Source organism: Bacillus sp. EB01, from assembly GCF_000613125.1.
Lineage (GTDB): Bacteria > Bacillota > Bacilli > Bacillales > Cytobacillaceae > Bacillus_D.
The window spans coordinates 1,806,301-1,863,971 of the sequence record NZ_HG964497.1 but is presented as its reverse complement, the minus strand read 5'-3'; the positions used below and the strand labels follow the sequence as shown (position 1 = coordinate 1,863,971).

The window sequence follows — 57,671 nt, the reverse complement described above, 5'->3', positions numbered from 1 at the left end:
AAGTAGGCACCAACGTCTATATTGAACCTCCACTTCATGCAAACTGGGGACGGCATACACATATAGGAAATGATGTCTACGCCAATTTCAACCTGACATTAGTAGATGACACCGATATCTATATAGGCAATAATGTACTTATTGGACCAAATGTAACGATTGATGCGGGAACTCATCCGATTCATCCTGAATTACGGAGAAATGGTGCCCAGTTTAACCTCCCAGTAGTTATTGAGGATAATGTTTGGATTGGCGCAGGTTCCATTATCCTGCCTGGAGTCCGAATTGGAGAAAATACAGTGATCGGTGCTGGCAGTGTGGTTACCAAGGATATTCCAGCAAATGTTATAGCCGTGGGAAGCCCTTGCAGGGTAATGCGGAAAATCAATGAACGTGATCTGGAATATTATCATAAAGACATGAAAATAGATGAAAAGGATTTACTCTAAACACCCCTTCTCTTACATAATTTTAAATCACAGGTGATTTCAAAAGTCAAATTGATAAATAGATAGAATGACAATGGTATTATCTAATGTTGTCGGATTTTTGTTAATCAAACGTTTGATTAAATTTGATTGGGGCCTTGAGAAAACAGGATATGTAGATGTCGAAAAAGCCCCGCGGAATTTGTGTCCCAATATAAAATGTCCATCTAAAAATGCATTCAGTTTTTAACTTGAGTGCATTTTATTGTGTTCCTTTTTGCGTGACATAGCAGTAGTTGTTTTAATAAATGTCGTCGAAACTGCTATCCAGCCAGCAGCAAAAAAAAAAACAAAGGCACCTTCTCCCCGAAGTACATATGGGGTCAGGCACCTATATCATGGAAGCACTGATATCCTTCTTCTATTTAATTTTTTGCTGGATGTTCGTGTAAGCAATTTCAATGTTTCCTGGAAGGACAAACAGATAATCGATTAAACTCTCCAAAAGGTCCATTAGATAAGCAGCAGTCTCATCATCCAAATCCTTTTCCAACTCCAAAATTTGATAAAAAGGATTGTCGGGGTGAAGAAGCTGGTCTAGATAACGGATAGGCTTCACTAAGTCCAAATTCTCCAATATCCGTTCTGTTTGCTCAGAAAGGGGCTGATTCCCTTTATCGCCTGTAAAATGTTTAAAAATGCTTTCAATAACACGTTTTGACATCACCGCTGTGGCGGCATTGTCCTTCATCTGATATATATTTAATGCTGAACGGTAGGCCCGGACTAAATCCGGAGGTATGTCCCGGAGCTGTTCTAGTTGGTTAATTGGTTGTTTAGAAGACCGGGGGTCATAGATATAAACATCTATATCACTGCCTATGTCATCTGGAACATCTTTTAAAATCATAGAAAATGTGGATTCCTTTTTGCAGGATGAGCACGAGCCTTCTGTCAAAAAACCATTTTTGCCTGCCTGATAATTTGCTTTGATTAAAAAGTTGCTTGTTTTCCCGCACTTGGGACAAGCTGTTTGAATGTTGTTTGGAACTTTGGAATGTCCATAATGGCTATAAGAGATAATAGAGCTTTTCCTAATTCTTCTCATATGACCCTCCAGTTTTCATAAGACTCTATCAAAATAAAGAAAATTCCGTCTATTATTTTCATTATATTCCCTCTTACGTATAAATAAATGCATACAAAGTGGCATTTATGGACTTAGAAATGAAGAACTATACTACTAAAGTACCTAGTTACCAAAAATGCATAGGTCTTTTCGCGTTCCACACCAAATAAATTTAGATTTTTTAGTAGTTCTTAAACTCTATGTTTTTAAGGATTCTCCCGGTTCCATTTTCCAACACCCAACTTGAAATACAGTGTAAAAATCAAAAAAACAACAAGGGCATACCGAATAAGGTTACCCTGGGTCTTCCGCGAAATCTTTCCTCTCACTTCATCCTGTTATTCCAACGAAATCTTTACCATTTCATTCAAAAATTTTGTTGTGGTATAGCTATAGATCTCGAGAATTTTCGGGATATTATCTCCTTCATTCTTACTACGGAACATAATATTTTCTTCCGTAAAGAAATAACGCGGTTGTTCGAGTTTCTCATAAACGAAAGTGATTTCATTTGGGTCGTACTCAATCCCCTTTTTATCAACAAAAACTCCTTTCGGATTCATCATTTCCATTTCCATTGGAGTATTTCCATCCTCCCCGAAAATTTCAAAGTGAAGTGACTCGAATGCCCGATTTTTAATTGCATGATTGCTTATGACTACATTGGTTGAGTCACCAGCCTCAACCCTGTCGATGGATATTGTGCTGCCTGCATATTCAAAGGTTTGTGGATATTTCTCTGAAGCATTCAGTTCGATGGTCCTCTTGTCTTCAACCGTTAAATTAGCAGATTCTATCCAAACATTGGCTTCTATAGGCTTTTCTCCATAAAGCGGGTCAAAATGCATGTGGTAGGTCATCCACTCATTGATTCCATTTCCAAAATTATTGCCATACCTATCCGCTTTAAGTTTTTTATTGTTTACTTTCAGATTTCCAAAATTAAGAGCATCAATTCGTTTTCCTGAACCGCTAAAAGGAATTGCATATTCAAGAATCGTCGCTGTCGGAGCAATGGTCAGTTTATCAAAACGAACCGGAATCCCCTCGATTTCTGTTTCTTCATCCAAGGCATATTCCGTAGAGGGCTTTTTTGTTACAGGAATCTCGAAGTTCCACTCGCCTGTCTCAAAGCTCAAATTCTCGTAAGGGATATAATTCTCCCTGTCATCAGAAGCACGGATTAATTTGTAAAGCTTAGTGATCTTCAGCTCAATTGTCCCCTTGTCCTTCCCCAGGGGTAAGAGACTCATTTTTCCCCGAAACACGTTTTTTTCTCTCTTATTTTCATTCGATTCAAGGTGAGGAAAATAGTGCCTCGGATATGCCGCACGGTTCATGATTTCATGTTCATTCTCCACAATAACCCCATCTTGATACATCATGAAATATTGATCATCTTCATCCGTATCTTCTATTTCATAAAAAACGAGAGTCTGGACATCATCAGCAACCACGCTTTTAATTGTAATTTTAACCCCTTCGCTTTCCGCTACCAGGTTAAGCACCTTCCCCAGGTCCTGCTGGAGAAAGGCACGCAGTTGCTGATCTTCCTCCGCATATGAATAGTAAGCGTTGGTAAAGGCCCCTGTAATAACTTCTATACTAATAAAAAGTGAGAAAACACTCGCAAAAACAATCCCGATTCTAAAACGTTTCCTGTTCTTCAGTTGCCTTTGCTTTTCACTTTCTACCAATTTGGCCTTGAGGCTCTCGAGAAAATTGGCTGGCACATGAAAGTCTTCTGTCTTTTTTGGAAGAGTTAATATGGTATCCTGGAAAGCAGCCAAATCCTCCTGGCAGTTTTGGCAATGGTATATATGTATCTCGAATTCAACCTTTTCAGGCCGGTCCATTTTCCGTTCCAAGTAATCAATGTAATTTTTATGATACTCTTTACAGCCATTTAAGCTCAGCTCAAATCCCATTCCCTTTTTTAGTGACTGGACCGCGGACAACAAATGCTCTTTCAGCTTATTCTCTGTAATTCTGAGAATACCTGCTGCACTCTCCAAGGGGATTCCTATTATATATTTTAGAACCACCGCTTCTTTCTCATACTCTTCCAACTGATCAAGTGCTTTAAATAAATCCTGTCGTGGTTCACTTGTCTCTAAATGTTGTAAACTTCCATTAACTGAGAGCTCACGGCAGATATGTATGAAAATGGATGTTACCCAAATTTCAAATGATGTTTCCCTCTTAAATCGAGGCAACTCCTTTTGCACTTTAATTATGGAACGGTAAAAAAGTTCTTCCATTTGCCGCTGATTTCCTAAATAGGACCAACCCAAAATATAGAACGATTGTTTACGCTGATTGAACCAATTGACGATGGATTCCAAGCTTTTTTCACTTATTGGAGTGATTGAAATGGGTTCTATTTTTGCTGGGATCATATGTGTTCCCCCTTGGACATTCTCTTTATACCTAATGATATAGGGACAACCAGTTATTGGCAATAACATTTGGGAGTTTACACTTTAGAAATTGGAGCCAGTCTATTTCTAGGTTTATCTGGAATTCCAGCCATTAGAATCGAAACACTTGTCGTTATTGGTGGAGTTTCAAAAAGGGATACAACCTACAATGCACTTTGTAGGTTGTATCCCTTTATGTGTGTTTACATTTTCTTATTCTGACTATGCAAAATTCAGACCCTTAACGAGCCACGGAAACCCCTAGCACCATAGTAGGAATCTGCACCGTTATGATAAACAAAGACCGTATCGTAGCGGCGATCACAAAAAAGGGCACCGCCACGTTTTCTAATATCTGTGGGTGTTTGCACCCAACTCGATGTTTTCAAATCGAAATTATCGAGTTTCTGCAACTCTCGATATTGTTCTTCCGTTAAAAGTTCAATGCCCATGGCAGCCGCCATATTAATAGCACTATTTTCTGGTTTATGTTTTTTCCTTGCCTCTAGCGCTTCATGGTCGTAACACACACTTCTGCGGCCTTTTGGACTTTCCGCTGCGCAATCATAAAAAATGTATTCATCTTTCTCTTCATGATGACCAACAACATCCGGTTCGCCGCCAGTGCTTTCCATTTCATTGAGCGACCATAACTTTTCAGGATTTGCATCCAGCTTGTCTTGGACTTTAGCCCATTCAAGACCTTCATGTCGGTGCATGTTTTTCTCAAATCGCGCTTTCAAGACTCCGAGTAATTCTTCACGTTGTTCCAATGACAACTCCTTTTTATTACTGATTTCAGTCATATAAGTACCTCCTTGTTGTTTTTCCTAATAATGTTTAAGCCTGTTTAGTTCATCTTCAATGCCTTTAAAAATTTCGTATGCACCATTAGACTTGTTCGAACAGACCACAACTGTCCTAGAATTCTCTGGGTAATAAGCAGAGTGAAAACTAACTCCAGGGTCATATCCCATTACATGATATTTTAAAATGTCAGTTCCCTTTTTCTTTATCCAAATTCCAAGACCATAAAAATTATCTTTATCATCGACTTGTACATTTGGAGTTAACAAAAGTTGGGTATATTCTTTACTTAAAAGTCCATTACTCATTAGTGTCTCCCACAGTTTCACCATATCTACAACCGTAACATAAGCTCCTCCATCTGAACCACCTTTTACGGGTAATGAATAGATATTCGTTTTCCATGTTCCGTCAGGATAGTCTATGTAACCCTGCGCCGTATTCGGAGGAAGAGCATCAAATTCAAAATATCCCGCCCCCTCCATGCCAGCTTTCTTGAAGATATGTTCCTGTATGTACTCAGCAAAGTCAAGTTGACTAGCTTTCTCAATGAGTAAACCAAGCAAAATATATCCTGCATTATTATAGGAAAATCTTTCTCCAGCTTTAAACTTCATAGGCATATCTTGAAATAATGGAAGAAAGCTTTTCAAACTTCTTAATTTATACATGGGATTACTAACCCACAATTCTTCAAAATCATCCATTACTTCTTCATCAAAATAGTCAGGTATCCCAGATGTATGAGTTAGAAGATGGTGAATGGTTATACCATTATCAAAGTACGGGAAATTAATCTCTAGACACTCTTTTAGCTTCATATCAAATGAAAGTTTCCCCATTTCCACAAGCTGGCAAACGGCTATGGCTGTAAATAGTTTGCAGCCTGATGCTATTCCGTATTTAGTATTTGTATTGTTTTTTATTTGTTCAGAACGATTAGCATATCCAAAGCTTACATCTGCTAATACATCCTCATTACCTTTAACTAAGACCGTACCTGAAAATTTATTATTACTCTGAATATCTGAAATACTCTTTATCATGTTTGTCCTCCTGTCCTTATGGAGCTATAAAACTTCTTTGAATCACTTTTCTACTTATAAAAAAAATTATAGCCTATAAAAACAAAAGAGGAATCAAAATAGATTCCTACTTTAACACCTTAGATAAAAATTGCTTCGTTCTTTCTTTTTCGGGAGTTGTAAAAATAATACTTGGAGGTCCTTCTTCAATTAGATAACCTCCATCCATAAACACAACTCGGTCAGCAACATCTCTGGCAAACCCCATCTCATGGGTGACGATTAGCATTGTTTGGCCCTCACTAGCCAAATCCTGTATTACTGTTAAAACTTCGTCCACAAGCTCCGGATCCAGTGCCGATGTTGGCTCATCAAAAAGAAGGAATTCCGGTTTCATCGCTAGAGCCCTTGCAATGGCGGCCCGCTGTTTTTGTCCTCCGGAAAGCTGTTCAGGATATTTGTTCTTATGATCCAGTAAACCGACTTTTCTTAACAGCTCGTCCGCTTCAGCTATCATTTCGGTTTTATCTCTCTTTTGAACAATTATCGGTGCCTCTATAACATTCTCCAATACAGTTTTATGAGGAAACAAGTTAAAATGCTGGAATACCATCGCTGAATGCTCTTTTATTTCCCTCTTTTGCTTTTTCGTTGCTTCCTTACCCGTGAATTTAAAACTATCTTTTTCCAGTATTATTTTTCCCGAAGAAGGTGTTTCCAGTAAATTCAAACAGCGGAGTAACGTTGTTTTTCCAGAACCGGATGGCCCAATGAGACACACTACTTCTCCTTTTTGAATTGATAGATTGATATCTTTCAACACTTCATGGTCGCCGAACCTTTTTGATAAATTTAGGATTTCAATCAAGTTCCCTCCTCCTTCACACTAAATATTTATTAAATTTCTTTTCGAGGTAATCTTGAAACACCGTAATGACTGAACAAATTCCCCAATAAATAAGCGCAATCAATATGTACATGGTCAAGCTTTCATATGTTTGCCCAGAGATGACTTTCGCCCGGTAAAACATTTCCGGCACAGTAATAACCATGGCCAAGGAAGTTCCTTTTATAATATCCATAAAAGTACTGGCCAAAGGAGGAAGCGCTATTCTTGTCGCCTGGGGCAAGATTATTCTCCACATAACCTGAGCATAAGACATTCTCAATGTTTCGGCTGCCTCCCATTGACCTTTTGGCACAGAAGAAATAGCTGAACGAATGACTTCGGCTATATAAGCAGCGAAATGGATACTAATTCCGATAACAGCAGCAGTAATCGCCGCTAATTCTATCCCCACCAGTGGAAGTCCAAAAAATAAAATGAATAAGATTGCCAGAAGTGGAGTGCCACGCATAAAGGATATATACACCCTTGCAGCCGAACGAGTTACGAAATTTTTAGACATCCTAAACAAAGAAATAATTAAGCCCAAAAACAGGCCAAACACCATTCCCAAAGCGGAAATCAGCAGTGTAAAACCGGCGCCTTCTAATATAAAGGGAAGTGAATCAATAACCAATTCAATATTAAATACATATTCCCATTTGAAGTCTTCCACGATAACCCCTCCCTCTTTATTTTTCTATAACGGCAAAAAAGGAACCAAAAAAGTTCCTTTTTTGGGCGTTATTAAATTTACAGTCCTTCAATATCAACTTTTTTCGAGGTATCTGCTTTGAAGAACTTCTTTGAAATTTCGCCAACCGTACCATCATCAATCATTTTTTGAAGCTCTTCATCCAACTTTTCCTTTAACTCAGGGCTATCCTTTTGAATGACAAATGCACCAGTGCTTGGTTCGAACTTTAATCCTTCCACCAACTTTAAACCAGGCTTATTGTACTGTTCCAATGTCTGAATCAGGACAAGATAGTCATTCAGCATCGCATCCACACGCCCGTTCACGATATCGGGAAGTACGGAATCCGAACCGGTATAGGCTACTACTTCTGCTCCCTGTGCTTCAGCAAACTTTGAATAGTTACTTGTTAATGAACCTCCAACCTTTATGCCTTTCAAGTCTTCAACCTTTTGTATGGAATTGTCATCTTCCCTGACAATCGCTGAACCGTACGAGTACTTATAAGGAATCGTAAAATCGAACTTTTCCTTTCTTTCATCAGTAACGGTAAAGTCATTGGCAGCCAAATCAATCTTACCGGAACGTAAACTTGGTAAAAGTCCATCGAATTCCATAGTCTTAAATTCTACTTCCAAACCAAGGCGTTTACCTAATTCCTTTACGATTTCAACGTCCGAACCAGTCAATTCTTTTGTCTTTTCATCAAAGTATGTAACCGGATAGTAGAGCCCTTCTGTCCCAACAACAATCTTTCCACTTTCTTTAATTCTTTCCCATGAGTTCTGTTCTTTTTTTGCCGAGCCTGATGAAGAGCTTTCCTTGCTGCCACATGCTCCTAAAATCAATACCAACCCTAGTAAAATTAATAAATAACTTTTTTTCATTCTCTATTCCCTCTTTTCTTATCTTTTTACTGAGATTTAAAATTAAAAAAATTAACTACCTAGAACACAATAAAACCTCCCATCTCGTTAAATAAAACAAGATGAGAGGTTAATTCATTGAAGTAAGTTCTCACCTTATCTTTCAAGCATTTCTGCCTGTTGGATTTGGCACGGTATTAACAAAACCCGCTGCCGAGGTTTCAAAGGGCCAAGTCCCTCCACCTCTCTGGATAAGATAATAAAATTATTTAGCTATAAAAGAAGAATAAAGAGTAATAACCCAAAAGTCAATAAGATAATTAAAAATTAAAAAAGTATTCTCTTAATTACTATTTTTCAATAACAATTCACAGGCAATTGAACTACCAGCGAATAATTACTGACCAGTTCATTTCTTCACCTGCCTCTAAAGTGGAACTTCAGTAAAAAAGAACTTCTAAACAACTGAAGGTACAATAATCATGAAACTTATACCAGCAAACAGTTATAGAAAAAGAGCGCGATTATACATGTATATAATAATAGTAGCACTCCTGCTTTTTTGTCCAAAAGCCGGTAAAGCATATGCGGTTAGCGAAATTCATGCGTTTAGTTTGTGTGCTACTTTATGAGTTGCTGAAGCCTTTTCGAAAATTTCTCACTCTTAATCGTTTATATAATCATTGCAAATAAGCAAAAATGTTATCCCGATATCATCATCACTGATCAGAAATTCCGTAAAAGCTATACCATTTTAACAAAGAAAACCTCTTTCAAATAGAAAAGGGGATTTACATGGCAGGGTCATAGTTCCTCAAGTTTTAAGTTTTCGAATAAAAAACCTGTCACTACCCGACTTTGCCGATTTTTTCGGCTATATACTCCGGAGTGACAGGCTCTTACTATTTCAACTGTAATTTCACAATTGCTTCAACATGTGCCGTCTGCGGGAACATATCTACGGGTTGAATGTACTCTACATTATAATTACTGCTCAATGTCTGTATATCTCTTGCCAATGTGGATGGATTGCAGGATACATAGACGATTTTCTTTGGCTTTACTTTGAGCAAGGTTTGCAATAGGCTTCCATCAAGACCGGTCCTCGGCGGGTCGACGATGACGACATCCGGCCTCCAGCCTTCCTTTGTCCATTTCGGCAGCCAGTCCTCTGCTTTGCCTGTCACATACGTTGAATGTTTAATGCCGTGGCGGGCGGCGTTTTTCTTGGCGTCTTCGATGGATTCGGGGATGATGTCCATTCCCCTGATTTCGCCTGCCTGGTTTGCAACCCAGAGCCCGATTGTGCCAACTCCACAATAGGCGTCGACGACTTTCTCTGTTCCTGTCAGTTGGGCGGCTGCTTTCACCTCGTCATAAAGCTTAATCGTCTGGATCGGATTCAACTGGAAGAAGGTCCTGGCTGACAGTTCAAACTGCAAGTCCCCCAACGTTTCCTGTATAAAGTCACTTCCTGCAAGAGTGGAGGTTTCTTTTCCAAAAATCAATGAGGTCCTTTCGCCGTTGATGTTCTGGACGATTGACTTCACGCCAGGCAGTCTCTTTGTAATTTCCTTAATCAGCAATTCCTTTTTTGGTAGATCCCGCTGTGTTGTAATCAAGACAACCTGCAGTTCATTCGATTGGATGCCAACGCGCGTAACGATGGTCCGGACAATCCCTTTTCGGGTTTTTTCATTATAGATAGGAATGTGCAGGTCCTGAAGGATTTGCCTTACCTTCAACGTAGCGTCGGTTGTCGCCCCATGTTGGACCGCGCATTGCTCGATGTTGATAAGCTTATGCGAATTTAAGCCGTATAAGCCCGCTAGCACTTTTCCTTTTTGGACACCTACCTGGAAGCTGCTTTTATTCCGGTAAGCCCATGGGTCTTCCATGCCGATCATTGGGCGGACGTCGATTTCAACAAGATTCAGCTTTGTGTGTCGTTCTAGTGACTGAAGGACAATGTCTCGTTTTTCAACAAGCTGCTGCTCATACTTGAGATGCTGGAGCTGACAGCCTCCGCATTGTTCATAGACAGGGCATGGCGGTGCAACCCGGTGCGGTGACTTCTTACGGATCTTTTTAATCCGCGCTTCTGCAAACTTCGGATTAATTTTGGTTGCCTCAACGACGACTTCTTCTCCTGGAAGCGCGCCGGGAACGAAGACTACCTGCCTTTTGAAATAGCCGACGCCCTCGCCATTGATGCCCAGCCGCTTGATTGTAAGAGGGAATTCCTGTTTCTCTTTTATCTTAATTGCTTGATCTTGTTTCATGATGCTCACTCTTTTCGTTCTACTATTTGGCAGACAAGAATCCCCGCTCTGCCGTTATTATTCAATGCTTCTCCAAAGATATAGGGAGGCGTAGCTGAGGTAGGGTTCCCAGCCTGTTTTGTATTTTTCCATTTCTTCAATGGTTGGTTTCTTTTCCAGGTTGTACAGTTTTTTCAAGGCGTTTTGGATTCCGATGTCGGCCATTGGGAACAGGTTCTGCCGGCCGAGCCCGAACAAAAGGAAGTTCTGGATGGTCCATGCGCCAATGCCCCGGATTTTAATCAGCCTGTCAAAAATGGCCTGTTCATCCTCGTGCTTGAGTTCTTCCAAATCCAGCCCGCCTTCAGTTACGGCTTTGGCAATATCAATTACGTATTCTGCTTTCCGGCCGCTAAACTGCAGCTCGCGTAGTTCCTCGACTGTCAATGCAGCAACCGTTTCAGGGTCCGGATAGAACCAGGCTCCATCTTTTTCAAAACCGTACTTTTTCACAAACCTTTCCGTAAGCTTAATCGCAAACGCCATATTAAGCTGCTGATGGATAATGCATTTCAGCAGGCAGCCAAACGGGTCGAAGTCAAGAATCAGTGGTGTACCGACATGTTCTTCAAAAATGATAGTGAGATCAGTTTTTCCAAAATGCTCGTGAATATCCTTTAAAGGGACCTCCCACTGGAACACCTCGCCAAGCCGCTTGATAATCCGTTCTTTGTCTCCGTATTCTGCTTCAATTAAGAAGCTTGGCTCCTCGGTCGTTCCAGTTGCTGTTACTTTTGCGGTAAAAGCTTCGCTGTCCAATTTTATCGGTACCTTGATTGTCCTTTTTTCAAGGTCAAGCGCATTGAGTGGGTCCATTGAAAGCCGGTCGAGGACTCTGTCAAAATTATAAGGGCCTTCTATTACAATCGTTTCCTGCCACACACTGGTTTCCCCTTTAGGTTAGTTTCCCGTATTATAGCATGTTTTCCTGTGATGGCATAAAGTGATGGTGCAATCTATAGCGTTACTTCTCACCCCACTAAGGCTGATCAATATTTTTAAAGTTGAACCACAAGCAATTGGGCTTTTCATACTGTTAATCCCCACCTATATTTTCGGTAATCTTAGAACCCTGAGTTGGGTTCTTCTTTGGGCAACAGGGTGGGCTGCATGTTAATGCGGGATAATGTAAGCAATAAAAAATTGCCCTGAAGATTCAGGGCAAAGGGTTATTGTTTCTTTGGTGCAACTGGGATCCAAATTTCACTCCTATACCTCGGCGAACTTGTATCCTTACTTTCGTTCCAGAGGATTTCAGGACCTTCAATAAGCTCATAGTTCGAGGACGGAAGCCATTCGGAATAAATTTTTCCCCACACAGTCTGCAACGTTTCAGGAAAAGGCCCCACTGCTTCAAAAACGGCCCATGTCATTGCCGGAACATCAAGCTGGGCAAGCTGCCCTGGGACGGTTTCGGTAGTCGCAACACCAATATAGTGGTCAAGCTCTCCTTTTTCCTCAAAGCGCCCCTCAGAAAAATTTACCGACGCACTAATCATGCCTGTTGGCTCTGTATTGGAAAGACTTTTTAGCTCGGTGATCAGCTCTGGTGTAAGACTGGCCCACATAGATGCGATTTCCGGATTTACCCCCTCGAAAATAATCGGGACTCTTTTAGTCAGACCGGCAATCTTAAACGGGTCTTTTTTAACAATCCTATAATTCATTTCGCTTCCTCCCTGAACGGTTAATTGAAAGAACATTCGCGGATAGGCTTTAAGCGGTCCGCTCCCATTTCGCACCTCTGATGGAGTGATACCATGCAATGCCTGGAAGGCTCTTGTAAAAGAATCTGGTGATTTATATCCATACTTGTTAGCAATATCAATAATCCTATCGTCACCTGTAGTGATCTCCGAAGCAGCTAAGCTGAGCCTGCGACGCCGGATATACTCGGCGAGCGGCACTCCTGCCAGAAAAGAAAATACCCGTTGGAAATGGTACTCCGAGCAAAGCGCGATTCTGGCAATCTTCTTTAAGTCAATCTCATTGGACAAATTGGCTTCAATATATGCAAGGGCTTCATTCAGCCTTTTTAAAGAATCCAAGAACACTCCTCCTTTCAAATTCAGAATAACAAATATCAGAATGGTTCTCCCGACATTTCATGCACAAATTTGCAGTCTAGAAGAATTCCAAGGTGACTAGCAACACGTTTGTACTATAAACTTATAGTATATTTTGAAAATGAATTTTCGAGCACAATGCCGATGAGGCTTTACAGCATTAAATTGAAATCGGAGGTCTGAGAATGCCTGTCATAGTTGCCAGCATATTTTCAGCGTTTATCGTTTATTATACGGCGTATTCAATTGTAAAGGTATTGGGTATCGCATATGGCAGGAAGGAAATTTCGCTGCGGAGGTATGTTACTGCCGGGCTACTTTCATTCATAATTGGGGTGGCGGTCTCGTCCCTTCTGCCTTTTGGGTATCAGAAGGTATTTGACTTAATCAGCTAAGGGGAGAGGATTATGGAATGACCTATCACATTCGCGTCAGAGCAGGAGCATTGATTTTAGAAAATGAGTCTATCCTTTTAGTTGAATTTAATGATGAAAAGGGGATTCATTACAATCTTCCGGCTGGCGGAGTCGAACCCGGTGAATCAGTAATCGAAGCGGTCCGGCGGGAAGCGAAGGAAGAAGCTTCAGTTGATGTGGAGGTTGGCCCAATGGCATTTGTGTATGAATATGTCCCACATCTTAATAGGAATAGATACGGAGAGGTGCACTCTTTGGGATTGGTGTTCGAATGCAGAATCCAAGAAGGCTCAATTGCGATGATGCCCGCCCATCCCGATCCAAATCAAACGGCAGTTAAATGGGTCAAACTTTCGGAATTAGGGGATATTGTTCTATATCCTAATATGAAAAAGCATATCCTTGCTTATTCTAAGGACAAGAAAAATCTTGAATTAATCGAGGAACATACCTTACCAATATACATAAAGTAAACAGAATTGCTAGGTGGCCATAAGGCCCCCTAGCTTTTCCTAACTTATTCCTAAGATTACCAGGTCGGCTCTTTCCGATGGGGTATGCTCTTCAACATATATATCCTCTGCAACCATCCAGTCGTTAACCCATCTGTCCCTGGCAGCTTCCCCATCCCGTTCAAGGCCGCGCTCAAGACGGATTTTTCTTGGACTGTCAACCCAAATAGTGTAATCATAAAAGCTAGCCAGTTCTCTCCGGGTGGAATAAACTCCTTCAACAATGACAATTCCTCCTATCGGAACTGCATGCCACTCTGCAAGGGTATCTTTCTCCCAATCATATCGCTGATAGTTCCCCTCCTGGTTTTTGGATAGTGGTTCGAGTACCTGCTTTAGAACCCTACCCCAATCAACATCAGCACCAATCGGCTTTGCTTTTGGGGGTAACTTGATGATTTGCGAAGACGGCAAATAAAAGTCATCCATATGAACGACTGTAACGTTAGGTTTTAATTCTTTTAACTTATTGGCAAGTGAGCTTTTTCCAGCACCGCCGCAGCCATCAACACCGATTAGTAATGTCGACTGCTTTCTCGGTATCGTCTCGATGGAGCCAACCAGTTGTCCGAATGTCCGCATAAAAGCACTCCTTTTCTAAAAAAAGACTGAACTTCCTTATTCGTTCTACTAATTTAATCATAATATTGACCCCACTGAATTAACCAGTATATCTTTTTAAAAGTTGGACTATTTGCGACGTTGGATGGAATTCGTCACGGAAATTGCTTTAAGAATACAGATTTTGTTAATGTTATCAGTAGGTTAATTTGAAAGGATTTTTTGTATGTTGCTTCTAAAGAGCATTTTGCTTGGTTTTTCAGTTTCGGCACCAGTTGGCCCAATTGGCTTGCTCTGCATACAGCGCACTCTGGCAAAGGGAAAAGCGGCGGGAATAAGCACAGGGTTGGGTGCGGTTACTGCAAATATGGTATATGCTAGCATCGCCGCGCTTGGCATATCTGCCGTCTCGGCATTTTTGCTTGATCAGCAGGCAGTGCTGCGTTTAGTCGGAACGGCCTTCCTGCTCTATCTTGGTATGAAGACCTTTTTTAAAAAGCCGGCTGGACAAGCAGCTAACCTCCCAGGAGAAACCCTTAAGAGTATGTATGCTTCGACATTTCTGCTGATGATCACAAACCCTGTCACGATCCTAAATTTCACTGCAATGTTTGCCGGACTTGGGATTGAGGAAAGCACAGGCTCTCAAGGTATTGCCCTTTCATTGATAACAGGAGTGGCAATTGGAACAGCTGCCTGGTGGGTATTTTTAAGTATAATGGTAAGTCTGTTTCGAAAGAGCATTACCCCGCATCTAGGATTAGTCAATAAGATTGCTGGTTTGCTGATTATCATCCTTGGTATTGCCTCGTTTTTAAATTAGCTTTTCCTCTTTAACCCATAGGAAAAGCCGGATTCCAGCACACATGGAACCCGGCTTTTTTGTTACTTCTTTGCCTTATCTTTCGCCAAGTGTTCAAGACTTTCAAACGAATAACCCTTGGCTTTCAAGTCCACAATTACTTTCTCGAGCGCGTCTGCATTATCCTTCGATACTGAATGTAGCAGGATGACCGCACCAGGATGAATTTGCCTCATGATGTTATCGTATGCATATTGCGCACCCCGCTGCTGATTAACGTTCCAATCAACGTATGCGAGTGACCAGAACACATGTGTATAGCCAGCTTCCTTGCTAGCAGCAATCGACCTGTCACTAAATGTTCCGCGCGGCGGGCGAACGTATTTCATCTTCTTTTTTCCAGTCAGTTCTTCATATGCTGCACGAACTTTCTCAAGCTCCTCTTTAATTTGAGCATCCGGAATTTTTGTGAAGTCCGGGTGTCCCCATGAGTGATTGCCGACAATATGCCCTTCTTTAACCATTCTTTCTATCCATTCCGGTGCGCTGTCAATATAATGGCCAGTTACAAAAAATGCCGCAGGAACTTTATGCTTTTTCAAAACATCAAGAACCTGGGTAGTATAGCCGTTTTCATAGCCATTGTCGAAGGTCAGGTAAATAACCTTTTTTTCGGGGCTGCCTTTGTAAAAAGCTCCGTTCTTTTCGAGGATGGTTTCATATTGCCAACCGGCATCTGCCGGAATTTCATTTTTACCCCGCTTAAAACCCCAGCCGAAAGATGCACTAGAGGTTTCCCCAAAGGCCATTCCCGGTATCAAGGCAAGCAGGAGGCAGATAGCAATTAAAAGCATGTACAATTTTTTCATAATACGGATTCCTCCAAACCCAATTTTTCTTAGTGTTTGAATTCATCCTCGTTTGTAGTGATGGCAATATATGCTCTTACCTGTAATTCCTGTAAAGTTTATGTCGAAATGACCTATGAAAATGTTTCACGTGTTACATTTCCCGGGGAATTTCATCAATTTTTTTCAAAAAGAAAAAGATGCGGATTCCTTAAGATTCCGCATCTCTGCCATTTTATTTAAATACCGGCTCCTTGAACTGTGCCAATTTTTCTAAAGAAGATTTATCAACATCAGCGTGGAGGCTGTTACCATGAGCATCCATGGTGACTACCGCTGTAAAGCCTTCAACCTTCAAGTGCCACATTGCTTCTGGAATACCGAATTGCATAAGGTCAACACCCTCAACAGACTTGATGCAATCTGCATAATACTGAGCAGCTCCTCCGATTGCGTTCAAGTAAACTCCACCGTGTTCCTGCAATGCTGCAAGAGTTTTCGGGCCCATTCCGCCTTTTCCAATGACTGCTCGGATGCCAAAGCGTTTCATGATGTCCCCTTGATAAGGTTCCTCGCGGATGCTGGTAGTCGGGCCAGCAGCTTTCACATGCCAGTTGCCTTCCGCGTCCTTCAGCATGACCGGACCGCAGTGGTAAATAACCTGCCCGTTCAAATCAACAGGAGAGTCATTTTCTGATAAGTATTTATGAATGGCGTCACGCCCGGTATACATCATTCCGTTGATTTGGACAACGTCGCCAACCTTCAAGCTGCGAATCTGCTCTTCTGTAATTGGCGCCTGGAGAGTGATAACGTTTGGTGCTTCAACAGCTGCTGCTGATTCCGCAGCAGCAAGCTCATGCTCCTTGCTGAAGTCGATTTTTTCGCCTTCCTGGTACATCCAGTCGACGATTTCACCTGTTTCTGGATGAACAGTAACGCCAAGGCGCCGGAATGCCCAACAGTTATAAGCGACAGAAACAAAGAAGCTCGCAGGAATCCGGTTCATGACGCCAATTTTACAGCCTAGAAGCGTTGTTTCGCCGCCAAAGCCCATTGTTCCGATTCCAAGTTTATTTGAATTTTCGACAACATATTCTTCAAGCTGGCGAAGCTCTTCAATTGGATTCACATCGTCATTGGAACGGAAAAGCTGTTCCTTCGCAAGGTCATAACCTGATGAGCGGTCACCGCCAATGCCGACTCCAATGAAACCAGCTGAACAGCCCTGTCCCTGTGCCTGATAGACGGAATGCATGATGCATTTGCGGATTCCGTCAAGATCGCGGCCAGCGCGGCCAAGTCCTTCCAATTCACACGGAAGGCTGTACTGGATATTTTTATTTTCACAACCGCCACCCTTTAAGATAAGGCGGACATCAATATAATCTTTTTCCCATTGTTCAAACTTAATAACAGGCGTGCCGCCACCAAGGTTGTCTCCACTGTTTTTGCCCGTTAAGGAATCAACCGAATTCGGACGCATTTTCCCATCCTTAGTTGCCAGTGCAAGCGCTTCGTGGATTGCAGCTTTTAACTGGATTTGGTTCACGCCAACCGGCGTCTTGATTTTAAAAGTAGGCAGACCTGTATCCTGGCAGATAGGTGATACCTGCTGGTCAGCCATATGAATATTGTTGGTGATTGTCGCGAGGCTCATTGCTGAACGGGTACCCGCGTTCTCTCTTTCGGCCGCACCCTGAATTGCCCTGCGGACATCCTTAGGCAAGTTCGTCGATGTTTCCACAATCAGCTTGTACATGCTTTCTTGAAACTTTTCTATGTTCACTTGTCTGCTCCCCCTTGTTCCTGAACCAGTCTAGTATGAATTTTGAAACAATTCCATCCTTGTTCATTATACTCCTGAATCGTGGGGGATTAAAGTATTATTGATTTTCTGTTGGCCAGGTGAAAAAGAAGCTGGAACGTTCCGGAATGAGGTGTTATTGATTGCTAAATAAGGAATCGGGAGCATGGTAGACTGTAGATTTTCCAATCCCGCTTGTATGGAGTTGGAGTGCTGACAAAAGCCTATAGGCTGTTTTTATTGAGGGAATGTGTGCGAACTCCGCGAACTCGGAGACTGAGATAAACGGTTTTATGAGGAGGAAGTATGCGTAGAGTGCCCCGATATGAGCATCTTTTGAAGTGGTGTTGCAAATAGGGCATTGCCAGTAACCATACTTTCTGACCATTGGCAGATGACGGCACTCTACACAAAGGACCCCTGTTGGTACATCTTTTTCCTTCAATTTATAGTTATCAAGAATGTTCGGAGTTAGCGGCACATGGCTTTTTCGGATCAGATGTCCTATTTCTGCGATTTCCTCACTTGTAGCCTTAGGCTGAGGGTGCTTGTATTCCAGTTCTTGGAGCTTCATCAATAGGTTAGGTGCGTGGCAAATTTTCTTCAGGGCTAGGGTAATCCCTCCTTGAATAGTGAGGATAGTTCTAGGGTTGCTAAACACAACAACATACTCAATTGGGATTGGCGGAACGTTATACGGTTGAAGCCATTTTTGGAGTTGTTGTTGATGGAGGAAAGCCTGTGAGAGAGGATTTTGCATGCCTTCACTTTGGTCATTATAAGTCCGGATCATCTGATTAAAACCATCAAATTTTACTTCACCGGCAATGTTCTTGACTCCAACTATGAAGTGAACATTTTTTGATAAAATCAGGGAATCAGTTTGAAAGAAATACTCACCAAGTGGAAGCCTGATGTCGTGAAGAGTGAAATACTTATTGCGATCCAATTGATTAGTATAATAGTCTGTCTCTCACTCTCCTTTATACCCGGCACTTCGTTTTGCAATGTCTGCTTCTATCGTGGATTTGCTTGGATGCAGGTCCGGCAGCCTAGGATACAGTGCCTCAAGTTTTAGCAGGTGAACAGGTTTGCTTCTTGCTTTTAAGTTCATTCACTTATCATCTCCTTTTTGAGGAAATTCTTCTAAATTGGCTTGGTTCCTCTTCGAAAATAAGAACATTTTCTGAACAGATTTGTGTTCTGGACAGGTTTTGAAAAATGCAGGACAGATTTTTCGAAACACAGGACATTTCCCGAAAAATACGGGACATTTCCCAAAAGATACAGGACACATTTTCAATTTTACAGGACAAACTCCATTCCACCCAATAAACTGAGTACATCCAACAGAGCAACCTTAAAAAAGTTAGTACCATTTTTCAGCTCCTTGGATTCAGGACACATTTTGAAATATGCAGGACAGATTTTTCGAAATACAGGACATTTCCCGAAAAATGCGGGACATTTCCCAGAAGATACAGGACACATTTTCAATTTTACAGACAAACTCCATTCCAACCCAATAAACTGAGTACATCCAACAGAGCAACCTTAAAAAAGATAGTACCATTTTTCAGCTCCTTGGATTCAGGACACATTTTGAAATATGCAGGACAGATTTTTCGAAACACAGGACATTTCCCGAAAAATACGGGACATTTCCCAAAAGATACAGGACACATTTTCAATTTTACAGGACAAACTCCATTCCACCCTGAAAAACCAGGTCTTCCTAACAGCACACCCCTCATTCTACGCAACAAAAAACCCCGCCAAATCTGGCGAGGCTGTTCACGTTTATTTCCTATTCGAATATCTCCGTATATCAATCCCTCTTGCATCGCACCATTCACGTACTTCTTTGGTGATCACGAGTGGACATTGTTTCAATTCAACCAGGTTTCGAGCGCCAAGCATCGTACAAATGGTTTTAACTTGGTCTTGCCATTGCTGCATTTCTTCAATTGTCCGCTCAATTCCTTCTTCCAGTACTATCCTAAGGACTGGACTCGCCACGCCAACCGCACTCGCTCCGAGCGACAAACATTTCACCGCATCAAGGGGATTTCGGATTCCTCCAGAGGCAAATACCATCATACGGTCCACAAAGTCCTGAGCTTCCAATAAGGAAACAGGCGTTGTTTGTCCCCAATTTTCGAGGTAGACGTACTCCTGTTTTTCTCTTCGTTTGTTTTCTATTCCAATAAAATTAGTTCCACCCCGTCCGCTGACGTCCACATACATGATACCCATCCCATGCAATAAATGAAGCGTTTCCCGGCTCATGCCAAACCCGACTTCTTTAACGATGACGGGTACGCCAACTCGGGAATTGATTTGTTCGATATTTTCTAGCCAGTTGGTAAAATCCCGTCCGCCTTCTGGCATAACAAGTTCCTGTGGAGCATTCAAATGAATCTGAAGCGCATTGGCATCGAGCATTTCAACGGCTTTCAGGGCCAGATCAAGCGTAACATCCGCCCCAACATTAGCAAAAATAATGCCTTTCGGGTTTACCTTGCGGACGATTTCATACGTTTCCGCCAATTGATCATTTTTTAAGCCCGCATGCTGGGAACCGACAGCCATTGCCATTCCAGTTGCTTTAGCTACTTCAGCAAGCGCCTGATTTATCGAGCCAGACCGTGAACTGCCACCAGTCATGGCATTAATGTAAAACGGTGTATGGAGCATAAAGTTTGGGAAAATAACCTTCAAGTCCACATCCTCAACGCCTATATGTGTAAGGGAATTATGAACAAAATACAGCTGGTCAAAATGCGATTCCCGAGGGGGTTCATCTGACAGGGCAAGCCTAATGTGTTCATCTTTTCTCTTTTCACGCTTTGCTTGTTCGTCTGTCATTTGCAACCCATCCCTTTTCCAAAAATTGACCTACTGGTAATTATTTTTTACCCATTAGCTTCTATTATGTCATAGTACTAAAGAAAAACCCCGCACATTGCGGGGCTTATATGTCGCGGTTATTAAATTCGCGTACTTTCAATTCGATTTCATCAATAATTTCAAGCAGGCGGTCGATGTCGTCAACATCGGTCTCTTCTGGTTCGATGGCATCCAGCAAATCCATGAACATGTTCAGCCTCTGCTTAAGGAAAATTACTTGTGTATCCTTATCAGTTATATCTTTGCCCAAGTGGTTCGCTCCTTTCGTCTCGTTATCATCCTACCGAAATGGGAACGGTTCGTCCAGTTGTATTATTCCACTTTGGGCAAAAAATCAATCGCGGCAGCGGAGCCTTCCCTGCTCGAATCGGCTGCTCCATACATCTCATCGTTTTCATGGTCTAACTGAATTGCCTGGACATTACCGATAACATGCGGTTCCTCTCCAAATTCGAAGTTCATCGATTCAAGTTTTCCTTTTGCGACCATATCGATCCCTTGCTCCCAGGAAATAAGCTGGCCAGGGGCACAAAATATTCGTGGTTCCTCAATGGCATCTTTAAGGCTCATTCCAAAATCAACAATGTTTACAATCGTCTGGAACACTGAAGCAATAATTGTCGGACCTCCAGGTGAACCTAGAGTTAATACTGGCTTACCGTCCTTAAACAGGATGGTCGGGGATTTGCAACTCACCGGCCGTTTTCCTGGTCCAGGTTCGTTGACTCCTCCTGGGAGCGGATCGAAGTCAGTCAGCTCATTGTTCAAGAAAAATCCATAACCAGGCACTAGGATGCCTGTCCCAAATGGATGCTCTACAGTGGAGGTACAAGCAACAATGTTACCGAAAACGTCGGCAACTGTAAAATGAGTTGTCTCGCTTTGCTCAGCGTCTGCTGGCTGCCTGACTACTGGTCGCCCTTCTTTTCCTTCAAATTTCCACGGGTTTCCGAAGTCAATATCTGGGTTACGAAATTCAAAGTTGATCTGGGCAAGCCGTTCGGCAAGGTATCGTTCATCGGAAAGCCCTTTTAATGGAATATCCGTGCTTCGAGGATCTCCCATATAGGCAACTTTATCAGAAAAGGCTAGCCGCATGATTTCTGCGAACAAGTAGTATTTTTCCCAGGATTTTAGACCATAAGATTTTAAATCAAAATTCTCTAGCAGGCTTAAGATATAAAGCAGGCTCGGCCCCCCTGCTGTGGGCGGGCTTGCTGATGCAATATCATACCCACGGTAGCTTCCCCGGACCGGCTCGTCCACGGTGTGCGTGTATTTTTTCAAATCATCAAGAGTCATGAACCCTCCATGGTCCCGAATAGTGTTCACAATTGCCTCAGCAATTTCACCTTCATAAAATGCTTCAACCCCTTCTTCCCCGATCAAGCGGAATGTTCTTGCAAGGTGGGGTTTCTTGAGGATATGTCCTTCCTCGAGGCCTTCTGAAAAATAAAGCTTCCTTGCCTCATTCCCAAGCCGGTAATTGAACTTGTCGAGCATATCCATATGGACCCAGTTCATCGGAATTCCTTCTTCGCAAGCCTTGGCGGCTGGTTCAACAAGTTCTGAAAGCTGCTTTGTTCCATATTCCTTTAGCGCAGCGTCCATTGCTTTTAATATTCCGGGTATTCCAACTGCTGTTGCATGTGTAGATCGTTTTTTGAACTCAATGATTTCTCCATTTTCATCGAGGAACATTTCAGGATGTGCAGCTGCGGGAGCTTCCGAATGTCCGTCAAATATCTTGGTTGTTCCAGTGTCTTTGTGGTAGACCATAAAGAATCCGGATCCTCCGACCCCTGTATTCGACGGTTCACCAACATTCAGGGCAAACTGGATGGCCACTGCTGCATCTATCGCATTCCCGCCATTTTTCAATATATCCGCGCCAATCTTGGTGGCAAGCGGATGGGCCGTAGCGACCATCCCATATTTTCCTTTTGCTGTTTCTCTTTCTGGTAAACATCTATTAGAACGTGGCAATATGACTACCCCTTTCAAAAAACACTTATAAAGAACTAGTACCCAGGGGTGTTTTTCTTGAAACTGGACGAGTTTGACAGGGCCCTGTATTGATGAAAATATTACCATCTGGCGAATGATTTTCAGCTCTTCAGACAGGATAATATTTGATTCATCCTGTGCGAAAAAATGCCCGGATAGATGATTAGAGTACCCTTTAAAGATTTCTCATTCAAACTTTCTTTTGCCATTAAAAAACCAGCGGATTATTTCCCGCTGGTTGTCTTCAATCAATTAATAGTTCTTCTTCTCATCTTCATCATGGTAGGGAGTCTCCTGGCCGCCAGTTGTGTGTGTGCCATCTTCGTTGTTATAGCCAAGACCGCCTGAACCATCAGAGTTCGCATTAGCATCGCCGCCGACTACATCCCCAACGGAACCGGAGGTGTTGCCCATTCCGTAGTCTGTAGTTGTGTCGCTATCTCCGTAGGAAGATCCGCTTGTTAAGTCCGAAGTTGTGCCAGTTTCAAAGCTTGAAGTAGGGCTTGTCCCAGTTAACGAGCCAGACGCTTCACCAAGGTATGTGCCAGTGGAGCCTGCCATCGCAGAAGTAGATGCGCTGTTCAATGTCGTATCTGAAGACGTTCCTCCAGTTCCGCTAGTCGGAACAGCACTCTTCAGCTCTGTCCCCGCCTCTGCTACTTTAGAGCCAATCGTTTTCACTTCACCTTTAACACCCATCACGGTGTTAATCGCATCCTTTGAAATATCTTTCACTTCGGAAACCTTGCCGAACAAATCGCCGTTCAGCCGATCATATAATGCTTGTGCATCCGAAATGGCTTCCTTCAGTACATTGGATGCTTGTTGAAATTGGGACATCATCTGATCCTTTACTTCTGTCGGATTGCTTTTCACTTCAGTAAACATGCTCTTAGAAGAATCCTTCAGGTTTGTAGCCGTTTCCTTAAGGCTAGAGCGAGTTGAAGAGTCTAGCAGTGTCAAAACTCCCCCGATAACACCACCGATGACAATCCCTTTCAGCAATTTGCTGTTCTTTTCATTTTCCGTATAGCTATAAGACTGGTTATAAGACTGATTCTGGTTCAGGTTCTGGTTCTGGTTTTGGTACTGATTTTCAAACTCGTTCATTGCAATTCCTCCTCAATCCTATTTAGTAAAGTTTGACCTGTTTGTGTATTTCCCGGATATGAGGAAAGCTAAACAACTTGTTTTTCGTACGATACTTTTTTCGCAAGGGTAATTATTCCTATTTTTCGACATAATTCTCACCTGGCATTAATATTGAACAGCAGTAAGGCACTGCAAAGTGTTGATCAAGAATGCAAATTACACTTCACCCTACTCCCTCTTTTCTCAGATTGAAATCAATAAAAAAACCCCGCTTCGTGGCGGGGGTTGTTTATCTTGGGCGTTCGCTCGATGCGAAACTGAAGGAAACGTAGTCCTGAATCGGGATCCAGGCTCCAATCCCCTGGGAAGTAACATTTTTAACGACAATCGATTTCTTGTTTCCTTTTAGGACAAGATATACTTCGCCATATGTTATCTTTCCTTTTTCGTTTATGGCTGGGGCATAGGCGTACAAGTAGCCAAGACGCTTTCTTGGAATGTTATAGATCTGGTCTTTTTTCGTTCCTAGACCGACTACAGTCTCAAACGCGAGAGGAAGCTTTGATTTACTGGAAGCCTTAATTAACATCATCTTCTTTACTTCGTCGGCGTTCGGTATTTTTGCTGTCAGGCCGCCCTTGATAACCTTCTGGGACTCCTGGACATAATGGATTTGGTACGGCTTTTCACCGCCGCGATTGTCAAAATAGTTCGTGTTAATTTTTTGGAATTCCCAATTTGGTGATGTTTCGGCTGATTCATAATTGAGTGGCCATTGGCCGAGATAAATAATTGCCTTGTAACCCAGTGCAAATGGCGTACTATTAATACTCGTTTCATTGAGCATCCGGATCAGGTTCGGATTTTCAATTTTAACTTTGGTCGTATCGATGAGCCGCTTGGCAAGCTCGCTTGGCTGAAGCAGTGGTTCATCCTGATTTGGATTCGGGTACGTATTTTCTTTTGTGATATTCATAGCGCCTTCTGGAATGATTGTTTTCGGCTGGCTTTTTTCAGCAGCAGCTGGCGAAATGAGTGATAGTGCAAAAGTAACTGTAAGAATGAGCGCACCTAATTTTTTCACAGAAAAAGAACTCCTTTCACAAAGTGCATTTGTTTGCCTTTAGTGTTTTCGGAGTTCGGTGATATTATCCAATTGAGCGGCCCTTTTTTGGACCTATAATTTTACCAATAGTTTTTTCTAATTTGTTCAAGCGCTGCTAGCCATCAGTTTGAAAAAGATACGCTCAAATATAGGATAGAAAAGGTCAATGATCGGGCCAATCGCAAACGTGACGATCAAAGTTCCAATCCCAATCGGGCCGCCTACAAGCAAGGCAAGCATTAAAGCCAATAGTTCCGTGGCTGTTTTAGCGATTGTGATACTGATATTAAATCGGTTTTTGATGCCCATCATGAAATTATCGATAGGAAGCAACGGAAATTTTGCCTGCAAATATATGGCCGCACCAATACTAATAATGACCAACCCTGCAAGGAATCCAATCATTTTCACCGTTAATTTCTCAGGTGTCCATTCATCCAGAACAAATAGCAGCCAGACATCAATCATCGGGCCAACTGAGAACAGCAGAACAAAAGCAAGCAGCTCCGGCTTCTTTTGATGTAAAAACGCATTGACAACCATTAAAATAGCAGCAACAATCATTACCCAATTTCCTACAGTAAGCCCGAATGTCTCCGATAACCCGACATTCAGCGCATCCCATGCCCCCGCGCCAACATCTGCAACAATTGTCAGGGAAACTCCAAAGGTCAGGATTATAAGGCCAATAATGAAAAATGATATCCTGTAGAAAAATGCCATAATTTACCCCTCAAAAATAATTATCAGAATGTTTACAAAAATTAAATAACAATGTATACTTACCTTATCTAATCAAAAGGAGGGCTGAATCAAATCGCTCTAAATACACATATGAAGGAGGCGGGAATCACTAATTTATGTTGACTGATATTGATTTTACCATATTAAGCATAAAGGTTGGTGATTGTTCCCAAATAAAAGCGACTTGATTAATACAAAAACAATGACCTCAAAAAAATACTTAGCAAAAAAATGACTCCTGGCTATTTTCAAAGGCCTGGAGTCATTTTTGTGTAAGAGACCACTTTCAACCCGATAGCAGAGCAGATGACCAGAGCCAGACAGACAATTTTTCGCCAGTCCTTTGATTCCCCTTATACGAGAACTCCCCACAAAAAGCCCGGGAGAACTTATTGACAGTTTCCCCCGGGCTTTTTATCCCTCCTAATTCTATCCTGCGGGCTCTTCTCTAGGACCAGGCCAACACTTGTTTGCGGGACTCTAAAAGATCTAAATTATTTTATTTTACACATCTGGAAACTGACTATAGGAGGAAAAATCCAATACCCATAATGACATAAGCAGCAAGCAATGTTAAACCTTCAAACCAATTCGATTCGCCATCATTGGAGATGATGATCATCAGCAGAACTGAGGATACCATTGCAACCAGCTCCGGCAGTGTAAATACGAGTGGCATTGTTTCAGCAAAAAACAGGGATATAAGGACAAGTACAGGTGCAACGAACATCGCAATCTGTAAGGTTGAGCCTATCGCAATTTCCACAGCAATATCCATTTTGTTTTTATAGGCAAAAATGATTGCTGATGCATGCTCGGCCGCATTACCGACAATGGCAACAATGATGACCCCAATGAACAGTTCGGTCCAGCCGAATGAATGGGCGACCTCCTCGAAGGTATGGACAAGATTTTCTGACACATAAGCAACTGCAATAGTTGCAAGCGCGAGGACAAGCATTGCTTTACCTTTGCTCCATTCCGGTTCTTCGTGGCTATGTTCCCCGTTATTTTCACTCTGATAAACCCCGCGGTGAGTAACAAGCTTGAAAAATAGTGCCGCAAGATAAAGTGCAATTAAGATAATAGAAATTCCGATACTTAATGAAATTGTTTTACTTTCACTCATTCCCATTGAAAAAACTTCAGGAATAACAAACGCAACTACAACCGCAAACATAAGCAGCCCTGAGTTGTGGCGTGCATCATGGACGTTGAAAACCTGGCGCTTGAACTTAACTCCACCAATGAAAAAAGACAATCCAGCGACAAGCAGCAGGTTCCCTAGTACCGAACCGGTAAGTGATGCAAGCACAACACCTGTCAGGCCAGCCTTTAATGCGAAAATTGAAATGATCAGCTCGACCGCGTTCCCAAAGGTTGCGTTCAATAGGCCGCCAATCCTCGGACCCGCAATAACGGCAAGACTCTCAGTCGCGCGCCCCATATAGCTGGCGAGTGCTACGATTGTTAAGCAGTAAATGACAAATAATAGCGTACTTGGCCAGTGCATCAGGCTTCCAATTACAGACAGCGGAACGCCGACAAAGGTAAGAACCATAAAAATTTTATTAGCCACAATAGTTCCCTCACAATCTCTATCTAAATTTCTTCCACATAACTTTACCCGCGTTTTTGTCATTTATTCCCGTTATTCGAGGTGGATTTAAGACGATATTAATTCGAAGGTTTCCTTGATTGAGATACTGCCGGCGACTGACTGAGCCATCGGGCAGTTTTTTGCAGCGACATCAACCGCCTTTTGTATTTGGATTTCGTCAAGCTGCCGTCCCCTAATAATATAATGGATGTGAATACGTTCAATTTTGCCGGTCCCGCCATCTGCTCGGTCAACCTCAGCTTGGATTTTTATATCCTCAATATCAATGCGTTTCTTTGTTAAAATTTTTCTCAGTACTCCACCGCTGCAGACCGCAATTGAGGCAACCATCAATTGGTATGGCCTGTGCCCGGCACCGTCCTTGCCAGAGACATCAAGGCGTCCATAAGGCAAATCCCCATAAAAGCCTTCTTCCTTCATAAAGAACTCCACTTTTCCACCCGCTTCCTCTTTTGGTTTTTTTATCGTATAGAGAATACCGTAATTATTAATTTTAGAAAAGATTATTTTGTATGTTGATTTTCATTCTTCAAAGGAGATTTCGAGATTCAGGCAAAGCAGTGCCAAAATGGTATGATTAGAAACTTCCTATGTGACGTTTAAACAGACTGCAATCGCCAAAAGGTAACATAGAGCCTTCCTATGTAACGTTTCATCAGACAGTGATTCCTCCATATACTATCTTCCCGCTTGCAAAACTACCCTCCAAAAGATACCATCAACATGAAATCTTTCAGCAATCGGGGTCTTAACATTATGAAAAAAACACCTGGCGCACATCTTTGGATTCTGGTTAGTACGGTAGGCATTTCTGGACTTTCGCAGGGGATGCTGCTCCCACTTGTGGCAATTATTTTAGAAAGAGACGGCTTTTCGTCCTTATCAAACGGTATCAATGCAATGGCTTTATATATTGCCATCCTGCTAGCATCACCGTTTATGGAAGCACCGCTTAGAAGGTTCGGATATAAACCTGTCATGCTTGCCGGGGGGCTTAGCGTGGCAGTTGCACTTGCGCTGTTCCCCGCCTGGAAAAGCTTCTGGTTCTGGTTTTTCCTGAGGTTCTTAATTGGAATTGGCGACCACTTTCTTCACTTTAGTGCCCAAACCTGGATTACTGCGGCGTCCCCGGAGAATCGCCGCGGCCGGAATGTGTCATTGTACGGATTATTTTTCGGAATCGGCTTTGCGGCTGGACCGGTCCTGACACGGCTGGTTACAATCGACGAAGCGCTTCCGTTCATGATATCTTCGGCACTTTCGTTACTCTCCTGGCTGTTTGTGTGGCTTCTGCGAAATGATTTTCCAGATTCAGACGGAACTGTAGGCAGCTCCTACAAGAGTTCCTTCTCACGCTTCAGCAAGGTGCTGAAAATCGCCTGGGTGTCATTATTGCCTCCACTAGGATATGGTTTCCTTGAAGCTTCACTGAATGGCAACTTTCCAGTTCTGGCGCTCCGGAATGGGCTCGATGTGTCGGCTGTTTCAATTATCCTGCCAGCATTCTCGATTGGCGGTATTCTCTTTCAATTTCCGCTTGGAGTGATGAGTGACAAGTACGGACGGCGAAATGTCCTGATGGGGATCATGCTGACCGGGTTTTTCTGTTTTATCGCGGCTGGTATATTTTATGATTCAGCCATCGGCCTTTTGATAACATTCTTCCTTGCCGGAATGGCAGTCGGAACAACCTTCTCTCTCGGGATTAGTTATATGGCCGACTTGCTTCCAAGGCAGCTTCTACCGGCGGGGAACCTGATGTGCGGGATATTTTTTAGCCTCGGCAGTGTCAGCGGCCCATTTTTTGGCGGCCTCGCCATCCAATTTACTGAGGGCGGCAGTTTCTTCTATTTGATAAGTGTCCTCCTATTGATCATCTTTATAACGCTGGTTGTTTTCAAACAACCATCACCAGCAAAAGGTTAATTTTAATTTACTGTGAATATATATAGTAAGAGAATAATATTTCTTGCTTATAGCTTTTCAAAAAATAATTCCTATGATAGAATAATTCTAAATAAGAAACCAAATGCTTTATGCTGCTATTCAGTCTTGAATAGCGGCATTCGTCTTTTTATAGGCTTAATGAGGTTGAATATTATTCTCAATTAGGGAGGCGTAATCGAAAATGGAAGCACGTGTACAGGTTAATGCGAATGGGAAATCAGAACCAAGCCTTTTTGAAAAAATGGCAGTCCATGCAGAATTGATTTGCGCTGCAGTAAGCGGAATTCTGATTTTAACAGGCTGGCTGCTCGATGGATCTGCAAGTGTCGCGGCATATCTTGCAGCGTTTGTTATCGGAGGCTACTTCAAGGCTAAGGAAGGCATTGAAGAAACCATGAAAAACAAAGAATTAAATGTTGAAATGCTAATGGTATTCGCGGCAATCGGCTCGGCAATCATTGGCTACTGGGCAGAAGGAGCAATCCTGATTTTCATTTTCGCCGTTAGTGGCGCTCTTGAAACCTACACCATGAATAAAAGCCATAAGGAGATTTCGGCTTTGATGGAGCTTCAGCCTGAAGAAGCTCTCCTTGTGGCAAACGGGATAGAACGCAGAGTCCCTGTTTCCCAGCTTAAAGTCGGCGATGCAATTCTCGTCAAGCCTGGAGAACGCGTACCTGCTGATGGAATCATTCAAAAAGGTGAGTCAAGCATTGACCAAGCCGCGATTACTGGAGAATCAATTCCCGTAGAGAAAGGCCTTCGGGACGAAGTGTTTGCGGGAACAGTCAACTTATCTGGAGCAATTACAGTTGAAGTATCTAAAGCGAGTACGGATACACTTTTTTCAAAAATCATCGAGCTTGTCCAAAACGCTCAGAGTGAAAAATCTCCTTCCCAATTGTTCATAGAAAAATTTGAAGGCAGCTATGTAAAAATCGTGCTTATTGCTGTCGGGTTAATGATGATTCTGCCGCACTATCTGCTCGGCTGGGGCTGGCAGGAAACATTCTACCGGGCGATGGTCCTGCTTGTTGTCGCTTCGCCATGCGCGCTGGTCGCTTCAATTATGCCGGCAACCCTGTCGGCAATTTCCAACGGGGCACGAAACGGCATCCTTGTTAAAGGCGGCGTTCACCTTGAGAACCTGGCCAACCTAGATGCGATCGCTTTTGATAAAACTGGGACATTGACGAAGGGCAAGCCGGAAGTAACCGATTTTCTTGCAGCGGAAGGCTATTCACGGGAGGACCTTCTCTGGAAACTAGCATCGATTGAAAATCAATCCAACCATCCGCTCGCTCGGGCAATTGTTTCTTTTTCAAAAAATGAAATTTCCAAGCCTTTGGTAGAACCTGATAAAATGGAAGACCAGCCAGGCTGGGGGATACTTGCTGAATTACAAGGCGAAGTATGGAAAATTGGAAAGGCTAGTTTTATTGGCAAAGAAGCGGCGGCCGTTTTTGCAGACAATGCTGCCAGCCGGCTTGCTGCGACAGGGAACACACTTGTGTTCATTTCGATTGACGGTGTTCCAGCCGGGATGCTTGCGCTGAAGGATGTAGTCCGCGACAGGACGAAGGCTGCAATCGCTAAGCTTGAAGCTGAAGGCGTCCACACAGTCATGCTCACTGGCGACAGCGAAACGACTGCAAAAGCAATAGCCAGTGAAAGCGGCGTAGACGAGTACTTTGCCGAATGCCTTCCGGAGGAAAAGGTCGACCGCCTGAAGGGCTTGATGGGCCGTTATCAGACGGTTGCCATGGTTGGCGATGGAATTAACGACGCACCTGCGCTTGCAACGGCGAATGTTGGAATTGCGATGGGCGAAGGTACGGATGTTGCGCTTGAAACTGCTGATGTAATCCTCATGAAAAACGACTTGCCAAAGATTGCCGAAGCAATTCGTCTGTCGCGCCGTATGAACCGGATCATCAAGCAGAACATCGTTTTCTCCATTCTGGTCATTATGGTACTCATATCCTCGAACTTCCTGCAGCTCCTCGATTTGCCCTATGGCGTAATCGGGCATGAAGGAAGTACGATTTTGGTTATCTTAAATAGCCTAAGGTTGTTAAGATCATAGAAAAAGGCATTCGCCGCGCGGCGAATGCCTTTTCTATTTCATATACTTTTCCATGTCATCGGATAGGATTGATGTGTCCCAGGGCGACCAAAAATATGTTTTTCCGTCATAGGCCATACCGTACTTATGCGCGATTGGTTCGCCTGTATACAAAACGATATCATAATAAGTTGGATCGCCATTTTGTGTATTTGGCGAGAAAGAGGAGTTCGTTTCGCTTGTTAGTAAAAGCTTCATGAAGGCTGCAACTTCTTCCTTGCTTTCTATTTCATTAACCAGCGAGTTTCCTTGAGCTGTATAGGACTGATAAATTTGAATCCTATTCACCTTATCAATCGGCATATCTTTAAAATGCCACTTATACTCATCATCCTCTCCCCTTGCATAATAAACGCGATAACCGTTTATTGCCCCCTCATCTTTTACTGCAAGAAAACCTGGCAGCCCTTTAATCTCGTAGAGCGCCGTTCCTTTCTCATGAAATGCCGCGTCGCCATCTTTAATACGATAGTTTGAGTCCGATACATTGTCGGCGACCTTGAAATTCACTTCCCCGACTTTTTGGCCAATAAAGGTTTCATCTTCAAGGACGCCTTCAAGGATGCCATTGTATTCAACCCCATCCCATTTGATAAAATCCACCCAATCAATCTCCACATGTGTTTGTTGAAACGGATTAGACTGGCAGCCACCAAGCAGTACCAGTAGTAGCAGTAACAGACCTTTCTTCAACAGCATCGCCTCCAATATATAGTAGACGGGTACCGATATGGTTTCATTACAAACATGGAAAAACTTCTACGGCTATCTACTGGCACATTGTATTGGATTGTGAAAAATTGTTTAGCTTTTCTTCCATTGACAGCAGCTTTAGATGTTCCTGCTAGCTGCCATTGTTTAACCTTATTTAAGCATGAACCTGTCGTGTTTCTTCCATTGACATCCACAGTGAGACATTTGATGTCGTGACCGCTTTGGCACCTGCGTTAATAGCGTTAGCGATTTCTATTTTTGTTGATATCAGCCCTCCCGTTAAAACGGGGATAGAAGTTACCTGTCCTATTGTTTTAATATAATCGGGGATAATCCCTGGCAATATCTCCAAATAATCTGCCTCTGTCTTTTTGGCTATTGTGTAACTCTTTTCAAGAGCCTGTGAATCTAAAAGAAAAATTCTTTGGACGGTCATTAATCCACGTTTCTTTGCTTTGGAAATAACATTTGGTCTTGTAGAAATAATCCCATAAGGTTTGATTTCCTGGCAAATATATTCAACAGAATATTCATCATTTTTCAATCCCATAATCAAGTCGGTATGGAACAGGATTTTTTTATTATGTTCCTTGGCAAGTAGGGAAATAGGCTTTAAATGAGCAATATTGGTCTCTAGGTATACCCCATATTCATAACTGCTTTTTAGAAATAATTCATATTGAGACATGTTTTTCACAACTGGTATTACATATTGTCCATATAAACTCATGTTTTCTCCTCTTATAGGAAATTTACAAGCCAATTCATTGTTTCTTCCTCATCTAGCCCATTTACATTGACCCGAATGACATCTCCTTGTTTTATTACTGATGCCATCAGGCTGATTACGCTTTTAGGATTAAGTTTCTTTTCGTTTACCTTGAATTCCACGCTGCTTTGAAACTTATTCAAATTTTTAACAAGGTCTGCAGCTGGCCTTGCATGGAGTCCCTTTTCTATAGAAATTGTTATGTCTTTTACTATCATGTTTTTCACCTCGGAAATATAGCTATCTATCAACTTTTTGAAGACCCCTAGCCCCTTCCGCCGCTGCAACCACATCATCAAGGGGACTGCCCAATCCTGCCTGAATAACTGCGGCATAAGCACCTTCCACAAGTGGGGCATCTGCAATTTTAATAGCCGGATAATCTATCATCATTTCCACTGCCATTTCTGCATTTATCAAGGCACTACCCAAGTCGAACACGATGGCAACTCCCTTATCGGAATATACGGATTCGATTGCTCCCTTAATTTTAAAAACATCCGTTCCAATTTCTTCATCGCTTGTTCCGCCAGCTGTTGCGATAGATACGTTTTGTTGGATTTCAGCAAGCAGCTTATATAGGCCCTTAACAAGGTCTGCACTATGAGAGATTAATACGATACCTACGTTTTTCATGAATTTACCCCTTTACAAACCTTAGCCAATTCAGCAAAGAATAAATGGGAGGATGCTGCCCCTGGATCAATGTGGCCAACCGAACGAGGTCCCAAGTAGGACGCCCTTCCCTTTCTCGCTTCAAGATCTTTTGTTTGATTCATTTTATTGGATGTTAACTGAATTAAACTATCCCAGTCAGGACTGTTAGCCTGCCCGTTCAAAAATTCTACTGCAGGTATCCATACATCCAGCATTGTTTTATCCTTTAAAGTGGCTTTCCCCCTAATTTTTAGCCCTTCGAGGCCTTCTGATAACGCAGCTGTCAATTCTTCGAAGGATATTTCGGATTTATCCTTCAAAACTGCAGAAGCCTTTATGAAAACAGTTCCATATAAAGGCCCGGATGCCCCACCTACCTTTGTCAGGAGAACCATTCCAGCATCCTTAAATATAGAACCTATATCGGTATACTCTGACCCTTCAAGCTTTTTCGCTAATTCATTAAAGCCCCTGGCAATGTTGATTCCATGGTCCCCATCACCTATTGCCTGGTCAAGTTCAGTTAAATACATTTTTTCCTGCTGGTAAATCTGATTGAGTTGGGTTAGCCAATTTCTTGCGTCTCTGATTCCAAATGGCATAAAACCTCTCCTTTAATGATGATTTTTCAAACTTGGGGAAATGCGCCCTGATAAACTTACCTTTTAAAGGCGACTGTATCTGCTTTAGCATTCAGCAATTCAGAAAGCCTGCTATCCAGGCGTAGAAGGGTGACGGAACATCCTGCCATTTCGAGTGAAGTCATATATTCGCCAATAAATGTCTCCTCGACTTTGATTCCTTTTTCTTTTAGTATTTCGGCCACTTTATTGTAGACAATATAAAGCTCCATTAGCGGAGTCGCCCCAAGCCCATTAATCATGACCGCTACCCGGCTATTTTCATCAAGCCTCAGCTGCAACAGGGTCTTTTCAAGCAAAATCTCTGCGACTTCGTCTGCTGTTTTGATTTCACTTCTTTCAATTCCAGGCTCTCCATGAATCCCTGTCCCAATCTCCATTTCGTTTTCGCCAATTGAAAACCCTGGTTTACCTGCAGCCGGGACCGTACAAGGCGTCAAAGCCATACCCATGGAACTCAGGTTTTTGATTGCATGGTTTGCCACTTCGGCCACTTCCTCAAGTGAAGCTCCGGTTTCAGCCAGAGCACCCGCAATTTTATGGACGAAAACTGTACCCGCAATACCCCGTTTACCAATTGTGTATGTAGAGTTTTCTACTGCCGCATCATCATCAACAACAATCTTGGCCACTTCAATGCCTTCTGCTTCGGCCAACTCAGCTGCCATCTCAAAATTCATTACATCACCTGTGTAATTTTTAATTACTAGAAGAACGCCTTTTCCCCCATCTACTGCCTTGATGGCTTCGAAAATCTGGTCTGGAGTAGGAGATGTAAATACTTCACCTGCTACAGCCCCATCAAGCATCCCCTTCCCTACATATCCGCCATGAGCAGGCTCATGTCCGCTTCCTCCCCCACTAATGATTCCAACCTTTCCTTTTACAGGAGCATCCTTTCGCACAACTACATTTGTTCCAGGGACTCTTTTTAAACTTGTTTGATAAGCTGATACAAATCCAGATACCATTTCTGAAACAACACTTTCAGGATGATTAATTAACTTTTTCATTCAAAATACCCTCCTTTTACTTGTTTCGATTAATTTAAATGCAAGAAATGTGCCAAGCTTTCACTATCAGTGTAAATGGAGGTAAAAGCAAAAAATGGGTCACTCCCAGCTTTTCCTGCATTAAAAAAGCAAGAAGGCTGTGGAATAACCCAATTTTGTCTATTTTTACGGAAGGACACTTGCTAGTTTGGATAATTTTTATCAGGCCTGTGGAGTTTTTTCCAGGACGGTTGATAAATTTTCCCCATGCTGCTGATAGTTTTTACCAAGTAAATGATCCAGGTTATACTTTCTTAACTTACTAGCTGCAGTTTTATGAGTAATTCCAAGTGCTTTTGCCAATTGATTGTAGCTCGGATAAAATTGGACGGCGTATTCAAATATGTTCTTTTCATACTCCTCTAAGGGCAGGACTTTTTTGTTGAATTCAACCTGCAGAGATGATTCCCTTTCATGTGAAATATATTTCGGAAGATCCCTGCAATAAAGGGTTTCATCCTCCGTAAGTGCCACAGTCCGTTCAATTGCATTTTGTAGTTCCCTGATATTCCCAGGCCAAGTATAATTCGCAATAGCTTCCATAAAGCCCTTCTCGTAATAACTAATATTTTTTCCCATCTGCCTGTTAAACTGTTTCCTAAAATGGTCGACTAGAGATGGTATATCCCCTTTCCGCTGCCTGAGCGGTGGAAGATGGACCGGTATTACATGTAAGCGGTAGTAAAGGTCTTCCCTGAACTTCTTTTCCTTTATCATCTTATCTAGATCTTCATTTGTTGCGGCGATGATCCTGACATTAAGATTGATGGTTTCATTTCCGCCAACACGCTCTATTTCCCGGTCTTGAAGAACTCTTAACAGCTTTGCCTGGAGATTAATATCGAGCGTACCAATTTCATCGAGAAAAATTGTCCCATAATTGGCCAGTTCAAATTTGCCCTGACGAGTTCTTACTGCTCCTGTAAAAGCGCCTTTTTCATGTCCAAACAATTCGCTTTCTATGAGATCTCTAGGAATGACGGCACAGTTAACTCGAATAAAAGGATTGTTTTTCCGGTTGCTAGATTCATGTATCGCCCTTGCTACAAGTTCTTTACCGGTTCCGCTTTCACCGGTTATCAACACGGTGGAAATCGTTTTAGAAACTTTATTTGCAATTGTTAAACTATCCATTAAGGCCCCGCTGTTTCCTATGATTGTAGAAAAAGCTTCATCCAAATGGAGATGCTTTGAAAGTTCCATCTCCAAGTATTTCGTTCTTTCTTCCATTATGGAAAGCTTTTTCATTAAGGATTTCAACTCATTGCATGGGCTTAATGAGACGACAGCACCATGAAACTTATTATTTAGAGCTATTGGTTTCATTTTAATAAAGTACTTGTCGTTTTTAATCGTTATAATATCGCTATTGAGAGGAACTTTTCCGTTAGCTAAACTTCGCCAAGCTTTTTGACCAATAAGGTTTTCAAAAAACCGCCCTTCAATGGTTGAATCAAATAGTTTATCCATATGTTCATTCATATACATGCATCTTCCCTCATGATCTGTAAGAGCAATTAAATCGGTTACAGAATCAAGGACAAGATTAAGCTTTTCCTGTAGTTCTCTTTCTTGGTGAAGTTCCAAATTTATTTTCTCAAAGTCCGAAATATCCTGGAAAATAGCCACAGCCCCAATAATTTTTCCATTGAATAAAATGGGAGCACGATTAACGAGGATAATATGTTTTTTTAAATACTGCTTTTCTGCGAATTGGGTTTCCCCTGTTTCTAAAACTTCATGAAGCTTTGAATTAGGAAGCACATCACTTGCTAGTTTATTCAATAGTCTGTGTAAAGGAATTCCTAGAAGTTTAATCGCCGCTTCATTGGCAAAAGTGATCATATTATTGCTATTTACAACAATCATCCCGCTCGGAAGATGAGAGATTGCCTCTTGCATGATAATGGAATTTTCCATCAGGAGCCGATCTGCTTCTACCTCCTGCCTATCAATCACTTGAGTCTTTTCAAAAAAGCTCATGATTTCTTCTTCAAGCTGTGCAGGGATTGGGCTTTCAAATAATAAAGTTAATTCCTCTCCCTGCATTATTTTTAGGGAAACAAGAGATAAAAGATTAGTTACACCGACACGGCGGCCCTTGTATTCCACATAACTATTTTTAAGAATGGATTCGTCCTTTATCTCGGTATGCAGCATGGCAATGAAAGATGCTGCACTTCTCACATGTAAACCATTTTTTTGAAATACTTTTACGGACAGCTCGTACATTGGCATCCCCCTGTTTCCGAACCTTTTAATCAAATGAAAAACCCCCGTTATGGAGGCTTTATATGGAAGTGATTATCTAAATTTTAACATATAAAACGTTTTCACGCGCCTTATATTAAGCTTACCGATTGTCGGCTCTACTGACCCATGCAAAGGAATACCTCCTTATCCGGCCACCATCGTTGCTGCGGTAATTTCCTTTTCTAGATCTTGATCGTATTTATTTCTTTGCTCATCGTTCCAATTTAGGACCTGTGCCATATAGGCACTGGCTCCTTCCTTGGTATCCCGGACAGTATCTATATCAAAAAGCAAATCTCCTGTTCTCCTGAAATAAAAGTCTACTAGAGTGCCAACTAGTTCATATTCAATTCCGTAAATTAATTTTGCAAATATAACTAATGGAAGATTGTATTCCTTAGCCAGTTTTTTGTTGTGACTAACCAAAGAAAATACGACTGGTGCATTTGAACCATAGAAAGCTGCCAAGTGCCTGGCGTCTTCCCTACTCAATCCGGAACTAACTCCTTCCGCTTCAACAGACGAAATATAACGCTCGAAATTTTCCGCTCCGCCTACATCGCCGCCTGACATCGGCAAATGTATCGTTTGGCATGGTTTTATTGGACCGCTTCCTTCGGCCAGCAGTTTTTCAGCTACAAGGTCAACAATGGTTTCTGCCATTTTTCGGTAACCGGTTAATTTCCCACCTGCAATTGTTAGTAACCCAGATTCCGATTCCCAAATTTCATCTTTCCTCGAAATCTCGGATGGTGCCTTTCCTTCCTCATGAATAAGAGGCCTGATTCCTGCCCAGCTCGATTCAATGTCGTCCGCAGTGATGCCAACCTCTGGGAACATATAATTAATTGCTTTTATAATATAATCCCTGTCTTCCCTGACCATTTTCGGATTTGCTTTGTCTCCATCATAGAAGGTATCCGTTGTCCCAACATACGCTTTCCCGTTTCTCGGTATTGCAAAAACCATCCTTTTATCAGGAGTGTCAAAATAAACCGCCTGTTTTAGCGGAAAGCGAGATTGATCAATGACAACGTGAATCCCTTTAGAAAGGATTAAGGACTTACCCTTTTTGGACCCATCTATTTCACGGATTTTATCAACCCATGGACCGGTAGCATTAACGATTTTTTTTGCGTAAACATTGTATTCTTCGCCTGTAAACTGATCCTTTACAACAACACCGGCCACACGTCCATTCTCTGTAATTAGGTTTACAACTTTAGTATAATTTATAGCAGCTGCTCCCTTTTCCACGGCCGCCTTTATTACTTCTATGGTAAGCCTTGCATCATCGGTACGGTATTCAACATAATACCCCCCGCCTTTTAATCCTTCCTTCTTGATCAAGGGGGCTTTTTTTAAGGTTTCTTCCCTTGAAAGCATTAATCTGCGCTCATTTTTCTTAACTCCTGCCAAAAAGTCGTAAACCCTCAAGCCTATTGATGTTGTAAAACTACCGAAAGTGCCCCCTGTGTGAAATGGCAGAAGCATCCACTCAGGTGTGGTAACGTGCGGGCCATTTTCGAATACAATTGCCCTTTCCTTTCCTACCTCAGCAACAACCTTAACATCCAATTGCTTTAAATAACGGAGACCACCGTGGACTAGTTTTGTTGAACGGCTTGAAGTTCCAGCTGAAAAATCCTGCATTTCCACGAGAGCAGTTTTGATCCCCCGTGTAGTTGCATCCAATGCAATACCAGCGCCGGTAATCCCTCCTCCTATGACTAGTAAGTCAAAAGAATCACTTTTTAATTTCGAAACAAGTTCCACACGTTTTCTATTTGTAAACATACGTTTTTCCTCCTTAAACAGGAAAAGAGACCACAAAGAACATCACCTGATAATCGGTAATGCTTTGCGGTCTCTCCAGTACTCCTGCCGAATTATTAACTTATCTTAAGTATACCAATTATCAGGCAAAATTGATATTACTTTTAGTAAACCTTTATTTAAATGCCATTGTTGCATTTACAGCTTTTTTCCATCCACTGTAAAGCTGATCGCGAGTTTCATCGGACATTGTCGGTTCAAACGAACGATCAACGGCCCACTGTGATGCAATCTCTTCTTGGCTTTCCCAATACCCTACAGCGAGCCCTGCAAGATAGGCAGCACCTAAAGCAGTCGTTTCATTAACTACTGGTCTTTCGACTGGAACATTTAAAACATCACTTTGGAAGTTCATCAAGAAGTTATTCATTACTGCCCCGCCATCGACACGAAGGGTTTTCAATTGGATACCGGAATCTGCCTCCATCGCAGATAATACATCCTTTGTCTGGTAGGCCAGTGATTCAAGAGTGGCACGTACAAAATGTTCTTTGCTCGTTCCACGTGTAATTCCGAATACTGCCCCCCTTACATCACTATCCCAGTATGGAGTTCCAAGGCCTACGAAAGCAGGAACAACATAAACCCCCTCTGTGGATTCTACCTTTGCTGCATAATTTTCACTGTCTTTTGCACTCTTTAGCATTCTCAAGCCATCACGGAGCCATTGAATCGCGGATCCTGCAACAAAAATACTACCTTCGAGAGCATATTCAACTTTACCATTAAGCCCCCATGCAAGTGTGGTTAACAGTCCATGTTCCGAACGGACTGCTTTTTCACCAGTGTTCATCAGCATGAAACAACCCGTTCCGTACGTGTTTTTCGCCATTCCTTCCTCAAAACAGGCCTGGCCGAACAATGCTGCCTGCTGGTCACCGGCAGCACCCGCTATAGGCACTTCCTGTCCAAAGAAATGATAGGAAACTGTATTTGCATAAACTTCCGATGACGCCTTTACCTCAGGCAGCATGGAAACCGGTACCCCCAGGATGTCTAAAAGTTCTTTGTCCCACTTCAAATCATAAATATTGAACATCAGGGTTCTGGAAGCATTGCTATAATCGGTGACATGAGCGCGGCCGCCTGAAAGCTTCCAAATCAGCCATGTATCAATCGTACCGAATAACAGCTTGCCTTCTTCTGCTTTCTGTCTTGCCCCGTCAACGTTATCAAGGATCCACTTGACCTTAGTCCCTGAGAAGTAAGCATCAATCAGCAAGCCTGTTTTTTCTCTAAATAGGTCATTAAAGCCTTTTTCCTTTAACTCATCACAAATTCCGCTCGTTTGCCTTGATTGCCAAACAATTGCGTTATACACAGGGACTCCTGTTTCTTTATCCCACACAACCGTTGTTTCACGCTGGTTAGTGATGCCTATTCCTGCAATTTGTTCAGGTTTAACATTTGATTCAGATAATACTCCTGCTATTACTGCCAAAACGGAACCCCAAATTTCATTTGCGTTGTGTTCCACCCAGCCTGGCTTTGGAAAATGCTGTGTAAACTCCTTTTGGGAAACATGGACGATTTCACCCGCCTTGTTAAAGAGAATCGCCCTTGAACTTGTGGTTCCTTGGTCTAAAGATAGAATGTACTTTTCCATAAAAATATCCCCCTTTTAACTCCAAGTTAATTCGTAAACTTCAATTTTAGAAAGCTATCATTTCAAACTTACTCATTAATACATTGATTATGCTTACCACTTTTAGGCCCTCATTTTTGGAACAGCCATTTCACCCGGCTGTTTTTTTCCTCCAACATAGGCTGCTCCCAGAGAGACTACTGCTATACCAACTACAACCCAGAATGAAGTGGTTACTTCACCGGAGAACACAGCTTTGTAAAAAACAGCTCCTAACGATCCACCGAGGAGAGGACCAACAACCGGAATCCACGAGTAGCCCCAATTGGATCCACCCTTGCCCGGAATTGGAAGGATGAAATGAGCAATCCGCGGTCCAAGATCGCGTGCAGGGTTGATTGCATATCCTGTTGTACCACCCAAAGACATACCAATAGCGACAATCAATAAACCAACTGCAAAAGGATTAAGACCTTCAGTGAATTTATTAGCCCCTATGAATAATAAACCTAGAACAAGAATAAAAGTACCGAATACTTCACTGAATAAATTTGAAAAAGTATGAGGAATGGCCGGACCTGTGGCAAAAACGCCTAATTTTGTACCTGAATCATCGGTTTCTTTCCAATGAGGCAAATAATGAAAAAATACGAGAGAAGCACCAATAATTGCTCCAATCATTTGTGCAAGTATATAACCGGGTACATCCGCCCATGCGAATGATCCATCAATTGCCAAAGCCAATGTAACCGCTGGATTCAAATGCGCCCCGCTAATTGACCCTACTGCAAATACAGCCATCGTAACCGCAAGTCCCCATGCTATTGTGATAACTATCCAACCAGGGCTGTTCGAGTACGATTTTTTCAGAGAAGAACCTGCGCCAATTCCGGCACCAAAAACAATCAGAATCATTGTTCCAATGACTTCCCCCATAAATGCTGACATACACTTTCCCCTTTCTCGCCTGCTAAATTGTGTTTTTTACATGTTAAGATGCCAAAAAACAAAAAGGAGATCCACAACAGAACATACCCAATAAACACCAGGCACATCTGTGTGAATCTCCCATTCTCCGTCACTCTTAACTTGTACCTCAATTATATCGATAATTGAAAGCGCTGTCAAATTATTTATACGATAATTATTTTTCAAACCTTAAGAACTTTAAGAATAGTAATCCCATATTTTCTTTTTTGAAGTTGTTACAGCATCGGCTCCTGCTGCCAAAGCAAGCTCTACATCTTCTACGCTTCTGATGAACCCCCCAGCGAGTAGAGGTATTTGCATCCTTTCTTTGACCTCGGAGATAAGGTTAGGCATTGCTCCCGGAAGAACCTCTATATAATCCGGCTGTGTTTTACCAAGAAGCTTATAACTCTTTTCCAGAGCATGCGAATCTAGCAAAAACACCCGTTGGACAGCCAAAACACCTTTTTGCTTAGCCTTTAGGATTACATTCGCTTTTGTCGTGATTAATCCATAAGGCCTGTATTCCTGACATATAAATTCTGTTGAAAAGTCATCACTCTTAATTCCATGAATCATATCCATATGATAAAGCATCTTTTTTCCATTAGCCTTGGCCATAGCATCCACATGCTTTAACTGAGCAATATGCATTTCGAGAAAAACCCCTATTTCAAAGGGGCTTTTTAAAAACTGCTCAAAGTCCTTCATATTAGAACACGCCGGTAAAATTTGTTGGATCATTTCTTCCCATCCTTTTATTTCCTTTAACTTCTTATAATAATATTAGTTAAATTGTTTAATTTCAATAAGGAAACTTTAAGGCCAATTGGGGACTAGTAGCTTATTATTTTTTGCGGGATCCCGGCAGAATGACCATCAATAGTATGTACCACATTTTCATTCATCCGCTCATTTGGCCCGGCACTACCAGGCTGAAAGGCCCCCTCCTAACCTTTCCGATTTTATAAAATGATACCCGTCTATTCGTTAGTGAAACTAAAAAAAGTGGGGCTTCATCCTTCCTTATTGTTTAGGTGAACCAACGGACTTTTATAGGCAGTTAAAGCAATCTGTCGCACCTGGATTTATTGCAAAAATTAGGAAAGCGAGAATCGTCTCTGCCTTTCCGTTAAAAAGGCCCGGCCTTTGATGGCCGGACCTAGTGTGACTGGAATTCATTTGCCTTTTTTCAAAAAAAGAAGTTAGCAGTTTTTGTCCTGTTTGGATTTTTCGGCATAGAAGGCGTTAATTTCGCCGCCGAGGAGGATGATGAATGCTGACAGATAGAGCCAGATCATCAGGATGATGATTCCACCGATACTTCCGTAGGTGGATGTATAGTTACCAAAGTTGCTGACGTAGAATGAAAATCCAAGCGATGTGATAATCCAGCCGATTGTGGCAAAGATGGCGCCTGGTATGGCTGACTTGCATTTCATTTTCAGGTTCGGTGCCACCCAGTAGAGGATGGTGAAGATCCCGAATAGGATGAGTGGTGTCAGCGCCCAGCGGATAAGATTCCAGATGACTATAAATGCTCCATCCAGCCCAAGGAACGAGAACAGGAATTTCCCGATTTCTTCCCCGAACACCGGGAGTACAAGTGCAATAATAAAGACAAATACCATGCCAAATGTAAACAGGATGGACATCCCGCGTGCTACAATGAAGGACCTCGTTTCGTCGACATTGTATGCTTTATTGAAGGCGCGGACGAGCGCATTAATTCCATTTGAGGCTGACCAGATGGTACCGATGATACCCAAGGATAGCAGGCCGCCGCTTCTGTTTTCCATGATGCTGTTCAGGTTTTTTTCGATTAGTGCGAATGCTTCTGGAGGTGCAAAATCCTGGATTGCCCCGAGAATGTCCCGCTGTGGTATTGGCAGGTAAGGCATCAGCGTTAACAGGAAAATGAGCAGCGGAAACAGCGATAGCAGGAAGTAGTAAGCCAATTGAGCGGAAAGGCCTGGCAAATCATCCTCTTTTATTCGGTGCAGCAGCTGCTTAAAGATGTTCTTACTGAACAACCCCCGGACATTTTCGATTTTTTCTTCCTTTTTCGTTGTTGGGGCCGGGTTATGAGCCAACAGTATCAGCTTCCTTCAGGACCACTTCGCTCAGGATAGGGTCTTTGCCATCCGCGCCTGAGATACCGCCGCCTGGCATGGCTGAAACAGTTTCGCGGTCGTCTTCGTTCTTGGCAAAGGCGCCTTTTGTTTCTTTCAGGATTCCAACTAATTGCGGGGTTGTTTCGCGCAGTTCGTCAACTTTCCCTGCGATATAGGTAATATCATCATTCATTTGTTCAACGGTGCTCTGGATTTTCTTTGCTGCATCACGGATGGTGTCAGTGATTTCGCGTGGATGTTTAACCGCATAGGCCATATTATCAGAAGCTTTCTTGGCACCATCGATCACGGCTGTGCGTGTCTCCTTATTGAGCAGGCTGACTGCCGCACCTGCAAGCGCCCCCCACATCATTGACTTCCAAAACTTGCTTGTTCCTGCCATTAGAATCTCTCCTTCTTCTATACAATTTGCTTCATAATAGATAGGTTTAGTATTCCCTGATTCTTGCTTGTATCCTTCCCGCTTTCAAGATTGGGCAAACATGCCTGGGTGCGGGTTGCTGTTGACAATTCTCCATCCTCATGGAAAGATGGAACTACGAATTTCAGGAAGGGTGACGAGGATGGATTTATCAAAAAAATCTGCCGAGAATGTTGACTATATGATTGAGAAAATTAAAGACAAGTTGAAAGTAATGAATCTGGGGGCAATCAAGTCCTCCCATTTCGATGAAAATATGTATGAAGAACTGACGGAAATCTATGAAATGGTTATGCGGAAAAACAACTTCTCGACAAGCGAAATGCAGGCGCTAGCCGAAGAGCTCGGCAACCTGCGGAAGCAGCAATAATTTGTATCCAATGAAGATGTAACGAACAGGCAATGGCCTGTTCGTTTTTTATTGGCATTCAAGTGATTAGCGACGCCAAGCTCTTGGAATTGGTGTAAAACTTAGCGACCGAGTAAGGGCCGATGCTGTTAAATTGCCCCCTTAAGGAGGATTTGGGACAGCTGGCACCGTAAGACTATCCTCGCTGAAACCTTTCAAGGACATTTTAAGTTTTGCTGCGTATCGAAATGTCCTTGAAGACTCATTTCGAGGACATTTTGGGCCTGACTACGTATCGAAATGTCCTTGAAGACCCATTTCGAGGACATTTTGGGCCTGTCTACGTATTGAAATATACTCGTAGTACCATTTCCAGGACATTTTGAGCTTTGCTCCGTATTGAAATGTACTCGCAGTACCATTTCGAAGGAAGCTTTGTTGCATATCGGATACTGATTAAATATGTTCCGATGCCATTTATTCTTCGTCCTGGCTGGTCAGAATAACTGGGCCGTCCTTTGTAATTGCGATAGTGTGCTCGTATTGAGCTGAGTAGGTTCCGTCAACAGTTCGTGCCGTCCAGCCGTTCGGATCCATTTTTGTTGGCCATGTCCCGATGTTGACCATCGGTTCGATTGTGAAGACCATTCCTTCCTTTATGCGGGCTCCTTTACCCGGAAGACCGTAATGGGGAACGTCCGGTTTTTCATGAATGACTGAGCCGATTCCATGGCCAATGAATTCACGTACGACCGCCAGGCCTTCGCCTTCAACGTATGTCTGGATGGCGTGTCCAATGTCGCCGATCCGCGCTCCTGGCACAGCCACTTCAATTCCTTTATATAATGCCTGTTTGGTAACGTCAAGCAGATGGCCTGTCTCTTCGCTTACCTCGCCTACCGCATAGGTCCAGGCCGAGTCGGCAAGTGCCCCGTTCAGATTTACAACCATATCAACGGTGACAATATCGCCTTCCTTTAGCGGCTCCTTACGCGGGAAACCATGGCAGACCTCATCATTAATGCTTGCACAAGTGGCGAATTCATACCCCTTATAACCCTTCTGTTCGGGAGTAGCTCCATGCTTTTTTAAAAACTGCTCTGCAAACTGGTCAATCTCCCAGGTTGTCATTCCCGGCTTAATTAATTTTGCTATTTCACGGTGGCAGGCCGCGAGCACCTTGCCAGCCTCCTTCATTTTGTCTATTTCCCGTGCCGATTTTAAAACGATCATGCTATTCCCGCCTTTACGAAGTTCAGTTCATACTTACTATATGTTTCTTAGTAGGCAATGCTTCCATTCTTTATAGTAGCCTTCTTTACCAAAAAATTAAAGCATAGCCTGCCTGTCGATAAACATACCAGCACGAGAACCCAAATCTATAGAAAAAACAATGCCACTCCGGATACGGAATGGCATAATTACAAATAGGGGTCTGACCCCTCCTGTATATACTAGCTAAGCAATTTGCAGGATTCACGGGTGAAGGCAGGGATATCGTCTGGGGTGCGACTGGTAACTAGCTGATTTCCGCAGACTACGACTTCTTCATCTTTGTAGTTGGCTCCAGCGTTCTCGAGGTCGACTTTAATTGATTTGTATCCAGTGACGGTTCTGCCATCGAGCGCTTTAGCATTTATTAATAGCTGTGGTCCGTGGCAGATTGCAAACACTGGCTTTTTTTCATCCATAAATGTTTTTGTGAACTCGACGAACCGGTCATCCGCGCGAAGAATGTCTGGTGAAAATCCCCCTGGCAGGAACAATGCGTCATAATCAGTTGGATTTACCTCGTCAATGCTATAATCAATGGTTGTTGTTGCTTCGCCCTGTTTGCCTTTTACTTCCTTTCCCTTTTCAGTCCCGATGCTCAATACCTCATGTCCTGCCTCAACATATGCTTTTGCTGGTTCTGTGTACTCGGAATCCTCGAACATGTCTGTAATTAGGCATGCAATTTTCTTTGCCAATTTCAACAGCTCCTTTTTCAGTTATCTTAGATTCCATTCCCGTCGGTTCGGGAGACAAAACGTCAAGTTAAGCCATCCTTCCTTATTTCCCAGGGTAGATATTCTGGATAAAGTATAGTTTGTATGGTACTTTTAAGGTCAATTTGTTATCATAAAATAAAGATATAAATCAAGGTGTGTGAACGTCTATGATTGGTGATCGTGTAAAGAAGATTCGAATGGAAAAAAAGATGTCGCTTTCAGAGCTTGCGGAGCAGGCAGGTGTGGCGAAGTCGTATATCAGTTCGCTGGAGCGGAATTTGCAGCGGAATCCTTCTATTCAATTCCTTGAGAAGATTTCAGCTGTTTTGGACGTTTCTGTCGATCAGTTGATTCATGAGTCCCCCGCAAGCGGTGGGGATGATCTTGACCGTGATTGGATGAAGCTGGTAAAAGAGGCAATGGACTCCGGGGTTTCCAAGGAGCAGTTCCGGGAGTTTCTCGAGTTTAATAGATGGAGAATTAAGCAGGGGAATGACGGTTCGAATAAGCCCTGAGTTTAGCAGCTATCCAGTAAATAAAACAAAATCCAATGGGTTGTCCCCCATTGGATTTTTTCCATCTTAATAATTTTATTTTGCTGCCGCCTGCAGCATTTCAGTTTCATGCTTGTTTAAAAAATCCCTCACCAGATCTTTACCCAGTCCAATCTCTCTTGCTTCCATGATAAGAGCCATCCATTCCTGATCCAAGTTCTCTAAACCTCTTTCAGCAACTGTCACTGTCTTCACCCCTAAAATACATTCGTATTCCAGGCAGCTCAGCCGTCATCGCACCGGAATTCTCCCGCATTAGACCTGAAGCTTTGCGTCCCACCTTTTCAAGCGGTTTGCCTTTTTCTGTTCGTACTTAAGCAGTCAAGGCTGTCTGTTTCTATTACCACGGACGCATACTTAAGTAGTAGCTCTAGGCACTATTATAAATAGTTCTTTAGTAGTATGGTGTTGTTTTTTGTCTGTAAAACAGCAAAAAATCCATTAATCTTTTTCCAATTATATACAAAAATCGCCAATTAATTTTCAAACTATTCTGTGTTTTAGCGGTACTTGTAACTTTACTGCCAAACAAGCCGAGAAATTTGCGTTTTATTTGTTATCAATTTGTAGAAAATCTTCACTAAATGGGAGAAGTGACCTTGCAGGTATCATTGGTGGAAAGAACATGGGGTATCAAAAGGTGAGCCAGTGGCTATAAGAAAATATTTAATGATAAAGTAGTTGGGGACTTAACTGCAAAAAACGCAATTTCACCTCCTTTCCGCCATTATACTCCCCCCTTTTGCCCTATGTCCAATTATAGGCGGGAGGAGAATAACCATACTAAATACCTATTTTAATTAGTAGTTTGAAAATTTAGAATTATTGTTTGATTTCAGCCAACTAAATGAATATAATATAAACAACATAATAAAGAGGATTAATCGAATTATGTGGAGGAGGGTTTGGCTTGACGCTCATTCATATATTAAATTATACGATTCCGATTGCATTTATGATTTTTTTCGGATTTTGGCTCGATCGGTTATTGAAGCCAAAAGCAGTCCCCATGGAAGCAAGTGTTGCCGTGGAATCGGTTGACCAAATGGACCATGGAATGCCAGCTAAGAACGATGTTTAACATAATAAAATCTCAAAAGGACCAGCCTGGTTTTGGCTGGTCCCTCTCTTTATAGTCAGGTCAATTTTTTCATAACCTTTTCTGTGTAGTTTTTAAACATTGAAGAATTCGTCTTACCGCCGCGTTTTGACATAACACTGTTAAAACGGAGCATTTTCTGATTCAGTTTTCTTTGTAAAGCAGCTCGCTCTTCATCGTCAGTGCAACGAGCAATCAATCCTTCAATAGAGGCCATTTCCCGCCGCAGCGTTGATTCCTCTTCCGTATAGCCAGCGTTCTTCATCATGCGATATGCCACTCTGAGCTCTTCCGGTACCCCTGACAGGTCATCCTTTGGCAGCGGCTTGCCATAACCGGGCAAATTTTCAAACTCACCTTTTTCATAAGCCTTCTTAATCCGGTCCTCCGAAATGATTTGGAAAAAATCCACTCCAGCTCCTCCTTAAAAGGTCTAAGGTCTTCACTATAGGCTGCTTCAAGTACAGTATATCATTTTTCACTATCCCGGCCTAGTTAATTCAAATTTGCCAGAAGCACTCACTTCTCATAATTGAAAGAGGTTCGGGGAAACTAGACCGGAAGCTATTTTGAAAGGAGTGCGATTAATGAGCCGCGGCCAAAATTTTGAGCATAAAAAGAAAGGGCATCCTGGAAACTTTCCTAAGGATACCTTGACTGAAAAGCATACAAAAGAAGCAATTGGCGATGAGGAGTTCCTTGTTGTGCGCGAAGCCTTTAAAAATCGTGTCGAGCAAGGTGACGGCAACAGATTTCACTAATGGTATATACTGAGTTCGGAGACATGACTCCGAATTCTTTTTTTGTTTTATGAGTCCTTGACTCTAAACTTGCTCTTCCTTCGGCAAGACCAACCGGGCAATTTCAAGCTCCTTCAGCCAGCTTGCGGCGGCTTCGATATCCTTGGAAAAAATACGATCCTGAGTAATCGCCGGGACAATCTTCCGTGCTTCTTCAAACAAGTTAGCGGTTGCCGACGAAAGCATTTCCTTCCCGCGGAACTCTGCTGCCTGAAGCGCGCAGATAAGTTCAATGGCTAGTACACGCCTTACATTCTGAATGATTTGCCAGGCATGCCTTGCTGCAATTGTGCCCATTGACACATGGTCCTCCTGATTGGCTGAGGACGGGATCGAATCAACACTTGCAGGGTGGGCGAGCGTTTTATTTTCCGAAACAAGAGAGGCGGCTGCATATTGCATGATCATCGCCCCTGACTGAAGGCCTGGCTCCGGACTTAGAAAAGGCGGCAGATCATTCAGCTGTGGATTGACAAGCCGTTCAATTCTTCGTTCGGATATATTGGCAAGTTCTGCGGCGGCGATTTTCATAAAATCCATCGCAAAGGCAATTGGCTGGCCATGGAAATTTCCGCCCGATACCACCATACTGCCGTCATGGAAAATTAGCGGATTATCAGTTGCTGCATTAATCTCGATTTCAAGCTTCTCACGTACATATTCAAGAGCCTGCCAAGATGCCCCGTGCACCTGCGGAATGCAGCGGATGCTGTAGGCGTCCTGCACGCGCAGTTCTCCCTGCCTCGATGTCAGCTTGCTATCGCGTAAATAATTGCGAATCCTGGCTGCTGTCGCAATTTGCTGGGAATATCCTCGAGCCTGGTGAATTTCATCTGCGAAGGCATCGATAATGCCAGTAAGGCCTTCAATGGTAAGACTTGCTATCAGCTCGGCCTGGTAGGCAAGCTGCTCGGCTTCAATATAACCGACTGCCCCCATCGCTGTCATTGCCTGAGTCCCATTAATAAGCGCTAACCCTTCTTTGGCTTCCAGCGTTATTGGCAAAATCGATTCCTGCTGAAGTGCCGTTGCAGCATCCATCCGGGCACCCTTATAAAAGACCTCTCCCTCACCAATGAGAACAAGTGCTAAATGGGAAAGCGGGGCAAGGTCACCGCTTGCTCCAAGTGAGCCTTGCTGGGGAATCACTGGGATAATATTTGCATTAACCAGTTCGATCAGCCGTTCAATAACGACTGGCCGGACACCGGAAAACCCCTTCAAAAGCGCATTCGCCCTAAGAAGGACCATCGCCTTTGAGACGACCTCCGGGAAAGGCTCCCCAATCCCGCATGCATGTGAGCGTATTAGGTTGAGCTGGAGGTCACGGACATGGGCAGAATCAATTAGAACATCACTGAATTTCCCAAAGCCTGTATTGATGCCATATACAACCTTTTTCTCAGCAACAATCCGTTCGACAGCCTCCCTGCTTTTCACAACACCAGCCATACTCTCGTCAGATGCACAGATTTTGGCGCCCTTATACAGGACTTCCTTCACTTCATTTAGGGTTAGCGTATTACCCGTTAACAGTATCATTGTTTTCACCTCTACCAATTTAGCAGAATAAAGAAAGAGGCTGGACTCCAAATCGGTTACGATTCAGGGTCCAGCCTCTTATTTATCATTGCTGTTTGTTTTATATTCATCGGAATCATCCTTATTTTTCCCGCATAAACGGGCGGTTAACAATCATCGACCTGGTTTCAGTTTATCAGAAAATAACGATAATTATCTTTATTGTATGCCCGATACGAAATACTGTCAATGGCTGGGAAAGTTTACTTTTCGGACATAAAAGCCTGCGTACGGAACAAATTAAGCAGGAAAGGAGTTGGTTGTATGAAAAAATACTTGCTTATGCTACTCGCTACATGTATGTTGTGCGTGCCGGTATCCTCTTCTTCGGCAACAGGGAAAGTTTCGAATTCCGGCAATTCAACCTTGCTAGAGTCTCCTGCTCTTTCAACAGACTCTATGAACGAGGCTGGCACCAAGTCAGATTCCAGGCTCCTTACACCCAACCCGTCTAAAACCTCGGAGGCCGATATGGAACCTTCCGATGCCTCAAACCTTAATTCTGACCCTTCCTCCGCTAAAAAACTTAATCCTGGGCCATCCTCTGCCTCCGAGCAGAATTTGGAACCATCCACATCCTCGGATACAAGGTCCGCACCTTCAACAGCCCCATTAACCAGAGTAAAGGCCGCCTTTATCCGTTATGGCAATCTATGGGTTCTTATTGGCGGGAAAGAGAAACAGGTTACCTCCTCTGGTAAAATTCAGGCAAAGCCTGTGTGGTCCAGTGACGGAAACTTGCTAGCCTATCAAGAATCGGCACCTGCCGAATTCAAACAGAATGGCGAGCAGTCAGAACTATGGGTTTATGAGATTGCAACAGGTGAAAAGAAGAAGGTCTTTCATAATGGTCACTATCCAAAATGGGCTCCAAGGAAAAACGAGCTTGCCTTCAAGGATGGAGGAATCCTGGATATATCAGATTTAAAAGGATTTTATAATATTGCCACCGGAGTAGAAGACTACACTTGGTTTCCTGATGGGAACGGCTTTCTTCTTTCCGCTTCGGGTACCCTGCGGCCGGATGGTTGGTCAAGTGCGACGCTGTTTAAAAAGAAGCTTGCCGGCAATTATAAAGATGTCATTCTCTTCGGCGGAGTGGAACCGTTCTTCCAGCTCCCAAAAGAGATTGGTACCACTAAAGATAACCAGTTGATTGCAGTATTTCTTAGCCAGCTTACATACTCCCCAAGCGGGAAATGGATTTCTTTTATCGTCTCACCAACAGCATCCTGGTCGATGGACAGTAATATGGTTTGCGTAATTGACAGTGATGGAAAAAGGTTCACCGTCCTGGATGAAATTATTTTTGAGGTCGGTGCACCAAAATGGGCTCCTTCCGAAGATACAATTGCCTATATCGCAGGCGGCGGCAGGATTGTTTTCGGTTTTAAAAATAAAGATCTGAAAGTTCGCGAAATGCCGGCCTCCGTGACGCTCACTCCTTCTGATTATGCGGATATTGATTTCGACTGGATTGACAACAAGTCACTAGTTGCAGCCCGGATCCGGGAACAGGAATGGTCCAATGACTTCAGCAAGCATCCTCTTCCTGTCCTATACTCCATTGATATACCGACTGGCACGCAAACAAAGCTTACAAGCCCCCCATCCCGATACGGCGACTATGCTCCGCAATTCGTATCGACTGCCGGCAAACTAGTCTGGTTAAGAGGAGAGTCAATCCTTGACAAAGGCAGGACACTTTGGCGTGCAAACCCAGACGGATCGCAAGCGGAGAAGTGGCTTGACAATGTCGATTCAATTGTATTTTTTGAAAAATAATCCTCTTCCCCTCTGGGAGGAGGTTTCTTCTTTATTGCGTGAACCCCTGAATTCAAAAGTCAGGCTAATTCCGTTATACTGGTAAGAGGCTTAATCTAATTGCCTGAATGAAAGGATTGAATGCTGTGAAATCATTGGTTCTTGCCGAAAAACCGAGTGTTGCCCGTGAGATTGCACGAGTACTCGGATGCCGCAATACTTCCAAAAGTTATATAGAAGGCGATAAATATATAGTCACGTGGGCGCTTGGCCACCTTATTGAGCTAAAGATGCCCGAAAACTATGCAACTAAGTACAAGGTCTGGACTCTCGAAGACCTGCCGATTATTCCCGACAAGATGGGGATTAAGGTCATGAAGCAGACGAGCCACCAATTCCGCGCAATCGAAGGGCTGGCTAACCGGAAGGACATCGGCGAAGTTATCATCGCAACAGATGCCGGCCGTGAAGGTGAGCTAGTCGCACGCTGGATTCTCGATAGGCTTAATTGGAAAAAGCCGATTAAGCGTCTGTGGATTTCCTCGCAGACCGACAAGGCTATTCGTGATGGATTCCGCCAATTGAAGCCAGGTTCACAATTCGAAAACCTGTACCAATCCGCTGTATGCCGGGCCGAGGCTGACTGGCTGATTGGGTTGAATGTGACCCGCGCGCTAACGACAAAATACCGCGATCCCCTTTCTGCCGGACGAGTCCAGACACCAACTCTTGCAATGGTTCTGGATCGCGAGGACCAAATCCAGAAGTTCCAGCCTAAAGAATATTGGACGATTTCTATGTCTGCCGGCCCATTGTCGCTTGAGTGGGAAAAAAATGGAGAGAAGCGTCTTTTTGATAAGGCAAAGGCAGAGGATGTTGTGCGCAAGGTTAAGGATGGTAAGGCGGTTGTCTCAAAAATTGACCGCAAGACGAAATCCGAGCCGCAGCCTCTTCCCTACGACCTGACTGAGTTACAGCGGGACGCAAATAAGCGGTTTGGTTTTTCTGCTAAAAAGACACTGAATACCTTGCAGCGTTTGTATGAGCAGTATAAATTAGTTACCTATCCTCGTACGGATTCCTGCTACCTGACAACAGACATGGAAGCGACGATGGCCGACCGGCTTGGCGCACTGGCTAACGCTTACCGTGATGAGGTGAAACCTGTTTTAGGTAAAAGCACTGTCCTTGGGAAGCGCGTTTTCAATAATGCAAAGGTTACAGACCACCACGCAATCATCCCGACCGAGGAGCGGCCAAATTTGTCTGAACTCGATACGGACGAACGTAAAATCTACGATCTGATTGTGCGCCGCTTCCTGACGCTCTTTTATCCTGCTTATGAATACGAAACGGTTTCATTCGAAGTGAAAACTGAAGGCGAAATCTTTTCGACTCGCGAAACCGTCACAATAGAACCTGGCTTCAAAAAGGTCCAGGGCAAAGAAGAATCTGTTGCCTTAAAACCAGCAGTCGCCGCCCTTAAAGCCGGCCAGGCGCTAACGGTGTCTTCGGCGAACACGAACCAGAAATGGACCGAGCCGCCTTCCCGTTATTCTGAGTCCGATATACTGGGGCAGATGGAAAAATTCGGACTAGGCACCCCGGCAACCCGCGCCGAAATCATAGAGCGCCTTGTTGAAACGGAAGTTGTTGAGCGCCAGAACGGGCGCTTCCACCCTACGAAAAAGGGCAAGCAGCTAATCGAGCTTGTCAATGATGATTTAAAGTCCCCAGAGCTTACTGCAAAGTGGGAAGAAGAGCTTGAGAAAATTGCCAAAGGCAAAGGAGATCCGAAGGCGTTTGGCAAGCGGATCCGTGAACAGACGGCTCGCCTGGTTAACGAAATTAAGACCAGTGACAAAACGTACCGCCCGCCAAACCTGACTGGTTCCAAGTGTCCTGAGTGCGGCGAGTTTCTTAAGGAGCGCACTACAAAGGACGGCAAAATCCTCGTGTGCTCAAGCCCCGAGTGCTCCTACCGGAAGCGCAAGGATGCCAAGCTGTCAAACCGCCGCTGTCCGCAGTGCCATAAAAAGATGGAAATCCACAATGGCAAAGCCGGCACCTACTTCCAGTGCCGCACCTGCAACGTGGTGGAAAAGGCAGAAGAACGAAAGAAAGCTGTCAACAAGCGTGAGGAAAAGCGCCTCGTGCAAAAATACGCACCTCCGAAGGAAGACTTCGGCACCAGTTTGGGCGATTTGCTTAAGCAGGCGCTGGAGAAAAAAGATTAAGTGAAAGTGAATGAAGCGGGCCGCGGCCCGCTTATTTGCTGTTAAAAATTCTGTACTACTAGTTTTCCTTGCTGTTTCACTAGTAAGCCTCCGAGTACTACTAGTGGAAAATTGCTATAGCAGAGTGTTGTCTTAGTAATAAAGTGTGGCTAAACTCCGTAGTACTTCTAGTACTACTCTGAGTACTACTAGTTTTGCACGCCGCTTTACTAGTAAATCTCCGAGTATTACTAGTGAAAAATCGTTATAGCTGAGCGTTGTCTTAGTAATAAAGTGTGACCAAACTCCGTAGTACTTCTAGTACTACTCTGAGTACTACTAGTTTTCCTTGCTGATTTACTAGTAAGTCTCCGAGTACTTCTAGTGAAATACTACTATAGCCTCGCGTTGTCTTAGTCATAAAGTGTGGTGAAATCTGTAGCGCAATCTAATACTTTTAGTCTTGAACATCTTTAAAATGTTTTCGAATGGAGGCTAACTTTTCAGGATTCATCACAATATAGATTTCGTTTATTTTGTCATGGGTGATATAAAAGCTCATAATACTTTGAATCGTACCCTGCATAAAAACAATGATTGCTGGCTGGCCATTGATATTTTTCACATCAATTTTAAATTCTCCTTGAGCTTTGCTAACGATGCCGCTTAAGAAAGCTATTACGTTTGCTCGGGATACAATAGGCCGGATTGCTGCCTTAACAATTCCGCCTCCATCCGAGTACAGGGTGACATGTTCAGAAACCAGCTCCAGTATCGCAGCCAAATTCTGAAATTGAAATGCTTTAATAAAGCCGTCTACGATTTTCCTGTTCTTCGTATAATCAAGACTTTCTCCTTCGACAGCTGAAATTTTCCGCTTCGCTCGACTGAAAATCTTCCGGCAGTTTTCCTCCTTCTTTTCAACCATATTGGCAATTTCCGTATATTGGAGGCCAAATACCTCCTTTAACAAGAGGATTGCGCGTTCATCTGGGGATAAATGCTCCATCATCCGCAGGTAGGCGATGCTTAATCCCTCTTTCTGAAGCAGTACATCCGATGGGTTCACTTCCTGTGATGCTTCAATCAAAAGTGGCTCCGGGTTCCATGGTCCAATGTATTGCTCTCGTTTGATTCGCGCGGACTTTAAAACATCAAGGCAGCGATTGGTCAGCATTTTACAAAGATATGATTTCTTATTTTCAATTTTTTCCTCGTTGATTTGATAGGCTTTTAGAAAGGTTTCATGAACAATATCTTCGGACTCTGTAACTGAACCCAGCATCCGGTAACCTATAGAAAACAACAAAGGCTTTAGTTGTAGATACTCTTCATTACTTATTTGCATGACCTCACCCCATTCGATTTTTGATGATTTCAGCAGCTGCCCGTTTTGCGCTGCTTGCTGCCCCATCTGCCAATATTAAATCGGGACATGCCCAGTCTCCTGCTATATATAATCCTGGAATTTCTGTAGTAGAACTGCCTAACTGAAGCTCATCACCAATCTGGGGAAGCCGGTGATTTACTGTAATTTGGGGCATGTACCGGCTTGTAATCACATAGTTTTTCCAACCTGGCTGAATTCCCTCAAGAAACTGTTCCAGCTCCTCTTTAACTTTATGTCCATCAATCTTCTCGTCCGGATGGAAGTATTTAAATACATGCAAAACACTATTATCTTTGTCTTCAGAAAGTCTGGCGTAGGCTGAATGGACCGACATATAAAAAGGCTTCCTTATGTCCATAGCAAACAGTTTCTCTGGCCTTGGAAGCTTTGTTAACGCTATATCCAAGGTGGCTCCTTTTACCGGAATCATATTCCTGAAGAAGGCACCCTCGCCCTTACCCAGAATCCCAGCTAATTCCTGGGGTCCAGCTGTATAAATCACATTTCTGCCCAGGATCTCCTCACCGTCTGAAAGGACAACTTTTAAAGAATCAGTTGAAGTCGGTATGATTTGCTCTACAGTCTTATGCGTCCGTACTTGGACACCTGTGATGACCGCTTGGTTGTGAAGTTGGTCAATAATTGTCTGCCATCCTCCATTGAGATAAAAAACACCTCCCAAGACACTCTTCAAATGCGACAATATCACTGCAGCGCCTACTCGTTCCGGGGCATGGCAATAAACCGAAAGCCTTCCAAGTACGAATAAAAGCGATTGGACCTTTTTGGAACGGGCTGTTTGTGTAACCCATTGGCAGAATGTAAGCTCAGCTATTTTTTGCACATCAACACGAATAATTTCCAATAAAACCGCTAACCACTCCACCTTTTCCTTCCAATTCAAATAACGTGTCGTTAACGTTCCTAATGCAGAAAAAGGAGCAATGAATTCATGGTTGTCTCCAGTTAAAATGCCATCCGGTTTGGGCTGCTTTCCATCAAGCTGGATACCTAATTCTTCGAGAATGGCCCGTGCTTTTCCTTTTTTATAAAGAGCATGGGGACCAAGGTTAAAATACTGTCCTTTAATTTTCGTTGTCCTTGCCCTTCCGCCAACTTGTTTCCCTTTCTCCAGCATTAAGACTGATAATCTGCTCTGTGCCAGGTAATTGCTTGCAACATAGCCTGCTAAGCCTCCACCAATTATCACTACGTCCCATTTATGCATTCTTCACAGCCTCCTTTTATTGTTCATTCTCATGACGATTAAAGGTGCGTGGCTGTGACATTTTGGTGGTACAGTTATTGTAAATTATTCCTCGCCGGTAGTATGATAAGGAGGTTATTGCTTAAACAGAGAAATGGAGTTTTTTTATATGCGATTAAGGGATTGGGATGCGAATTTGCGGATCCGGCTTGTGTCGGAGGCGTTATTGAATACTACGTTCTGGATGTTTTTTCCGTTCTTGACGATTTATTTTGCTGGGGAGTTTGGAAAAACAAATGCGGGACTGCTGTTAATTTTTTCACAGGTTTTTTCGGTGTTTGCGAATTTACTAGGCGGCTATTGCGCAGATCGGTTTGGCCGCAAGAGAATGATGGTTGTTGCAGCTGCCGGCCAGGGGATATCTTATCTTCTATTCGGAATTGCTCAGTCGCCATGGCTTGATTCCCCGATGCTCGGGTTCATTTGTTTCACTGTTGCTGGCATGTTTATTTCAATTTACTGGCCGGCCAGTCAGGCAATGGTTGC

General features: G+C 43.0%; 55 protein-coding genes, 1 pseudogene and 2 riboswitches (2 of these 58 only partly in view). Of the genes and pseudogenes, 13 read left to right on the top strand and 43 right to left on the bottom strand.

All coding sequences use genetic code 11. The features are described from left to right. On the top strand, window positions 1-449 hold the 3' portion of the coding sequence (locus tag TY16_RS08295; protein ID WP_043931390.1) for a sugar O-acetyltransferase. It extends 163 nt beyond the left edge of the window; only the last 449 of its 612 coding nucleotides appear in the window; the start codon falls outside the window, past its left edge; its stop codon occupies window positions 447-449. 400 nt (window positions 450-849) lie between these two features. Here TY16_RS08295 and TY16_RS08290 read toward each other — a convergent pair whose 3' ends face one another. The 10 genes from TY16_RS08290 to TY16_RS08245 form a co-directional block, all read right to left on the bottom strand. Then, window positions 850-1,536 (bottom strand): hypothetical protein, encoded by a 687-nt coding sequence (locus TY16_RS08290; protein WP_043931389.1) that lies wholly within the window; start codon window positions 1,534-1,536, stop codon window positions 850-852. A gap of 359 nt (window positions 1,537-1,895) precedes the next feature. Further along, window positions 1,896-3,956, bottom strand: coding sequence for a DUF4179 domain-containing protein (locus TY16_RS08285; protein ID WP_043931388.1), 2,061 nt, complete (start codon window positions 3,954-3,956; stop codon window positions 1,896-1,898). A gap of 254 nt (window positions 3,957-4,210) precedes the next feature. Continuing rightward, entirely contained in the window at window positions 4,211-4,783 is a 573-nt protein-coding gene (locus TY16_RS08280) for a DUF4256 domain-containing protein (protein WP_043931387.1), read from the bottom strand. A gap of 24 nt (window positions 4,784-4,807) precedes the next feature. Next, complete coding sequence (locus TY16_RS08275; protein WP_043931386.1) at window positions 4,808-5,830, bottom strand: serine hydrolase domain-containing protein; 1,023 nt, start codon at window positions 5,828-5,830, stop codon at window positions 4,808-4,810. A gap of 106 nt (window positions 5,831-5,936) precedes the next feature. Further along, window positions 5,937-6,677, bottom strand: coding sequence for an amino acid ABC transporter ATP-binding protein (locus tag TY16_RS08270; protein WP_043931385.1), 741 nt, complete (start codon window positions 6,675-6,677; stop codon window positions 5,937-5,939). A 13-nt stretch (window positions 6,678-6,690) separates the two neighbouring features. Continuing rightward, entirely contained in the window at window positions 6,691-7,374 is a 684-nt protein-coding gene (locus tag TY16_RS08265; protein ID WP_043931384.1) for an amino acid ABC transporter permease, read from the bottom strand. Window positions 7,375-7,448: 74 nt separating this feature from the next. Further along, on the bottom strand, window positions 7,449-8,279 hold the full coding sequence (locus tag TY16_RS08260) for a transporter substrate-binding domain-containing protein (RefSeq protein WP_043931383.1): 831 nt from the start codon (window positions 8,277-8,279) through the stop codon (window positions 7,449-7,451). A 132-nt stretch (window positions 8,280-8,411) separates the two neighbouring features. Next, window positions 8,412-8,516: riboswitch (SAM riboswitch) on the bottom strand. 644 nt (window positions 8,517-9,160) lie between these two features. Beyond that, window positions 9,161-10,540: a 23S rRNA (uracil(1939)-C(5))-methyltransferase RlmD gene (gene rlmD, locus TY16_RS08255; protein ID WP_043931381.1), complete on the bottom strand. Its 1,380-nt coding sequence runs from the start codon at window positions 10,538-10,540 to the stop codon at window positions 9,161-9,163. Between the two features lie 57 nt (window positions 10,541-10,597). Continuing rightward, window positions 10,598-11,461, bottom strand: a complete 864-nt coding sequence (locus tag TY16_RS08250) for a DNA-3-methyladenine glycosylase family protein (RefSeq protein ID WP_043931379.1) — start codon at window positions 11,459-11,461, stop codon at window positions 10,598-10,600. Window positions 11,462-11,748: 287 nt separating this feature from the next. Then, complete coding sequence (locus tag TY16_RS08245; RefSeq protein ID WP_043931378.1) at window positions 11,749-12,627, bottom strand: AraC family transcriptional regulator; 879 nt, start codon at window positions 12,625-12,627, stop codon at window positions 11,749-11,751. Between the two features lie 203 nt (window positions 12,628-12,830). On the opposite strand from TY16_RS08245, the gene TY16_RS08240 reads away from it, so the two are divergent. Together TY16_RS08240 and TY16_RS08235 are read left to right on the top strand one after the other, a co-directional pair. After that, window positions 12,831-13,040 (top strand): hypothetical protein, encoded by a 210-nt coding sequence (locus tag TY16_RS08240; RefSeq protein WP_043931376.1) that lies wholly within the window; start codon window positions 12,831-12,833, stop codon window positions 13,038-13,040. Window positions 13,041-13,057: 17 nt separating this feature from the next. After that, complete coding sequence (locus TY16_RS08235) at window positions 13,058-13,534, top strand: NUDIX domain-containing protein (protein WP_043931374.1); 477 nt, start codon at window positions 13,058-13,060, stop codon at window positions 13,532-13,534. 39 nt (window positions 13,535-13,573) lie between these two features. Here the strand turns inward: TY16_RS08235 and TY16_RS08230 are convergent, their stop codons facing one another. Next, a complete protein-coding gene (locus tag TY16_RS08230) occupies window positions 13,574-14,155 on the bottom strand; it encodes a uridine kinase family protein (protein ID WP_043931373.1) in 582 nt (193 codons plus the stop codon). A gap of 205 nt (window positions 14,156-14,360) precedes the next feature. Between TY16_RS08230 and TY16_RS08225 the strand changes: the two genes are divergently transcribed. Further along, window positions 14,361-14,957 (top strand): LysE family translocator, encoded by a 597-nt coding sequence (locus TY16_RS08225; RefSeq protein WP_043931372.1) that lies wholly within the window; start codon window positions 14,361-14,363, stop codon window positions 14,955-14,957. A 62-nt stretch (window positions 14,958-15,019) separates the two neighbouring features. On the opposite strand, the gene pdaA is transcribed toward TY16_RS08225, so the two are convergent. From pdaA to TY16_RS08170, 12 genes and pseudogenes are all read right to left on the bottom strand, one after another. Then, a complete protein-coding gene (pdaA, locus tag TY16_RS08220; protein WP_043931371.1) occupies window positions 15,020-15,805 on the bottom strand; it encodes a delta-lactam-biosynthetic de-N-acetylase in 786 nt (261 codons plus the stop codon). A 214-nt stretch (window positions 15,806-16,019) separates the two neighbouring features. After that, complete coding sequence (locus TY16_RS08215; RefSeq protein ID WP_043931369.1) at window positions 16,020-17,573, bottom strand: fumarate hydratase; 1,554 nt, start codon at window positions 17,571-17,573, stop codon at window positions 16,020-16,022. Between the two features lie 154 nt (window positions 17,574-17,727). After that, window positions 17,728-18,546: pseudogene (locus TY16_RS08210) on the bottom strand (nuclease-related domain-containing protein); the annotation flags it as partial. A gap of 18 nt (window positions 18,547-18,564) precedes the next feature. Then, the gene (locus TY16_RS26120) at window positions 18,565-18,705 is read right to left on the bottom strand and encodes a hypothetical protein (protein WP_155922192.1); all 141 of its coding nucleotides are present in this window, start codon (window positions 18,703-18,705) and stop codon (window positions 18,565-18,567) included. Window positions 18,706-19,391: 686 nt separating this feature from the next. Beyond that, window positions 19,392-20,459, bottom strand: coding sequence for a type 2 isopentenyl-diphosphate Delta-isomerase (gene fni, locus TY16_RS08205; RefSeq protein WP_043931368.1), 1,068 nt, complete (start codon window positions 20,457-20,459; stop codon window positions 19,392-19,394). 106 nt (window positions 20,460-20,565) lie between these two features. Further along, window positions 20,566-20,751: an SE1561 family protein gene (locus tag TY16_RS08200; RefSeq protein WP_043931367.1), complete on the bottom strand. Its 186-nt coding sequence runs from the start codon at window positions 20,749-20,751 to the stop codon at window positions 20,566-20,568. Between the two features lie 62 nt (window positions 20,752-20,813). Continuing rightward, window positions 20,814-22,487 (bottom strand): gamma-glutamyltransferase, encoded by a 1,674-nt coding sequence (ggt, locus tag TY16_RS08195; RefSeq protein WP_231505584.1) that lies wholly within the window; start codon window positions 22,485-22,487, stop codon window positions 20,814-20,816. Between the two features lie 273 nt (window positions 22,488-22,760). Next, entirely contained in the window at window positions 22,761-23,618 is an 858-nt protein-coding gene (locus tag TY16_RS25145) for a hypothetical protein (protein WP_052342651.1), read from the bottom strand. A 271-nt stretch (window positions 23,619-23,889) separates the two neighbouring features. Further along, window positions 23,890-24,684, bottom strand: coding sequence for a YfkD famly protein (locus tag TY16_RS08185; protein WP_043931363.1), 795 nt, complete (start codon window positions 24,682-24,684; stop codon window positions 23,890-23,892). Between the two features lie 126 nt (window positions 24,685-24,810). After that, window positions 24,811-25,428 carry a YczE/YyaS/YitT family protein gene (locus TY16_RS08180; protein WP_043931362.1) on the bottom strand — a complete coding sequence of 206 codons (618 nt, stop codon included), beginning with the start codon at window positions 25,426-25,428 and terminating at the stop codon, window positions 24,811-24,813. A gap of 544 nt (window positions 25,429-25,972) precedes the next feature. Then, a complete protein-coding gene (gene cax / locus TY16_RS08175) occupies window positions 25,973-27,028 on the bottom strand; it encodes a calcium/proton exchanger (protein ID WP_043931361.1) in 1,056 nt (351 codons plus the stop codon). 87 nt (window positions 27,029-27,115) lie between these two features. After that, on the bottom strand, window positions 27,116-27,502 hold the full coding sequence (locus TY16_RS08170) for an OsmC family protein (protein WP_043931359.1): 387 nt from the start codon (window positions 27,500-27,502) through the stop codon (window positions 27,116-27,118). A 324-nt stretch (window positions 27,503-27,826) separates the two neighbouring features. Here TY16_RS08170 and TY16_RS08165 point away from each other — a divergent pair, with 324 nt between their 5' ends. Together TY16_RS08165 and TY16_RS08160 are read left to right on the top strand one after the other, a co-directional pair. Continuing rightward, window positions 27,827-28,996 carry an MFS transporter gene (locus TY16_RS08165; RefSeq protein ID WP_231505583.1) on the top strand — a complete coding sequence of 390 codons (1,170 nt, stop codon included), beginning with the start codon at window positions 27,827-27,829 and terminating at the stop codon, window positions 28,994-28,996. 202 nt (window positions 28,997-29,198) lie between these two features. Then, window positions 29,199-31,103 carry a heavy metal translocating P-type ATPase gene (locus TY16_RS08160; RefSeq protein ID WP_043931357.1) on the top strand — a complete coding sequence of 635 codons (1,905 nt, stop codon included), beginning with the start codon at window positions 29,199-29,201 and terminating at the stop codon, window positions 31,101-31,103. 33 nt (window positions 31,104-31,136) lie between these two features. Here TY16_RS08160 and TY16_RS08155 read toward each other — a convergent pair whose 3' ends face one another. The 13 genes from TY16_RS08155 to TY16_RS08095 all read right to left on the bottom strand — a co-directional run bounded on the left by TY16_RS08155 (window position 31,137) and on the right by TY16_RS08095 (window position 44,135). Next, window positions 31,137-31,835 carry a hypothetical protein gene (locus TY16_RS08155; RefSeq protein WP_043931356.1) on the bottom strand — a complete coding sequence of 233 codons (699 nt, stop codon included), beginning with the start codon at window positions 31,833-31,835 and terminating at the stop codon, window positions 31,137-31,139. A 175-nt stretch (window positions 31,836-32,010) separates the two neighbouring features. After that, on the bottom strand, window positions 32,011-32,619 hold the full coding sequence (locus TY16_RS08150) for a glycerol-3-phosphate responsive antiterminator (protein WP_331281055.1): 609 nt from the start codon (window positions 32,617-32,619) through the stop codon (window positions 32,011-32,013). After that, a complete protein-coding gene (locus TY16_RS08145; protein WP_043934598.1) occupies window positions 32,598-32,843 on the bottom strand; it encodes an HPr family phosphocarrier protein in 246 nt (81 codons plus the stop codon). Before TY16_RS08145 ends, TY16_RS08150 begins: the two co-directional genes overlap by 22 nt. Window positions 32,844-32,865: 22 nt before the next feature. After that, window positions 32,866-33,261 (bottom strand): dihydroxyacetone kinase phosphoryl donor subunit DhaM, encoded by a 396-nt coding sequence (dhaM, locus tag TY16_RS08140; protein ID WP_043931354.1) that lies wholly within the window; start codon window positions 33,259-33,261, stop codon window positions 32,866-32,868. Further along, on the bottom strand, window positions 33,258-33,884 hold the full coding sequence (dhaL, locus tag TY16_RS08135; protein WP_043931353.1) for a dihydroxyacetone kinase subunit DhaL: 627 nt from the start codon (window positions 33,882-33,884) through the stop codon (window positions 33,258-33,260). Before dhaL ends, dhaM begins: the two co-directional genes overlap by 4 nt. Before the next feature lie 56 nt (window positions 33,885-33,940). After that, window positions 33,941-34,936, bottom strand: coding sequence for a dihydroxyacetone kinase subunit DhaK (gene dhaK / locus TY16_RS08130; protein ID WP_043931352.1), 996 nt, complete (start codon window positions 34,934-34,936; stop codon window positions 33,941-33,943). Between the two features lie 201 nt (window positions 34,937-35,137). Then, complete coding sequence (locus TY16_RS08125; RefSeq protein WP_043931350.1) at window positions 35,138-37,207, bottom strand: sigma 54-interacting transcriptional regulator; 2,070 nt, start codon at window positions 37,205-37,207, stop codon at window positions 35,138-35,140. A 165-nt stretch (window positions 37,208-37,372) separates the two neighbouring features. Further along, window positions 37,373-39,025: a glycerol-3-phosphate dehydrogenase/oxidase gene (locus TY16_RS08120; protein ID WP_043931349.1), complete on the bottom strand. Its 1,653-nt coding sequence runs from the start codon at window positions 39,023-39,025 to the stop codon at window positions 37,373-37,375. A 154-nt stretch (window positions 39,026-39,179) separates the two neighbouring features. Then, the gene (glpK, locus tag TY16_RS08115; protein ID WP_043931347.1) at window positions 39,180-40,670 is read right to left on the bottom strand and encodes a glycerol kinase GlpK; all 1,491 of its coding nucleotides are present in this window, start codon (window positions 40,668-40,670) and stop codon (window positions 39,180-39,182) included. Between the two features lie 102 nt (window positions 40,671-40,772). Continuing rightward, the gene (locus tag TY16_RS08110) at window positions 40,773-41,597 is read right to left on the bottom strand and encodes an MIP/aquaporin family protein (RefSeq protein ID WP_043931346.1); all 825 of its coding nucleotides are present in this window, start codon (window positions 41,595-41,597) and stop codon (window positions 40,773-40,775) included. A gap of 219 nt (window positions 41,598-41,816) precedes the next feature. Continuing rightward, window positions 41,817-42,362: a glycerol-3-phosphate responsive antiterminator gene (locus TY16_RS08105; RefSeq protein ID WP_043931344.1), complete on the bottom strand. Its 546-nt coding sequence runs from the start codon at window positions 42,360-42,362 to the stop codon at window positions 41,817-41,819. Between the two features lie 461 nt (window positions 42,363-42,823). Next, window positions 42,824-43,669: a YihY/virulence factor BrkB family protein gene (locus TY16_RS08100; RefSeq protein ID WP_442853247.1), complete on the bottom strand. Its 846-nt coding sequence runs from the start codon at window positions 43,667-43,669 to the stop codon at window positions 42,824-42,826. Between the two features lie 31 nt (window positions 43,670-43,700). Next, window positions 43,701-44,135 (bottom strand): YtxH domain-containing protein, encoded by a 435-nt coding sequence (locus TY16_RS08095; protein ID WP_197028372.1) that lies wholly within the window; start codon window positions 44,133-44,135, stop codon window positions 43,701-43,703. Window positions 44,136-44,316: 181 nt separating this feature from the next. Here TY16_RS08095 and TY16_RS08090 point away from each other — a divergent pair, with 181 nt between their 5' ends. Further along, window positions 44,317-44,544 carry a DUF1128 domain-containing protein gene (locus TY16_RS08090; RefSeq protein WP_043931343.1) on the top strand — a complete coding sequence of 76 codons (228 nt, stop codon included), beginning with the start codon at window positions 44,317-44,319 and terminating at the stop codon, window positions 44,542-44,544. Between the two features lie 456 nt (window positions 44,545-45,000). Here TY16_RS08090 and map read toward each other — a convergent pair whose 3' ends face one another. Continuing rightward, window positions 45,001-45,756: a type I methionyl aminopeptidase gene (map, locus tag TY16_RS08085; protein ID WP_043931341.1), complete on the bottom strand. Its 756-nt coding sequence runs from the start codon at window positions 45,754-45,756 to the stop codon at window positions 45,001-45,003. A gap of 221 nt (window positions 45,757-45,977) precedes the next feature. Continuing rightward, a complete protein-coding gene (locus TY16_RS08080) occupies window positions 45,978-46,493 on the bottom strand; it encodes a type 1 glutamine amidotransferase domain-containing protein (protein WP_043931340.1) in 516 nt (171 codons plus the stop codon). Between the two features lie 188 nt (window positions 46,494-46,681). On the opposite strand from TY16_RS08080, the gene TY16_RS08075 reads away from it, so the two are divergent. After that, window positions 46,682-47,029: a helix-turn-helix domain-containing protein gene (locus TY16_RS08075; protein ID WP_043931339.1), complete on the top strand. Its 348-nt coding sequence runs from the start codon at window positions 46,682-46,684 to the stop codon at window positions 47,027-47,029. A gap of 75 nt (window positions 47,030-47,104) precedes the next feature. Here TY16_RS08075 and TY16_RS25640 read toward each other — a convergent pair whose 3' ends face one another. Continuing rightward, window positions 47,105-47,254 (bottom strand): anti-repressor SinI family protein, encoded by a 150-nt coding sequence (locus tag TY16_RS25640; protein ID WP_081772925.1) that lies wholly within the window; start codon window positions 47,252-47,254, stop codon window positions 47,105-47,107. Window positions 47,255-47,283: 29 nt separating this feature from the next. After that, window positions 47,284-47,376: riboswitch (cyclic di-GMP riboswitch) on the bottom strand. A 602-nt stretch (window positions 47,377-47,978) separates the two neighbouring features. Here TY16_RS25640 and TY16_RS26115 point away from each other — a divergent pair. Beyond that, the gene (locus TY16_RS26115) at window positions 47,979-48,149 is read left to right on the top strand and encodes a hypothetical protein (RefSeq protein WP_155922191.1); all 171 of its coding nucleotides are present in this window, start codon (window positions 47,979-47,981) and stop codon (window positions 48,147-48,149) included. A 55-nt stretch (window positions 48,150-48,204) separates the two neighbouring features. Here TY16_RS26115 and TY16_RS08070 read toward each other — a convergent pair whose 3' ends face one another. Beyond that, window positions 48,205-48,579, bottom strand: a complete 375-nt coding sequence (locus tag TY16_RS08070; protein ID WP_043931337.1) for a J-domain-containing protein — start codon at window positions 48,577-48,579, stop codon at window positions 48,205-48,207. A gap of 175 nt (window positions 48,580-48,754) precedes the next feature. On the opposite strand from TY16_RS08070, the gene TY16_RS26535 reads away from it, so the two are divergent. Further along, on the top strand, window positions 48,755-48,928 hold the full coding sequence (locus tag TY16_RS26535) for a hypothetical protein (protein WP_197028371.1): 174 nt from the start codon (window positions 48,755-48,757) through the stop codon (window positions 48,926-48,928). Window positions 48,929-48,991: 63 nt separating this feature from the next. Here the strand turns inward: TY16_RS26535 and hutH are convergent, their stop codons facing one another. After that, entirely contained in the window at window positions 48,992-50,509 is a 1,518-nt protein-coding gene (hutH, locus tag TY16_RS08065) for a histidine ammonia-lyase (protein WP_043931336.1), read from the bottom strand. Between the two features lie 303 nt (window positions 50,510-50,812). Here hutH and TY16_RS08060 point away from each other — a divergent pair, with 303 nt between their 5' ends. Both TY16_RS08060 and TY16_RS08055 read left to right on the top strand, forming a co-directional pair. Continuing rightward, window positions 50,813-52,333, top strand: coding sequence for a hypothetical protein (locus TY16_RS08060; protein WP_052342650.1), 1,521 nt, complete (start codon window positions 50,813-50,815; stop codon window positions 52,331-52,333). A gap of 125 nt (window positions 52,334-52,458) precedes the next feature. Next, window positions 52,459-54,549, top strand: coding sequence for a DNA topoisomerase III (locus TY16_RS08055; protein WP_043934594.1), 2,091 nt, complete (start codon window positions 52,459-52,461; stop codon window positions 54,547-54,549). Window positions 54,550-54,985: 436 nt separating this feature from the next. On the opposite strand, the gene TY16_RS08050 is transcribed toward TY16_RS08055, so the two are convergent. Next, a complete protein-coding gene (locus TY16_RS08050) occupies window positions 54,986-55,876 on the bottom strand; it encodes an RNA polymerase sigma-70 factor (RefSeq protein WP_043934593.1) in 891 nt (296 codons plus the stop codon). Between the two features lie 4 nt (window positions 55,877-55,880). Further along, window positions 55,881-57,146: a phytoene desaturase family protein gene (locus TY16_RS08045; RefSeq protein ID WP_043931335.1), complete on the bottom strand. Its 1,266-nt coding sequence runs from the start codon at window positions 57,144-57,146 to the stop codon at window positions 55,881-55,883. A gap of 148 nt (window positions 57,147-57,294) precedes the next feature. On the opposite strand from TY16_RS08045, the gene TY16_RS08040 reads away from it, so the two are divergent. Then, window positions 57,295-57,671, top strand: partial view of an MDR family MFS transporter gene (locus tag TY16_RS08040; protein ID WP_043934592.1) — the beginning only. It continues 892 nt past the right edge of the window; 377 of the gene's 1,269 nt are visible here — the first part of the coding sequence; it begins with the start codon at window positions 57,295-57,297; the stop codon falls past the right edge of the window.

What these genes read in the sequence shown, in the direction of transcription:
- TY16_RS08290 (WP_043931389.1), bottom strand. Translation starts at nt 1,536, where the DNA reads ATGAGAAGAATTAGGAAAAGCTCTATTATCTCTTATAGCCATTATGGA.
- TY16_RS08285 (WP_043931388.1), bottom strand. Translation starts at nt 3,956, where the DNA reads ATGATCCCAGCAAAAATAGAACCCATTTCAATCACTCCAATAAGTGAA.
- TY16_RS08280 (WP_043931387.1), bottom strand. Translation starts at nt 4,783, where the DNA reads ATGACTGAAATCAGTAATAAAAAGGAGTTGTCATTGGAACAACGTGAA.
- TY16_RS08275 (WP_043931386.1), bottom strand. Translation starts at nt 5,830, where the DNA reads ATGATAAAGAGTATTTCAGATATTCAGAGTAATAATAAATTTTCAGGT.
- TY16_RS08260 (WP_043931383.1), bottom strand. Translation starts at nt 8,279, where the DNA reads ATGAAAAAAAGTTATTTATTAATTTTACTAGGGTTGGTATTGATTTTA.
- rlmD (WP_043931381.1), bottom strand. Translation starts at nt 10,540, where the DNA reads ATGAAACAAGATCAAGCAATTAAGATAAAAGAGAAACAGGAATTCCCT.
- TY16_RS08240 (WP_043931376.1), top strand. Translation starts at nt 12,831, where the DNA reads ATGCCTGTCATAGTTGCCAGCATATTTTCAGCGTTTATCGTTTATTAT.
- TY16_RS08235 (WP_043931374.1), top strand. Translation starts at nt 13,058, where the DNA reads ATGACCTATCACATTCGCGTCAGAGCAGGAGCATTGATTTTAGAAAAT.
- TY16_RS08230 (WP_043931373.1), bottom strand. Translation starts at nt 14,155, where the DNA reads ATGCGGACATTCGGACAACTGGTTGGCTCCATCGAGACGATACCGAGA.
- TY16_RS08225 (WP_043931372.1), top strand. Translation starts at nt 14,361, where the DNA reads ATGTTGCTTCTAAAGAGCATTTTGCTTGGTTTTTCAGTTTCGGCACCA.
- pdaA (WP_043931371.1), bottom strand. Translation starts at nt 15,805, where the DNA reads ATGAAAAAATTGTACATGCTTTTAATTGCTATCTGCCTCCTGCTTGCC.
- TY16_RS26120 (WP_155922192.1), bottom strand. Translation starts at nt 18,705, where the DNA reads ATGAACTTAAAAGCAAGAAGCAAACCTGTTCACCTGCTAAAACTTGAG.
- fni (WP_043931368.1), bottom strand. Translation starts at nt 20,459, where the DNA reads ATGACAGACGAACAAGCAAAGCGTGAAAAGAGAAAAGATGAACACATT.
- TY16_RS25145 (WP_052342651.1), bottom strand. Translation starts at nt 23,618, where the DNA reads ATGAACGAGTTTGAAAATCAGTACCAAAACCAGAACCAGAACCTGAAC.
- TY16_RS08180 (WP_043931362.1), bottom strand. Translation starts at nt 25,428, where the DNA reads ATGGCATTTTTCTACAGGATATCATTTTTCATTATTGGCCTTATAATC.
- TY16_RS08165 (WP_231505583.1), top strand. Translation starts at nt 27,827, where the DNA reads ATGAAAAAAACACCTGGCGCACATCTTTGGATTCTGGTTAGTACGGTA.
- TY16_RS08160 (WP_043931357.1), top strand. Translation starts at nt 29,199, where the DNA reads ATGGAAGCACGTGTACAGGTTAATGCGAATGGGAAATCAGAACCAAGC.
- TY16_RS08145 (WP_043934598.1), bottom strand. Translation starts at nt 32,843, where the DNA reads ATGATAGTAAAAGACATAACAATTTCTATAGAAAAGGGACTCCATGCA.
- dhaM (WP_043931354.1), bottom strand. Translation starts at nt 33,261, where the DNA reads ATGAAAAACGTAGGTATCGTATTAATCTCTCATAGTGCAGACCTTGTT.
- dhaL (WP_043931353.1), bottom strand. Translation starts at nt 33,884, where the DNA reads ATGCCATTTGGAATCAGAGACGCAAGAAATTGGCTAACCCAACTCAAT.
- dhaK (WP_043931352.1), bottom strand. Translation starts at nt 34,936, where the DNA reads ATGAAAAAGTTAATTAATCATCCTGAAAGTGTTGTTTCAGAAATGGTA.
- TY16_RS08125 (WP_043931350.1), bottom strand. Translation starts at nt 37,207, where the DNA reads ATGTACGAGCTGTCCGTAAAAGTATTTCAAAAAAATGGTTTACATGTG.
- TY16_RS08120 (WP_043931349.1), bottom strand. Translation starts at nt 39,025, where the DNA reads ATGTTTACAAATAGAAAACGTGTGGAACTTGTTTCGAAATTAAAAAGT.
- glpK (WP_043931347.1), bottom strand. Translation starts at nt 40,670, where the DNA reads ATGGAAAAGTACATTCTATCTTTAGACCAAGGAACCACAAGTTCAAGG.
- TY16_RS08110 (WP_043931346.1), bottom strand. Translation starts at nt 41,597, where the DNA reads ATGTCAGCATTTATGGGGGAAGTCATTGGAACAATGATTCTGATTGTT.
- TY16_RS08105 (WP_043931344.1), bottom strand. Translation starts at nt 42,362, where the DNA reads ATGATCCAACAAATTTTACCGGCGTGTTCTAATATGAAGGACTTTGAG.
- TY16_RS08095 (WP_197028372.1), bottom strand. Translation starts at nt 44,135, where the DNA reads ATGGCAGGAACAAGCAAGTTTTGGAAGTCAATGATGTGGGGGGCGCTT.
- TY16_RS08090 (WP_043931343.1), top strand. Translation starts at nt 44,317, where the DNA reads ATGGATTTATCAAAAAAATCTGCCGAGAATGTTGACTATATGATTGAG.
- map (WP_043931341.1), bottom strand. Translation starts at nt 45,756, where the DNA reads ATGATCGTTTTAAAATCGGCACGGGAAATAGACAAAATGAAGGAGGCT.
- TY16_RS08075 (WP_043931339.1), top strand. Translation starts at nt 46,682, where the DNA reads ATGATTGGTGATCGTGTAAAGAAGATTCGAATGGAAAAAAAGATGTCG.
- TY16_RS26535 (WP_197028371.1), top strand. Translation starts at nt 48,755, where the DNA reads ATGAGCCGCGGCCAAAATTTTGAGCATAAAAAGAAAGGGCATCCTGGA.
- hutH (WP_043931336.1), bottom strand. Translation starts at nt 50,509, where the DNA reads ATGATACTGTTAACGGGTAATACGCTAACCCTAAATGAAGTGAAGGAA.
- TY16_RS08060 (WP_052342650.1), top strand. Translation starts at nt 50,813, where the DNA reads ATGAAAAAATACTTGCTTATGCTACTCGCTACATGTATGTTGTGCGTG.
- TY16_RS08050 (WP_043934593.1), bottom strand. Translation starts at nt 55,876, where the DNA reads ATGCAAATAAGTAATGAAGAGTATCTACAACTAAAGCCTTTGTTGTTT.
- TY16_RS08045 (WP_043931335.1), bottom strand. Translation starts at nt 57,146, where the DNA reads ATGCATAAATGGGACGTAGTGATAATTGGTGGAGGCTTAGCAGGCTAT.